Source organism: Acidovorax sp. Root267, from assembly GCF_001429215.1.
Taxonomy (GTDB): domain Bacteria; phylum Pseudomonadota; class Gammaproteobacteria; order Burkholderiales; family Burkholderiaceae_C; genus Acidovorax; species Acidovorax radicis.
Map to the genome: position 1 here is coordinate 56,379 of NZ_LMJC01000007.1, position 41,747 is coordinate 98,125.

At 66.1% G+C, this 41,747-nt stretch carries 44 protein-coding genes and 2 pseudogenes (1 of these 46 only partly in view); 13 read left to right on the forward strand and 33 right to left on the reverse strand.

The annotated features are described in order from the left end of the window. Positions 1 to 319: the end of an EAL domain-containing protein gene (locus ASE39_RS08310; RefSeq protein WP_057270822.1), read on the forward strand. The gene continues 3,332 nt to the left of window position 1, outside the view; 319 of the gene's 3,651 nt are visible here — the last part of the coding sequence; its start codon lies beyond the left edge, outside the window; its stop codon occupies positions 317 to 319. Between the two features lie 34 nt (positions 320 to 353). On the opposite strand, the gene ASE39_RS08315 is transcribed toward ASE39_RS08310, so the two are convergent. The 21 genes and pseudogenes from ASE39_RS08315 to ASE39_RS08410 all read right to left on the reverse strand — a co-directional run bounded on the left by ASE39_RS08315 (position 354) and on the right by ASE39_RS08410 (position 20,007). After that, a complete protein-coding gene (locus ASE39_RS08315; RefSeq protein WP_057270823.1) occupies positions 354 to 1,790 on the reverse strand; it encodes an ATP-binding cassette domain-containing protein in 1,437 nt (478 codons plus the stop codon). Next, on the reverse strand, positions 1,787 to 2,695 hold the full coding sequence (locus ASE39_RS08320; RefSeq protein WP_057270824.1) for an ABC transporter permease: 909 nt from the start codon (positions 2,693 to 2,695) through the stop codon (positions 1,787 to 1,789). The genes ASE39_RS08315 and ASE39_RS08320 overlap by 4 nt, the downstream gene beginning before the upstream one ends. Next, complete coding sequence (locus ASE39_RS08325) at positions 2,692 to 3,660, reverse strand: ABC transporter permease (protein ID WP_057270825.1); 969 nt, start codon at positions 3,658 to 3,660, stop codon at positions 2,692 to 2,694. The genes ASE39_RS08320 and ASE39_RS08325 overlap by 4 nt, the downstream gene beginning before the upstream one ends. Then, a complete protein-coding gene (locus ASE39_RS08330) occupies positions 3,657 to 5,270 on the reverse strand; it encodes an ABC transporter substrate-binding protein (RefSeq protein ID WP_057270856.1) in 1,614 nt (537 codons plus the stop codon). Before ASE39_RS08330 ends, ASE39_RS08325 begins: the two co-directional genes overlap by 4 nt. 18 nt (positions 5,271 to 5,288) lie before the next feature. Continuing rightward, complete coding sequence (locus tag ASE39_RS08335) at positions 5,289 to 7,469, reverse strand: TonB-dependent receptor (RefSeq protein WP_057270857.1); 2,181 nt, start codon at positions 7,467 to 7,469, stop codon at positions 5,289 to 5,291. A 179-nt stretch (positions 7,470 to 7,648) separates the two neighbouring features. Next, positions 7,649 to 8,038 carry a DUF2946 family protein gene (locus tag ASE39_RS08340; RefSeq protein WP_057270826.1) on the reverse strand — a complete coding sequence of 130 codons (390 nt, stop codon included), beginning with the start codon at positions 8,036 to 8,038 and terminating at the stop codon, positions 7,649 to 7,651. 108 nt (positions 8,039 to 8,146) lie between these two features. Beyond that, positions 8,147 to 8,320 carry a hypothetical protein gene (locus ASE39_RS26760; protein WP_158004245.1) on the reverse strand — a complete coding sequence of 58 codons (174 nt, stop codon included), beginning with the start codon at positions 8,318 to 8,320 and terminating at the stop codon, positions 8,147 to 8,149. 182 nt (positions 8,321 to 8,502) lie between these two features. Continuing rightward, complete coding sequence (locus tag ASE39_RS08345) at positions 8,503 to 9,351, reverse strand: hypothetical protein (RefSeq protein ID WP_140426720.1); 849 nt, start codon at positions 9,349 to 9,351, stop codon at positions 8,503 to 8,505. After that, a complete protein-coding gene (locus ASE39_RS08350) occupies positions 9,333 to 9,680 on the reverse strand; it encodes a hypothetical protein (RefSeq protein ID WP_057270828.1) in 348 nt (115 codons plus the stop codon). Before ASE39_RS08350 ends, ASE39_RS08345 begins: the two co-directional genes overlap by 19 nt. A gap of 111 nt (positions 9,681 to 9,791) precedes the next feature. Further along, the gene (mmsB, locus tag ASE39_RS08355) at positions 9,792 to 10,760 is read right to left on the reverse strand and encodes a 3-hydroxyisobutyrate dehydrogenase (RefSeq protein WP_348981574.1); all 969 of its coding nucleotides are present in this window, start codon (positions 10,758 to 10,760) and stop codon (positions 9,792 to 9,794) included. A gap of 34 nt (positions 10,761 to 10,794) precedes the next feature. Continuing rightward, positions 10,795 to 11,196, reverse strand: coding sequence for a DUF488 family protein (locus ASE39_RS08360; protein WP_057270830.1), 402 nt, complete (start codon positions 11,194 to 11,196; stop codon positions 10,795 to 10,797). A 63-nt stretch (positions 11,197 to 11,259) separates the two neighbouring features. Then, a complete protein-coding gene (locus ASE39_RS08365; protein WP_057270831.1) occupies positions 11,260 to 11,724 on the reverse strand; it encodes a TfoX/Sxy family protein in 465 nt (154 codons plus the stop codon). Positions 11,725 to 11,796: 72 nt separating this feature from the next. Next, positions 11,797 to 12,963: an acyl-CoA dehydrogenase family protein gene (locus tag ASE39_RS08370; RefSeq protein WP_057270832.1), complete on the reverse strand. Its 1,167-nt coding sequence runs from the start codon at positions 12,961 to 12,963 to the stop codon at positions 11,797 to 11,799. A gap of 45 nt (positions 12,964 to 13,008) precedes the next feature. Next, positions 13,009 to 13,389: a lysozyme inhibitor LprI family protein gene (locus tag ASE39_RS08375; protein ID WP_192422230.1), complete on the reverse strand. Its 381-nt coding sequence runs from the start codon at positions 13,387 to 13,389 to the stop codon at positions 13,009 to 13,011. Between the two features lie 196 nt (positions 13,390 to 13,585). Then, positions 13,586 to 15,109 (reverse strand): CoA-acylating methylmalonate-semialdehyde dehydrogenase, encoded by a 1,524-nt coding sequence (locus ASE39_RS08380; RefSeq protein ID WP_057270834.1) that lies wholly within the window; start codon positions 15,107 to 15,109, stop codon positions 13,586 to 13,588. A 632-nt stretch (positions 15,110 to 15,741) separates the two neighbouring features. Beyond that, a pseudogene (locus ASE39_RS27070) lies at positions 15,742 to 15,915 on the reverse strand (tail fiber protein); the annotation flags it as partial. Between the two features lie 12 nt (positions 15,916 to 15,927). Beyond that, entirely contained in the window at positions 15,928 to 17,118 is a 1,191-nt protein-coding gene (locus ASE39_RS08390; protein WP_057270835.1) for a hypothetical protein, read from the reverse strand. Beyond that, positions 17,115 to 18,143 carry a hypothetical protein gene (locus ASE39_RS08395; RefSeq protein WP_082615365.1) on the reverse strand — a complete coding sequence of 343 codons (1,029 nt, stop codon included), beginning with the start codon at positions 18,141 to 18,143 and terminating at the stop codon, positions 17,115 to 17,117. The genes ASE39_RS08390 and ASE39_RS08395 overlap by 4 nt, the downstream gene beginning before the upstream one ends. Beyond that, on the reverse strand, positions 18,131 to 18,982 hold the full coding sequence (locus ASE39_RS08400; RefSeq protein WP_057224594.1) for an aspartyl/asparaginyl beta-hydroxylase domain-containing protein: 852 nt from the start codon (positions 18,980 to 18,982) through the stop codon (positions 18,131 to 18,133). The genes ASE39_RS08395 and ASE39_RS08400 overlap by 13 nt, the downstream gene beginning before the upstream one ends. Continuing rightward, positions 18,979 to 19,815, reverse strand: a complete 837-nt coding sequence (locus tag ASE39_RS08405) for a collagen-like protein (protein WP_057270837.1) — start codon at positions 19,813 to 19,815, stop codon at positions 18,979 to 18,981. The genes ASE39_RS08400 and ASE39_RS08405 overlap by 4 nt, the downstream gene beginning before the upstream one ends. Positions 19,816 to 19,827: 12 nt before the next feature. Further along, a complete protein-coding gene (locus ASE39_RS08410) occupies positions 19,828 to 20,007 on the reverse strand; it encodes a hypothetical protein (RefSeq protein WP_057270838.1) in 180 nt (59 codons plus the stop codon). 275 nt (positions 20,008 to 20,282) lie between these two features. On the opposite strand from ASE39_RS08410, the gene ASE39_RS08415 reads away from it, so the two are divergent. From ASE39_RS08415 to ASE39_RS08450, 8 genes are all read left to right on the forward strand, one after another. Beyond that, the gene (locus ASE39_RS08415) at positions 20,283 to 21,188 is read left to right on the forward strand and encodes a LysR family transcriptional regulator (protein WP_057224591.1); all 906 of its coding nucleotides are present in this window, start codon (positions 20,283 to 20,285) and stop codon (positions 21,186 to 21,188) included. Positions 21,189 to 21,340: 152 nt separating this feature from the next. Then, positions 21,341 to 21,691 (forward strand): patatin-like phospholipase family protein, encoded by a 351-nt coding sequence (locus ASE39_RS08420; RefSeq protein WP_057270839.1) that lies wholly within the window; start codon positions 21,341 to 21,343, stop codon positions 21,689 to 21,691. 30 nt (positions 21,692 to 21,721) lie between these two features. Next, the gene (locus ASE39_RS08425; RefSeq protein ID WP_158004246.1) at positions 21,722 to 22,441 is read left to right on the forward strand and encodes a hypothetical protein; all 720 of its coding nucleotides are present in this window, start codon (positions 21,722 to 21,724) and stop codon (positions 22,439 to 22,441) included. Positions 22,442 to 22,602: 161 nt separating this feature from the next. Further along, positions 22,603 to 23,157 carry an NUDIX hydrolase gene (locus ASE39_RS08430; RefSeq protein ID WP_057270841.1) on the forward strand — a complete coding sequence of 185 codons (555 nt, stop codon included), beginning with the start codon at positions 22,603 to 22,605 and terminating at the stop codon, positions 23,155 to 23,157. Positions 23,158 to 23,172: 15 nt separating this feature from the next. Next, positions 23,173 to 23,958, forward strand: coding sequence for an expansin EXLX1 family cellulose-binding protein (locus ASE39_RS27270; protein WP_057270842.1), 786 nt, complete (start codon positions 23,173 to 23,175; stop codon positions 23,956 to 23,958). A gap of 51 nt (positions 23,959 to 24,009) precedes the next feature. After that, positions 24,010 to 24,462, forward strand: a complete 453-nt coding sequence (locus ASE39_RS08440) for a YiiD C-terminal domain-containing protein (protein ID WP_242421385.1) — start codon at positions 24,010 to 24,012, stop codon at positions 24,460 to 24,462. A gap of 57 nt (positions 24,463 to 24,519) precedes the next feature. Beyond that, positions 24,520 to 24,897, forward strand: coding sequence for a PH domain-containing protein (locus ASE39_RS08445; RefSeq protein ID WP_010459026.1), 378 nt, complete (start codon positions 24,520 to 24,522; stop codon positions 24,895 to 24,897). A gap of 129 nt (positions 24,898 to 25,026) precedes the next feature. Then, the gene (locus ASE39_RS08450; protein WP_057270858.1) at positions 25,027 to 25,605 is read left to right on the forward strand and encodes a hypothetical protein; all 579 of its coding nucleotides are present in this window, start codon (positions 25,027 to 25,029) and stop codon (positions 25,603 to 25,605) included. A 138-nt stretch (positions 25,606 to 25,743) separates the two neighbouring features. Here ASE39_RS08450 and ASE39_RS25735 read toward each other — a convergent pair whose 3' ends face one another. The 7 genes from ASE39_RS25735 to ASE39_RS08480 all read right to left on the reverse strand — a co-directional run bounded on the left by ASE39_RS25735 (position 25,744) and on the right by ASE39_RS08480 (position 32,541). Next, complete coding sequence (locus ASE39_RS25735) at positions 25,744 to 25,902, reverse strand: DUF3309 family protein (RefSeq protein ID WP_007856361.1); 159 nt, start codon at positions 25,900 to 25,902, stop codon at positions 25,744 to 25,746. A gap of 212 nt (positions 25,903 to 26,114) precedes the next feature. After that, on the reverse strand, positions 26,115 to 27,746 hold the full coding sequence (locus tag ASE39_RS08455; protein ID WP_057270844.1) for a DHA2 family efflux MFS transporter permease subunit: 1,632 nt from the start codon (positions 27,744 to 27,746) through the stop codon (positions 26,115 to 26,117). A 16-nt stretch (positions 27,747 to 27,762) separates the two neighbouring features. Next, complete coding sequence (locus ASE39_RS08460) at positions 27,763 to 29,085, reverse strand: HlyD family efflux transporter periplasmic adaptor subunit (protein ID WP_057270845.1); 1,323 nt, start codon at positions 29,083 to 29,085, stop codon at positions 27,763 to 27,765. Between the two features lie 185 nt (positions 29,086 to 29,270). Beyond that, positions 29,271 to 30,728 (reverse strand): efflux transporter outer membrane subunit, encoded by a 1,458-nt coding sequence (locus ASE39_RS08465; protein WP_082615366.1) that lies wholly within the window; start codon positions 30,726 to 30,728, stop codon positions 29,271 to 29,273. Between the two features lie 97 nt (positions 30,729 to 30,825). Continuing rightward, entirely contained in the window at positions 30,826 to 31,338 is a 513-nt protein-coding gene (locus tag ASE39_RS08470; RefSeq protein ID WP_010459009.1) for a MarR family winged helix-turn-helix transcriptional regulator, read from the reverse strand. 213 nt (positions 31,339 to 31,551) lie between these two features. Next, entirely contained in the window at positions 31,552 to 32,193 is a 642-nt protein-coding gene (locus tag ASE39_RS08475; RefSeq protein WP_057270846.1) for a zeta toxin family protein, read from the reverse strand. Positions 32,194 to 32,199: 6 nt separating this feature from the next. Further along, the gene (locus ASE39_RS08480) at positions 32,200 to 32,541 is read right to left on the reverse strand and encodes a hypothetical protein (RefSeq protein WP_010459005.1); all 342 of its coding nucleotides are present in this window, start codon (positions 32,539 to 32,541) and stop codon (positions 32,200 to 32,202) included. Positions 32,542 to 32,684: 143 nt separating this feature from the next. Here ASE39_RS08480 and ASE39_RS08485 point away from each other — a divergent pair, with 143 nt between their 5' ends. Next, a complete protein-coding gene (locus ASE39_RS08485; protein WP_057270847.1) occupies positions 32,685 to 33,638 on the forward strand; it encodes a ketopantoate reductase family protein in 954 nt (317 codons plus the stop codon). A 12-nt stretch (positions 33,639 to 33,650) separates the two neighbouring features. On the opposite strand, the gene metE is transcribed toward ASE39_RS08485, so the two are convergent. Next, a complete protein-coding gene (metE, locus tag ASE39_RS08490) occupies positions 33,651 to 36,032 on the reverse strand; it encodes a 5-methyltetrahydropteroyltriglutamate--homocysteine S-methyltransferase (protein WP_057270848.1) in 2,382 nt (793 codons plus the stop codon). A 108-nt stretch (positions 36,033 to 36,140) separates the two neighbouring features. Here metE and ASE39_RS08495 point away from each other — a divergent pair, with 108 nt between their 5' ends. After that, on the forward strand, positions 36,141 to 37,067 hold the full coding sequence (locus ASE39_RS08495; RefSeq protein WP_057270849.1) for a LysR family transcriptional regulator: 927 nt from the start codon (positions 36,141 to 36,143) through the stop codon (positions 37,065 to 37,067). Here the strand turns inward: ASE39_RS08495 and ASE39_RS08500 are convergent. Continuing rightward, a complete protein-coding gene (locus tag ASE39_RS08500) occupies positions 37,045 to 37,476 on the reverse strand; it encodes a nuclear transport factor 2 family protein (protein ID WP_057270850.1) in 432 nt (143 codons plus the stop codon). The two genes, ASE39_RS08495 and ASE39_RS08500, sit on opposite strands and share 23 nt — an antisense overlap. Before the next feature lie 97 nt (positions 37,477 to 37,573). Here ASE39_RS08500 and ASE39_RS08505 point away from each other — a divergent pair, with 97 nt between their 5' ends. Both ASE39_RS08505 and ASE39_RS08510 read left to right on the forward strand, forming a co-directional pair. Further along, complete coding sequence (locus tag ASE39_RS08505; protein WP_057270851.1) at positions 37,574 to 38,440, forward strand: LysR family transcriptional regulator; 867 nt, start codon at positions 37,574 to 37,576, stop codon at positions 38,438 to 38,440. Between the two features lie 111 nt (positions 38,441 to 38,551). Next, entirely contained in the window at positions 38,552 to 39,841 is a 1,290-nt protein-coding gene (locus ASE39_RS08510; protein WP_057270852.1) for a M20/M25/M40 family metallo-hydrolase, read from the forward strand. Positions 39,842 to 39,913: 72 nt separating this feature from the next. On the opposite strand, the gene ASE39_RS08515 is transcribed toward ASE39_RS08510, so the two are convergent. The 3 genes and pseudogenes from ASE39_RS08515 to ASE39_RS08525 form a co-directional block, all read right to left on the reverse strand. After that, a complete protein-coding gene (locus ASE39_RS08515; RefSeq protein WP_057270853.1) occupies positions 39,914 to 40,873 on the reverse strand; it encodes a 2-hydroxyacid dehydrogenase in 960 nt (319 codons plus the stop codon). Between the two features lie 61 nt (positions 40,874 to 40,934). After that, positions 40,935 to 41,396: a nuclear transport factor 2 family protein gene (locus tag ASE39_RS08520; protein WP_010458989.1), complete on the reverse strand. Its 462-nt coding sequence runs from the start codon at positions 41,394 to 41,396 to the stop codon at positions 40,935 to 40,937. Positions 41,397 to 41,542: 146 nt separating this feature from the next. Continuing rightward, positions 41,543 to 41,747, reverse strand: a pseudogene (locus ASE39_RS08525) (5-dehydro-4-deoxyglucarate dehydratase); the annotation flags it as partial.

Genomic DNA, 41,747 nt, shown 5'->3' on the forward strand with positions numbered 1-41,747 from the left:
CACCGGGTTCTCATCACTAAGCTACCTGGCCACGCTACCGGCTGACACCCTCAAGATCGACCGCTCTTTCATCCTGGGGATGGACACGGGCCAGCAGGGCCAGGCCTTGGTCTCGGCCATCATCAGCATGGGCCAGTCGCTGGGACTCAAGGTGGTTGCCGAAGGGGTCGAGACGGACGACCAGCGACGCCGGCTTGGACTGCTGGGTTGCGACGAGATCCAGGGCTACCTGCTCAGCAAGCCGGTAGCCGCAGAGGTGTTTGAGGCCCGTTTTCTTCTCCCTCTGGCGCAGGGCCGGGCGGCACATTCTGGGACGTGAACCTGGCCGGCGGCCCCACTGACTTTCCTTGCCGCTACGGCCCCAGCGGATGGGGGGCCGCCGCTGCGAAGTGGAGGGTTCGCGTCGAGATGGCCCCTGCGATATGTTCGTCATGGGTCACCAGCACCAAAGCGGCCCCGGTTTCCTGCACCGCATCGAGCAGCACTTTCAGCGACTCGTGTTGGGTGATCGGGTCCAGCCGTGACGTGGGCTCGTCGGCAAACAGCAAGGCCGGCTGGGCCACCAGCACCCGCGCCAGCGCAATGCGCTGCAACTCGCCGCCGGACACCTGCTCTGGCTTGCGTGCCAACAAATCCTCGGGCACACGCAGCTGCGCCAGGCGCTGCTGCACCGCCTTCCAGTCGCAGCGGTGCAGCCGGGCGGCATCGCGCAGCGACTGGGCCAGGCTGATGTGCGGCGCAAAGGAGCTGACAGGGTCCTGGTAGAGCTTTTGAAACGCGTGGGGGCGCAGCTGCGCGCTGCGCTCCACATGGCCGGTGTCGGGGGAGATCAGGCCCAGCAGCACATTGCCCAGCGTGCTTTTGCCTGTGCCGCTGGGGCCCTGCACGGCGATGCGTTCGCAGTTGCGGATACTCAGATCCATGGGCGCAAAAAGCTTCTGCGCGCCATAGGCCTTGGAGATGCCGCACGCCTTCACCACGGGCTCGCCGATCAGGGGCGGCGCGAACGGCAGCCAGCGGGCGGGGTCGGCATCCATCAGCTGGCGGGTAAAGGCGTGCTGCGGCGCTGCCGCCACGGTGTGGACATCGCCTTGCTCCACCGCTTGCCCGTGGCGCAGCACAATGACTTGGCCGCCCAGCGCCTGCGCCACCTGCATGTCGTGGGTGATGGTGAGCAGGCAGCCGCCCGCCTTCAGCACGCCCTGGAACAGCGCCACCATGCGGCCGCGCCAATGCGCGTCCAGCCCTTTGGTGGGCTCGTCCACCATCAGCACCGGCGCGCCCCCGGCCAGGGTGATGGCGGCCACGGCGCGCTGGGCCATGCCGCCCGACAGTTGCCAGGGATAGTGGCTGCCCGCGCCGCCCAGACCCGCAGCGCCAAGCACCTGTTCGGCCTTGGCGCTGGCGGCGCTGGGGGACTGCTGGTGCAGCAGGCGGTACACCTCGGCCAGCTGCGGTGCCACGCGGGCCAGCGGGTTGAGCGCCAGCGAGGGCTCCTGCGGCAGCAGCGCCAGCTTGCGGCCCCACAGGGCGCGGCGCGCGGCGGCGTCCTGGGCGCGGGTGGTGGTGCCATCCAGCGTGATCTGGCCCGTGGCCTGCAGCGCAGGCGGCAGGTTGCCCATGATGGCCTGGGCCAGCAACGACTTGCCCGCGCCGCTTTCACCCACCAGCGTGAGCGCCTCGCCCGGCCGCAGGCTGAAGCCGATGTCGCGCAGCAGCCGCTTGCCGCCGACCTGGATGCCCAGCCCCTCCACGACCAGCAGGGCGTCGGATTTCAAAGGCGTGGTCATGCGGTCTCCCGGTCGGGGTTGAGCAGCATCATCGCGGCCACCAACCACACCAGCAGGGCGGTGGGGGCGGCAATGAGCCACGGGGCTTCTTCGTAGTAGGGCATGGCCTCGGTCATCATCAGGCCCAGCTCGGGCGTGGGCGGCTGCATGCCCACACCCACAAAACCCAGCGCGGCCAGCGCCAGCACGGCTTGCGATGTGGTGAAGGCCAGCAGCGTGCCCAGCGTGGGTGCCAGCGCGGGCAGCAGGTGGCGGCGCAGCACATAGCCGCGCCCAAAACCCAGCAGGCGCGATGCCTGCACCGCGTCGCCCGCCAGCACGGGCCGGGCCACCGCGCGGCTCACGCGGAAGTATTCCACCCACAGCGCAGCCGACAGGCCCGCATACAGCGCCCACAGCGCTCCAGGCGCCAGGGCCGCGATCAGCAGCACCAGCAGCAGGCCGGGGATGGCGAGCACCGAGTCCGACAGCACGAGCAGCGCCCGCTCGGTGCGCCCACCGCGCCACGCGGCGGCAATGCCCAGCAGCGTGCCGGGCACTGCTGCGCTCACGGCCGCCAGCAGCGCCATGCCCAGCGACAGCTGCGCCGCATGCGCCAGCCGCGCCAGTGCCGAGCGGCCCAGCACATCGGTGCCCAGCCAGTGCTGGGTGCTGGGGGGCGCCAGGGTGTTGCGCAGGTCTTGCACCACCGGGCTGGCGCCCACCAGCCAGGGGCCGAGCAGGGCAAACAGCGCCAGCAGGCCGAGCAAGGTAATGCCCAGCACGGTGCGAACAGGCCAGCGGAAAGGACGCGGGGGGACAGAAGGCTCTGCCTCAGCGCCCCCGTGGAACTGGCTTTGCCAGGCCACCGGGGTGCGTCCCCCCTCTTGGGGGATGGCGCGCAGCGACTCAGGGGGGCTGCTCATTTCGCCACCTTCTGGGTATGCCGGGGGTCCAGCGCCAAACACGCTGTATCCACCAACAAGTTAAAGACTACAAACAGCACACCCATGCACAACGCCGTGCCCTGCACCACCGGGATGTCGCGCCCGAACACGGCGTGCACCAGCGCGTGGCCGATACCGGGCCAGGCAAACAGCGTCTCCACCACCAGCGCGCCTTCCACCAAGAACAGCGCCTGTACGCCCAGGTAGGCCGTCACCGGCACGGCGGCATTGCGCAGGCCGTGGCGCACCAGTGCCTGCCAGTCGCTCAGGCCCTTGGTGCGCGCAAACTCAAAAAAGGGCGACACCACCACCTCCAGCATCGCAGCGCGGGTCACGCGCGCCAGCCCGGCGGCCAGGCCCAGCCCCAGCGTGAGCGCGGGTAGCACCAGGCTGGCCTGGCTCTCGTCACCGCCCGCAGGCAAAAAGCCCCACTGCACCGCCACCAGCAGGATGAGCAGCACCGACAGCAAAAACGGCGGCAGCGCGCGCAGCACCACGGCCATCAGCCAGCTGGCCTTGTCCACCCAGCCCTGGGGCCGCAGCCCGGCCCACACGCCCAGCGGCACACCCACGGCAAAGGCAACGGCCAGCGCGGCGGCCGACAGGCGCAGCGTGGCGCCCAGGTGGTGCGCCACCTCGTGCCACACCGAGCGCTGCGACACCAGCGACTGCCCCAGGTTGAAGGTGGCCATGTCGCGCCACCAGTGCAGCAGCGCCAGCCAGCCGGGGCGGTCCAGCCCCAGCTCCGCACGCACCGCGTCGGCGGCGGCGTTGCTCACCAGGTCATAGCCATAGCGGCCCGCCGCCACGCGCATGGCCAGGTCGCCCGGCAGGGCACGCACCATCAAAAAGCACAGCGTGCCGATCAGCAGCGACACGGCCAGCACCTGCACCAGCCTGCGGCCGAGCAGGGCGGCCCAGGGTTTTGACATCAAGGGGTTCATGGGTTGTTCCACTCCATGCTGGTCAGGCGGTAAGAACGCTCCAGCGGGTCCAGCGTGACGCCCGCCAGCCGGGGGGCCACGGCCACATGCTGGCGGTACCACGCCACGGGGATCACGGGCAGCTCCGCTTGCAGGGTGTGCGTGATGGTTTGCCGCAGCGCGCGCGTGCGCTCGGGCGGCGTCTGGGTGCGCGTCAGCTCTTGCAGGGCCTGCACCACGGTGTCGCTGTGCCAGCCCATGGCGCCCCAGTCGCCGCCCTGGGCGGCAAAGTCGCCCGCCAGCGTGCCTGTGGGGTCGGGCACGTTGGCGTAGTTGCGTGCCGCCAGCGCCAGTTGCAGGCTGCCGTCGCGGTGGCCCCGGGGCACGTCGCCCGAGTTGCCGATGCTCACCTTCACCGCCATGCCCGCCAGCCGCCACTGCTCCTGCAAGGCGGTGGCAATCAGCGGCAGCTCGGGCCGGTCCACAAAGGTGCGGATCACCAGGTGCAGCGGCTGGCCCTGTGCATCGCGCAGGCCGTCGCTGTGGCGCTGCCAGCCAGCGGCCAGCAGCAGGCGCGCGGCGGCTTCGGGGTCATGCTGCAGCGGGGGCAGGTGCGGGTTGTGCCACGCGCCCAGCGTGGGCGGCAGCAGCTGCGTGGCGGCCAGCGCCTCGTCGCCCATCAGCGCCAGCGCAATGCCCGCGCGGTCGATGGCCAGGCTCAGCGCCTGGCGCACGCGCACATCGCGCAGCGCGGGCAGGCCCGCATTGAGCTTGACGATGACGGTGCGCGGCAACGTGACCGATGCAATGCGCACTGCGGTGCGGCGCGCCAGAGCAGGGTTTTGGGCATGGCGCTGCAGCCGCCGCAGGCTGGCCGGGTCCAGCCCATAGGCCAGGTCGGCCTGACCACTCTCCGCCATCAGCGCGCGGGTTTCGGCGCGGCTGGCAGCCAGGTAGCGCACGGCGGCAATCGCGGGGCGCGGGCCGTCGTAGGCATCAAACACCACCATCTCGACCTGCTGCGGCGGCACCAGCACCGCAATGCGGTAGGGGCCGCTGCCAATGACGCTGCGCACCTTGCCGTCAGCCCCATAGCTGGCCGGGGCCAGCACCATGGTGCTGGAATGCGCCAGCAGCGCGGGCAGGGCGGTGTGGGGGCGTTGCAGGCGGATGAGCACCGTGCCCTCGTCGGGCGCGGTGATGGACTCAACGGGCGCCTGGCTCAGCAGTGCGGGCGCCACCTGCGCGGCCTGCAGGCTGCGCACCACGGCGGCAGCCGTCACAGGTGTGCCGTCATGAAAACGTGCCCCGGCCCGCAGCTCAAACTGCCACACCAGCCCGTCCGCCGACCGGCGCCAGCGCTGCGCCAGCGCGGGCCGTGGCTGGCCGTCGTCTGCAGCATCCAGCAGGGTTTCGGTGACCTGCAGGCGCGTGAACACATAGCCACTGCTGGCGGGCGCCAGGCCGCTGATCTCCCACGGGCCGACGATTTGCAGCGGTGCGGGGGTGGAGGCGGGTGGCGTGCCCTGCGCCCAGGCCGCAGGCAGGGTGCCCGCCGCCAGCGCGGCCACGGGGGCCTGCAAGGCACGGCGGCGGGTCAGGGGTTTGGGGGCGGAGGAGTGTGTTGTCATGCAGGTCACCGACACCACTCAAAACTTGGCTTGCAGGCCCACCGTAACGGTGCGCGCGGCCCCCGGCGCCACCCACACGCGGCTGTACGAGCTGGTGTAGTGCACCTTGTCAAACACGTTGTCCACATCCAGCGACAGGTTCAGCGTGGGGCTCAGGCGCCAGTACGCCATCAGCTTGGCCGTGGTGTAGCTGGGCAGCTCAAACGCGGCGGCGCCTGCATTGGCCTCGGCTTGCGTTCGGGCCTGGCCCAGGCGTTTGCCCATGTGGGTCACGCCGCCGCCCACGCCGTAGCGCTGGCCGTTGGCCAACTGGTTTTCGTACACCGCCAGCACGCTGCCGTTGATGCGCGGCACGTTCAGCAGGCGGCCGCCCACCTCCAGCGTGTTGTCGCGGGTCACCTCCACGTCGTTGAAAACCAGGCTCGCATTCACGCGCCAGTGGGTGCTCAGGCGGCCCGCCAGGTCCAGCTCCAGGCCCCGGCTGCGCACTTCGCCCGCCGCGGCTGAAAAGCCTGCGTTCAGCGGGTCGCTGGTCAGCACATTGCGCTTGGTGATGTCGAACAGCGCGGCAGTGGCGCCCAGGCGCTGGTCGGCGCTCTCCCACTTGGCGCCCAGCTCCAGCGCACGGGATTTTTCGGGATCAAAGCCATTGCCCGCCACATTGCTGCCCGTGTTGGGGCGGAACGAACTGCCTGCGTTGGCATACACCGTCCACCCCGGCGTGGGCAGCCAGCTCACGCCCAGGCGCGGCGATACGGCCGAGGGGCTTTGTGCCGTGGTGCGGTTGGTGATGCGGTTTTGCAGGCTCTGGTCGTAGTTGTCGGCCCGCAGCCCGGCCATCACGCGCCACTGCTCACCCAGCTTCAGGGTGTCTTGCACATACAGCGCGGTGTTGCGCTGCTTCTCCAGCGTATCGGTGTTGCGCCCCGGTGTGGGCTGGGCCTGGCCGTAGACGGGATTGAAGATATCGATGGCATACGGCGCGGCGGCGCTGGGGTTCACCCGCAGCATCACCGAATCCATGCTGAAGCGGTAGCTCTCCACGCCCACCAGCAGCTCATGCTCCAGCCCGCCCGTGCGCAGGGTGCCCTGCAGCTCGGCCTGCACGGCCACGTCATCCGATTGGAAGTCGCGATGGCGGCGCTGGCGCGTCAGCGTGCGGCCATTGGCCTGCAGGGCGGTGGCCTCGGTCGAGAAACCCTCCATCCCCGTCTCGCGGTACGACAGCCCCACGCGGCTGCGCCAGTCGGGGTTCCACTCGTGCGACAGCACCAGCTGGTGCGTCTGGTTGGTCACCGTCACATCGCCATCGGCAGGCTCGCCCAAAAAGCGGCTGGCGGGCACCGCGCCCAGGCGGTTGTTGACAGCCACCACGCCCCGGTCCAGCGGCGTGGCGTGGCGCAAAAATTCAGCCGTGTACTCCAGCACCGTGTCGGGCGAGAGCTTCCAGGTCAACGCCGGTGCCACCACCTGCCGCTGCGCGCGCACATGGTCGCGAAAGCTGCCCTTGTCCTCCACCGCCACATTCAGGCGGTAGGCCAGCCGGTCGTTGATGGGGCCGGTGGTGTCCAGCGCCGCCCGGCCTAGGCCGTAGCTGCCCGCGTAGGCCTCCACCGAATGGGCGGCCTTCCACAGCGGCTTCTTGCTCACGATGTTGAGCGTGCCGCCGGGCTCGCTGCTGCCATACAGCGCGGCGGCGGGGCCCTTGAGGAACTCCACCCGCTCCACGCCCGCCAGATCGCGCGGCGCATTGAAACCCCGGTTGGACGAAAACCCGTTGAGCAGCGTCGCCATGCCCGTGTTCTCGTTGCCCGGCAGGCCCCGGATGGCGATGTTGTCCCACAGCCCGCCAAAGTTGTTCTGGCGCGAGACCCCGCCCACATAGTCCAGCACATCATCCAGCCGCGTAGCGCCCAGGTCGTCCAGCGTCTGGCGCGACATCACCCGCACGGATTGCGGCAGCTCGCGCAGCGGCAGGCTGGTCTTGGCGCCCTCCGCTTCGTCGGCGTAGTAGGTGCCAGAGGCACTGCGGCCCACCACGTCCACGGCAGACAGGGTGGGTGGGGTGACCACATCGCCGTCTGCGGCCCAGGCGGGGTGCAGGGATGCCAGAAACGCGGCAGCCGCCATGGCCGTCAAGGTGGGGCGTGGCAGGGCGGCAGGGCGTGAAGAAGAAACAGAAGCAGAGGAAGAACGCATGGCAAACCAGTCCAAAAGCGGTAAATGCAAAAGCCAGGAGCAACGCGGCTCACACCCGCCTGGGAGTTGGCAGGCGCACATGGCCGCGTGCCCGCACCCACCCAAAGGGGGTGAATGCAAGGGCAAAAACGAAAAGGGGATGCGCTATGGAGCGCAGGCTGGCTGGGGCCCGACGCGTGTCAGGCCCGCTGGGCTGGCGGAGGATCGCGTGCTGCAAACGGCCAGCGCACCTGCTGGGCCGTGAAGGGGTCTGCGCTGTGCGGCGCGATGGCGCCGGGTTCTGCGGGGACTTGCGGTGGGCGAGCCGGTGCATGCGCCAGCCCCGCCTCCAGCGCGTGGGTCAGGCACCAGGCGCAGGGGGTGTGTGTCTCTTCGCTGTGATCGTCGCTGGCTGTGGAGCTGGTTGCCAATGCATCCACATCGCCTGCGGTTGCCGAGGCTGTGGCGCTGCGCACCAGCTCCTGAATGTGCCGCGCCTCATGCAAGGGCGCACCCGCCAGCGCGTTGAACAACGCCACCAGCAGAAGCACGATGTGGAAAGGCAGGGCGGGGATGGTGCGGCGCAGCATGAGGGATGCGAATCATACTCAACTGCGGAGGTGAGGCAGGCGAGTCGGAAGTGAGTTGGAATAGCTGCCACTCGACAGTGCGCGAAAACTGCTTGTTTGTTTGCCTAGTCAGCGCTGTAGTCGTTGCTGCACGTCAAGTAGCGCCTCGCGAAACAGTGACGATGGCTGTTCGCCTTCTGTCTTTTTTATTAAATGTTCGATGATCGGTAGAGACATTGATTTGTACTCAGGAAATTCTGCTAATTGATAAGTGGCGATAGCTTGTTGAACTGCGGTAAGCACTTGGCCTCTTTCATCTCGCCCGGCGAACCAAATAAATATTTGCCGAAACTGCTCAAATCGTTTGTTTTTTGCTTCGAGCTTTCTCGCGTCTTAATATTTCCATGCACCAAAGAGGAAGGCGATAACGCTTCCGAGCGCAGTAAGGGGTGCAAGAAAATCTATGATGCTAATGTTCGACATATTTAATGCCTCTTCGCGTCATGCGTTATTTTCCAGAGAAAGTAGTGCTTGAATTCCTTCAGTTGGCTGTTTTCTTTTAGTTCATCTACTTTGTCTGAAACCATTTTTATGCCGCTCGCAGCGAGCCCGGACACTAGAGCAAGTTCAGGGGCGCCAAAGCAAGCTGCGGCGTTGAGTCCAACCAACCCAACCAACATTCCTTTTTTGCGCAACGACGAGAGAGCAGAAATCCTCTTGAAGGTCTTCTCTACATCACTTACGCCAGCATCGATGAGGTTGCGTTGAACATTTCTCACTTCGGCGGAAAATTGCTCTGTACCCACAGATGATTTAACGGTGTCAAGGGAGTTCAGCATAAGACGACTAAATGCCTCAAACTCATCGTGGTAGTCCTGTTTTACCTGTTGTAGAGTATTAATATCTAGTCCGTCCAGGTATGGAAATTTTAAAGAGAAGAGAACTTCAAGTTGTTGTCTATTTAGCCAGTCCGCGGAGTGATGGAAGCAGGGCGAGGTATTGAAGTACGCCGATAGGTCAACTTGCTGACGAATAAACTCCTGCTCCATTGCTAAAGAGGGGATGAATGGCGCGTACACGAGTTGGCCAGACTCCAGAAGTGATCGACCTGACCCGGATATCCATTGCACGATCTCTTTAGGAGTTCCTGTATGCATACTCATTGCATAGGCAGCATGTAGACCGCTCTTCAGGGTTTTGGAAGTCGAACTCCAGTACGGCGCAGGGCTCAACATGGTGAGGGGTGACGGGCGTAATTTCTCTAGTTGAGGAAGGACTTCATCGATGTAGCCTGGCTTGTAGTTCGAGGTCGGTGCTAAGTGCTCCGGTTCCATACGGGCAAGGTCGTGGGGGGCTCTGGTGACAGCCCACGCAAGACGATAGTGTCGGCAAGCAGAAACAGCTTTTGCGACATCTGTTCAAGCGCACGAGTGCTCGGGGCATCAACGATGAGCTTCAGCCCAGGCTGTGCAGTGAGAGCTGCTGAAAGCGCTGGGGTATTGGCGCGGTACCAGAAATTCAATAACGGGCCGAAATCCTCAGAGTCTTCTTGACTTGTGAAGTCAAACAAATCGCGCTGAATTCGAGACAAAAGCATTGCTTCCACCAAACTTTCGAACTTGTTACCCCGCGTAATGTAGTCCCGCGAGGTTGCGTAGCCCACTGGAAAGATTCCCTGTTTTCGAGCCGGTAGTGAACCGTTTTCTCAACTCAACATAGCCCAAGAAAAAACGCCAGCGTCAGCTGGCGTTTTTTGTAGTGAAGGAGTGCTTAGTCAGCTCTTTTGCACCATCTTAATGATGCTGGAAAAATCCAGCGCCCCATGCCCCGCCAAGCTATGCGCCGCATATAGATTCCGCGCCATGCCCCCCAGCGGCGTGGCCGCCTTCACCGCCATCGCGTTCTCTTGCGCCAGGCCCAGGTCCTTGAGCATCAGGTCGGTGCCAAAGCCCCCCGCGTAGCCCTTGCTGGCGGGTGCGGTTTCCATCACGCCGGGGAAGGGGTTGTACTTCTCCAGCGCCCAGTTGCCGCCCGAGCTGCGGCGCATGATTTCGCTGAGCACCTTGGGGTCCAGCCCGTTGGCCACGCCTAGGGCAATGGCTTCACTGGTGCCGGCCATCAAGATGCCCAGCAGCATGTTGTTGCAGATCTTGGCCGTCTGGCCTGCGCCCACGCTGCCCGCGTGGAAGATGTTGGCGCCCATTTTTTCGAGTACGGGGCGGGCGCGTTCCAGGTCGGCGGCGTCGCCGCCCACCATGAAGGTCAGCGTGCCAGCAATGGCGCCGCCGGTGCCGCCCGAGACGGGGGCGTCGATGAACGCAACGCCCTTGGCCTTGGCGGCGTCGGCCACCTTGCGGGAGGTGGCGGCTGCGATGGTTGAGCAGTCAATGATCAGTGTGCCCGCAGGCAGCTGGGCCAGCAGCTCGCCCGCGCCGAGGAACAGGCCTTCCACATGCTGGCTGGCGGGCAGCATGCTGATGACGACTTCGGCGCCTGCGACTGCTGTCTTGGCGTCGGCGGCGATGGGCACGCCGTCTGCGGCCAGCTTGTCGCGGGCGGGTTGCGAGAGGTCGAACGCGCGCACTTCGTGGCCTGCCTTGTGCAGGTTGTGTGCCATGGGGCCGCCCATGTTGCCGAGGCCGATGAATGCGATTTTCATGGTGTGTTGCTCCTGGATGTCGTTGTGATGTTGAAAGGGATTGGGTGCGGATTTGGTATGAATTTGATAGCTGGTAGCGCTTATCCATCAAGCGCTAGCAGCCAAAATGACTTGAAGTCTAGGGGCTGATGTCTGCCCCACGGCCGACCAGCTCGGCGCGCAGCACCGAGCGGTGGCAGCGGGCTTCATCCTCACAGTAGCAGCCCAGCGACATGGCGCTGTGGTGCGACAGCGCGGCCAGCAAATCGAGCGTGCGGCTGGCCTCGGGCTGGGCCAGTTCTTTGCGGAACTGTTTGGCGAAGACCTCCCACGCCTTGTCGCCTTCTTGGCCGCCGGGCACCTGCTGGCCCTGGGCCATGAGGTCGGCGCTGGGGGAGAGCAGGGGGTACCACACGTCGTAGTAGTCGCGGCTCGCAAACTCGGCCTTGGGCACGCCACGCGGCGGGCGGCGCACGGTGCCGATGCGGGTGCCTTCCCCGGCGGCGCGCGGGGTGCCAAGGCGGACGATGCGTAGGGGCATGGTGGTGGGCTCCGGGGTGTGGGTTGGGCGGGCGGTGGGTGGCGGTGGTTCGAGGCAGGCTGCTCAGTCGTCGGCTTCGAAGATGCTGTGCTTCTTGGCGGCGGCTTTTGTCTCCGGCTTGGTGCCGGTGCTGGCGGGTGCTTTCTTCGCTGCAGCCGGGGTGTTGGCTGTTTTCTTCTTGCGCGGAGAGGCCTTGGCCAGTGGGTTGTAAGCCAGGGCTTCTTCGACCCAGTAGTTCCACTGCGCGCGCGTGGCGTAGCCGTTGGACTCCACCCAGAAGTAGCCCTGCATGCCGCCGCCGGGCGATAGTTCGCGGGTGTTCTGCATCTCTTGCAGTTCGCCGTGGCGCTCGGGTGGCAGGCGCACCAGCAGCTCTTCACCTTTGACGCCAATGCACAACTTGCCGTCCACAAAGAAGCAGTAGCAGCCGAACATGGTCCGTTCTTCCACGTCGCTGCGGTGCGCGAGCGCCGTGCGCACAGCGTCGATCAGGTGCAGCGTTTCGTCGGAGAGGGGGCGGGCGGGCATGGGTTCTGATTCAAATGTGCTGCTACCGCCCGTTGGGTAAGCGCTAGCAGCTATGAAAACAGGAGTAAGCGCTCAGCGAATCACCTCCGTCGCATCCCCATCCAGCATGCGCCGCGCAATGATCACCCGCATGATTTCGTTGGTGCCTTCCAGGATCTGGTGCACGCGCGCGTCGCGCAGCAGGCGCTCCAGCGGGTATTCGCGGATGTAGCCGTAGCCGCCGTGCAACTGCAGGGCGTCGTTGATGACGGTGAAGCCTGCGTCGGTGGCAAAGCGCTTGGCCATGGCGCAGTAGGTGGATGCGTCACGCGCACCGGCGTCGAGCTTGCTGGCGGCCAGGCGCACCATCTGGCGGGCGGCGACCAGCTCGGTGGCCATGTCGGCCAGCTTGAACTGTAGGGCCTGGAAGCTGGCGATGGGTTTGCCGAACTGCTTGCGGTCTTGCATGTACTGCTGGGCAGCGTTGAGCGCGCCTTGCGCCGCACCCACGGAGCAGGTGGCGATGTTGATGCGGCCGCCGTCCAGGCCCTTCATCGCGATCTTGAAGCCTTCGCCCTCGCGGCCCAGCAGGTGGTCGGCGGGGATGCGCACGTTGTCGAAGCTGATGGTGCGCGTGGGCTGGCTGTTCCAGCCCATCTTCTGTTCCTTCTTGCCGTAGCTGATGCCGGGCGCATCGGCGGGCACGGCAAAGGCGCTGATGCCGCTGGCGCCGGATTGCGCATCGCCGGTGCGGGCCATGAGCACCAGCACGTCGGTGCTGCCTGCGCCGCTGATGAAGGCCTTGGCGCCGTTGATGACGTATTCGTTGCCGACCAGCTTGGCGCGGGTCTTGAGCGAGGCGGCGTCGGAGCCTGCGCCGGGCTCGGTGAGGCAGTAGGACGCGAGCTTTTCGCCCGTGGTCAGCAGCGGGCCCCAGTGGTCGCGCACGGCGGGCGTGGCCCAGGTGCCCAGCATCCAGGTGGCCATGTTGTGGATGGTGATGAAGGCGGTGGTGCTGGGGTCCACAGCCGCCATTTCTTCAAAGACCAGCGTGGCGTCCAGCCGGGGCAGGGCGAGGCCACCGGCGGCTTCGGGCGCGTACAGGCCACAAAAGCCCAGCTCGCCCGCCTTGGCGATGGCTTCCTTGGGGAAGATACCTTCAGCGTCCCACAACGCCGCGTGGGGCGCGAACTCGGCTTGCGCAAAGTCGCGGGCCGTCTGGGCAAAGGCGCGTTGTTCTTCGGTGAGTTCAAAGTCCATGGTGTTCTGTCTCGTCGTCGGTTCTTGTTGTTCTGGTGGCCTTGCTCAGGGCTTGGCGGACGGGTGGTCCAGCGTAAGCCAGCGCATCAGGCCCTTGCGGCGGGCCTCGGTCTCCGTCGTCAAACACGCGTGGTACAGGCGCGGCCACTGGGGCTGCGACTCGGCACTGCGCGTGGCCTGCTTGCAGCGCGTGGTGCGTTCGCGCTGCCAGGCGGTGTGCTCCTGGCGCAACTGGGGCCGCTCGTGGGCCGACAGGGCGCGCATCACGTCGCCGTAGAGGATAGCGATCTCGGTGTCTGCCGCCTGGAAGGCCTGCACCGCGCAGGCGTTGGTTTCTTCCACCGTGCCGCCGGGTTTGCAGGCAGCACCGGCCTGTGCGTGGGCATCGGCACCCATCAGCATCGCGCAAGCAGCACCGAAGACCATGGCCCATCCCCGCATCGTTGTCAGATCAATTTGCATGCCCCGCTTTTACCACCGCGCGCAGTCGTTGAAACCGGCGCGGCCCAGGCCAGTGCCACCGTGCAAGGGCCGCCATCTCACGGTTCAGGCACGGGTGGCGTCCCCCTTCCCGCGCAAAGCGCGAGAGAAGGGGGAAGGCGCGCAGCGCCTCAGGGGGATGTCACTTCAAGCTAATCGTTGTGTTCACACCATGCGACGTGGTGCTGTCATCAAACCAGCGGGCCGTCACCGTCTTGGTCTGCGTGTAGAACATGACGACCTGCTTGCCGTAAGGGCCCAGGTCGCCCAGTTTGGACGCGCGCGAACCCGTGAACGAGAACAACGGCACTGGCACGGGGATTGGCACGTTGATGCCGACCTGGCCCACATCGATCTCCTCCTGGAACTTGCGTGCAGCCGCACCCGACTGGGTGAAGATGGCGGTGCCGTTGCCATTCGGGTTGCTGTTGATGAACTCGATGGCTTCATCGATGTCGGCGGCGGGCACCAGGGCCAGCACGGGGCCAAAGATTTCCTGGTCGTAGATGGCCATGCCGGGCTTCACGTTCGAGAAAATCGTCGGGCCCACGAAGTTGCCCTTTTCATAGCCGGGCACCGTGGGCTTGCGGCCGTCCAGCTCCAGCGTGGCGCCGTCGGCAATGCCGCGTTCGATCAGGCTTTCCACACGCGAGAGCGCCGCACAGGAAACAAGCGGCCCCACGTCCGTGCCCTTTTCGGTACCACCGTTGACCTTGAGCGTCTTGGCCTTGGCCACCAGATCGGGAATCCACTTTTGCGCCTCGCCCACCAGCACCACTACGGGCAGGGCCATGCAGCGCTGGCCGGCCGCGCCAAATGCGGCACCGGCGATGGCGTTGAGCGACTGTTCCTTGTTCGCGTCGGGCAGGATGATGGCGTGGTTCTTGGCGCCCATCATGCATTGCGCACGCTTGCCGGCCAGGGTGGCGCGGTTGTACACATGGGTGCCCACCTTGGTGGAACCCACGAAGGAGACTGCCTTGATGTCCTTGTGGTCGCAGATCGCGTTGACGGCCATTTCGCCGCCGTGGATCACGTTGAGCACGCCGGGTGGAATGCCGGCTTCGAGCGCCAGTTCGACCAGGCGCATGGTCACCATGGGGTCCTGCTCGGAGGGCTTGAGCACGAAGGTATTGCCCGTTGCAATCGCCATGGGGAACATCCACAGCGGGATCATGGCCGGGAAGTTGAAAGGGGTGATGCCCGCGCACACGCCCAGCGGCTGCAGCAGGGTGTAGGTATCGACGCCACCGGCCACGTTGTTGGCCAGCTCGCCCAGCTGCAGGTTGCCGATGCTGGCAGCGTGTTCGACCACTTCGAGGCCACGGAACACATCACCTTCGGCGTCCGGCAGGGTCTTGCCTTGTTCTGCCGTGAGGATCGCGGCCAGCTCGGCCATGTTTTCGCGGATGAGCTGCTGGTACTTGAGGAAGATGCGGGCGCGGGTGCCGATGGGCGTCTTCTTCCAGGTCTTGAACGCTTCCTTGGCCGATGCCACGGCGGCATCGATTTCTTCGGCCGTGGCAAAGGGCACGCGGGCCAGCACCTGCTGTGTGGCGGGGTTGACCACGTCGCGCCATTCGGTGGTCTTGGACTCGACGAACTGGCCGCCGATCAGCAGCTTGACGGTGGGGGCCAGTGCGGCCACGTTGGTGGGTGCGTTCATGGGTTTGTCTCCAGGGGGTTGGAAAGGGCCCGCAATGCAGGCCAACCCGTGCATGTTATGCGTGCAAATATGTAATTACAATGCGGCAAAATGCAAGTTCAATGTGCTTTTATGCACATTCGAACGATGGTCGTCTTGACTGCGGCATACCCGGCGGGGCGCCATCGCATCCCTGCTGCGGGTAGTGGGGACGGGCACCGCAAAACAAAAAGGGCAAACGCAAGCGTTTGCCCTTTTTTGCACCCGTTCTCGCGGGGCGGTTTCGCTCAGTTTCTGGACGGAAATACGCCTTCCAGGGCAATGATGTAGTTCATGCCCAGATGGGGCTGCATGATGGAAAACGGCTGATTGCCCCCGGCACTGCCGGTCGTTGTGCTGCTCATGGGCAGTTGGGTATTGGCGGTACCGCTTGCCGCGTATTGCGCATTGCGCTGGTTGGACCCGGCTGGTATGGCCGTGGCGCCGGGTTCCTGCTGAGTGCCCAGGGTAGTAGATGCCAGCGGGGCAGGGGCTGTGTGCACATGGGCTGGCATTTGCGTGCTGTTGAGCGTCTGGGTGCGCTCGCCCCCAATCTCACCCACGAGCACTGGAGGAAACCCCGGCCCCTGTCCTGTGCCGACGGGAACCCGGCCGCGCAAGTCCGGCAGTGCAAAGGTGTTTACCCCGTCGCCGCCGTAGGTGGTACCGAGAATGGCAAACAGTGCGGAGTTTTGGGAGATGCTGAGAAGCTGGCCATTGCAGAATGCCCAATTCCTCGGGGCGAAAGTGCCCGAGAACATTCTGATTTCACCCATCATTGGATTCATAGGTATTCCTCGTCAAGTCAAAAAATAGCCGGTTGTCCAGCCGCCATGTGCGGCTGAGGACACGGAGAGGGCGGGATAGGCTTGGCGCTCACGCCAAGCCTGGGCATTGAGCACGGTGGAGCGCTCCCACAGCGGGCCGACGCTGTCACTGGCGGTATCGGCCCACCTGCGTACACCGCGAGGGCCACTTAGTGAGGCTGTGTGCAGCGTTGCCCAAAGGTCGTGTGCGCTGGTCCCCGGGGTGGCCGCCGCCAGGGCGGTGCCCAGGCTGAAGCCCGCCTCGGCACCCAGCAGTGCGCCAGCGGTCCACGCAAGGCCTGCCTGTGCGAAGCCGGCCTTCCAACCAGGCTCTGCGATGTTGGCGGTGGGCCAGCTTGCCACGGTCCATGCACGAACGCCCGAGGCGCCATCGGAAAGCCAGGGAAACCCCGCCAATTCGGCGCGCAGCGAGGCCGTCTGGGCTTGCCACCATTGGGTAAAACGGTTCGCCTGAGAGCCGGAGAACAACGCGATCACCACGTCGGGTTGCTGCGAAACAATCGCCTGTTTCAGGTCACCAAACTCTGGTGAGCGTCCTGGTGCGCCTGCAATGTGGCGGCCCACGATCTGCCCGCCCAATGAGCGCCAGCGGTGCTGGAAGGCCTGGATGAAGTCATACCCCGACTCGTGCCAGCCCATCGACAGGAAAGCGCGTGGGCCACATTGCGCATGCACCTTGTCGGCCAAGGCAGATGCCATGGCACACAGCTCAAGACTGTGGCGAACCTGCAGGGGGTGGTGCTCCGAAGGGGCTGCGATGTCGGCCCCGCTGTCGCTGATCCAGAGGGGCACACCGGCCTTTTCCGTCAGGGCCAATACCTTTTTTGCCAGCAAAGGGGGCATCCACCCCATCACGGCATCGATCTTGCCGTCCTGCAGTGCGGACCCGATGGCCTTGGCAGGAGCTCCAGGCAAGGGGCCTGCCGACAGCCAGGTCAGCCCGACCTGCGAGGCGCCAGCCTGCGCCAGGCCCAGCTCCACGCCTTGCCGGTAGTCGTGTGCAAGCTGCGGCAGCTTTTCTGATGCGGGCGCGATGCCCAGAATGCGCCATTGGGGGCGAGTCGGGCCGACGGAAGCGAGAACAGGTGCCGAGAGCTGGACGCCGGTGGCCGCCACCGCTCCGCCCGTGGCCAGGAAATGGCGCCGATGCAGGGGCGCGATCATGGCAGTGCCTCCTCAACCAGCGGATGGGAGGTCGCCGAACGGTGGGACTGGCGCAAGTCCTGAATCCTCTGGTAGTGAGGGGCGATCCATTGTGCAGTCAGGGATTGGAGATGGTCGCTTGCCATGCTGTGTTTGGTTTCCGTGTCTGGAACATAGGCTTGGTGGGGGTGCTTGCCGTGCCGTGTGATGCGTTCGCGCATCCGCACACGATCATCTGCGGACATTTGCCAGCGCATGTGCACAAGCACGTTGGTTTCGATGGTGCCGGGCAGCTCGGTATGGTCGAGCAGCAGCGTGCGTGCGGGGTCGAACTCCCGGGCCATGGCCGCATAGATGTCGCCCAGCACCCGTGCGCAGTAAAGCTCAGGGTGCATGGCGGCCAGCTCCTGCAGGCTGAGGCCATCCAGGCAGGCGCCCAGTGTGCCCGGCACCAAGAAAAATGCGCGCTCTCGCATTTGCGAAACCAGCACCGACAGCGGTTCCCGGGCGAGGAACACCCAGCGCGCTTCGGGCCAGGCCTCGGCCACCAGCGGGGCTTTGTCCGTGTTCCAGGCGTCGAGCTTGAGGCTCACGGATTCGAGCCGTGGGCTGGCGCTGTCGCAGCGCTGGGCCCAGGCGCTGACCCATGCGCGCAGTGCACGCACGACCTGCGCCTTGTCGATGAGCCCGCTGGGCAAGGCCTGGCGCAGCAGAAAGTCCACCGGAGCGGGCTCCGACAGCTGCAGATGGTGCGGACTTTCGGCCAGCGCCTGCGTGATGAGCGTGGAGCCACAGCGCGACACGTGGAAGATGACGAGTGATGGATCCAGGCCCGGCGACTGCTCATGCCAGGCCAGCAGGTCGTGAAGTGGCGTCTGGCGCCGGAACGCCAAATGGAAAGGGCGCTGCATCTGGCTCTGGATGCCGTGCTGGAAGAAGGGCTCGCGCAGCGGCTCGTCGAGCAGGCGGATCCAGTCCACCATCACCTGGCCCTTGGCGATGTAGAAGCGGATCGGGCGCCAGCCGCTGAAGTTCACAGAATCCATTGTTCCACCCATGCGCGGCGCCCGGCCTTCAGGGCCGACTCCACATCCGATGCATCAAATTGAAAGCCCGCGTCCTGCCCCATGCGCACCGATTCGTGCACGAACTCGGTGGTGTTGGTGATGGCGCTGAGCCTTGCGGAGTGCTCTGCATCTGCTCCCACAAAGTCACGAAACCGGATGAACTGGCTCCACGGGTCGCTGGGGTCGGGCAGGGGCTCGCCGCCATCGCTGGCGCGGAAGGCCTCGAACAGGCGCATGTCCACCGAAGTGTCCGCCACCAGGTGGACCCGGGGCTGGCTGCCCCGGTTGCGCACGCGGTGCGGGAGCGATACGTCCACGTACCAGCACTCGCCGGCCCGCAGCGGGATGCGCTCGCCATCAACATGGAAGAACACCTGCTCGCCCGTCTGCAGCGGCACATGCAGGCGGGCCTCGCCGCGCGCTGCGCACACACCGGCATCGGTGTGCTCCTTGATCTCGCAGCCCGGCAGCAACTGCATGAGCCGCACGGACTTCCATGGCAAAGCCATGGTGTCCAGCATGGCGCACAGCGTGGGGCATTGTTCCAGGGCGGGCGTGTTGGCATAGCCCGATGCCGCCACATCAATAGGGACGATGTCGATGGGGGCCTCAGGCGCAGAACGCAGCGCAAGCGCCTGCCACCCGCCGTCGTGGCGGCCTTCGTTGAAATGCGTGCGCCAAAGGGACGCAGGCAGTGCATTCACCTCGGCCAGGGCGGCTGCGGTGTCAAACCGCCAGGGCAGTCGGGCTGTCCGCATGCCCTGCACCATCAGGCCTTGCGGCTGCAGGTAAGAAAGCGAGGATTCCGGAGACGTCATTGCGCGCAGATGGCGTAAGCGCTGCAGGTGGTGGTCAAGGTGGGAACGCGGTAGGAATTCAGAAGTCGAATGCTCCAACTTTGCACCGAAGCGCCGCAGGTGCCGCCCACCGTGGGGTAGTTGGCGGCGATGAACACGCCGCCCGTGTCGATCCCGCCAGCCCCGCTGGCACCCTCGTACCCGCCCCCTACAACCTTCTCCCCGGGCAGGCAGCAAGCGGTCGCGTTGCAGCTGTCCGCCGTGCCCGTGCCGGATGCAGTCCGCACGTTGACATTGAGCGATCCCGCAGGGCCTGGGAGGCCAGTCGCACCCGTGGCGCCTGTGGCACCTGCCGGGCCCACCGTGCCCGTGGCTCCGGTGGCGCCCGTGAGACCTGCTGTTCCTTGCGCACCAGGGCTTCCTGCAGGGCCGGTAGCGCCGGTCGCGCCCGCAGAGCCCGTGGCCCCCGTCGGGCCTGCTGCACCTGTTGCGCCCGTCAGACCAGCCGGGCCTGTCGCACCGGTGGCGCCCGTAGCCCCTGTGAGGCCAGCCGGGCCCGTGGCGCCGGTGGCTCCCGCAGTCACGCCCGGTGCACACTGGCCGAGCCGCCCGGTCGGGCCGTCAAAACACAGCACATTGGCATTGGTATTGGCGGTTCCTGACAAGCTGGGAACCCGCACTTCGCCGGAGTCCTGCACGCGCAGGCGCTCGGTATTGGCGGGCCCCTTGATCACGAACCCTCCACCGGGCGGCGGGGTGATGCTCACATCCGCAGCATGGACAGTGAAAGTGGCCAGTACCAGGCAGGCCTGGCCAGCCCAAAGCGACTTATAGGGAAAGGTGGTGCGTTGCATAGAGGTCGGGGACTAAGGATGCGGGTGGGCAAAGGAGGGCAGGGTGTGGCCCACGGTGCGCAAAAAGAGGGGTGGCTGATGGCCAATGGCCACACAGGTGTGCGCCATGGCCAGGCGCTGCAGGCAGCGTGGCGCGTGGCTGGGCACAGGCGTGCCTGCGGGCAGCCCCGAAGGCTGCGCAAATGCGTTCATTTTTTCTCCCTTGCGCTGGACTGTTTCTGGCGGCCATCGCGGCCGCCATGGCTGTAAGGCTCTTGTGGTTGCGCTGCCCAGTTTCTGACTGGTGTCAGTGCGGGCGCAGTGTGCAATAAAAAGCATACTGTGTAAATTTCTAAATGACATGTATCACGCGATACATGTCCGACATAACGATCCAGGGGGCCTGGTCGGCCTGGAGCGGTCTGGTTTTGAGGGCGCTGAAGTGGGTGTTTTTCCGTCTTCACTGTGCGGGGCGCCACAATCGGGCCATGGATTGGGACCATTTCCGCTACTTTCTGGAGCTGGCGCGCGCCGGTACGCTGGTGGGTGCCGCACGCCGCCTGGGCGTGGAGCACACCACCGTGTCGCGCCGCCTGCAGGCGCTGGAAAAGCAAGTCGGCTCGGCCCTGTTTGCCCGTGCAGCCGGGGGCCACCGGCTGACCGAGGCCGGGCGGCAGCTGATGCCCAAGGTGGAGGCGATGGAGGCGGCCTTTCTTGCGGTCGAGAGTGCTGCACCGGGTGTGCGCCAGGGGCTGCACGGCCTGGTGCGCATTGGTACCACCGAAGGGTTTGGCAACCTGATCCTGGCGCCCCAGCTGGCCCGCTTTGCGCTGGGCCACCCGGGCCTGGTGGTGGACCTGCTGGCGCTGCCCCGGCTGGTGCACCTGTCGCGGCGCGAGGCAGACATTGTGATTTCGCTGGAACGCCCGGCGCGCGGCGCGGTGCTGGTGGTCAAGCTCACCGACTACGTGCTGCAGCTCTACGGCACGCGCGGCTACCTGGCGGGCCATGCGCCCATTCACACGGCCGAGGACCTGCGCGGCCACACCTTCATCAGCTATGTGGATGACCTGCTGTTCAGCAAGGAACTGCAGATCCTGGACGAGTTGCACCGCCCCGCGCATTTTGTGCTGCGCAGCACCAGCATCCTGGCGCAGTACGAGGCGGCGCGCGCTGGTGCCGGGCTGGCGGTACTGCCCGCCTTCGTGGCGGCGCAAGACCCGTCGCTGGTCCCGGTGTTGCCCGGGGTGGCGCGGTTTCAGCGCACGTTCTGGATGTCGATGCCTGCAGAGAACAAACACGTTGCGCGCATGCAGGCGACCTGGGCGTTCTTGCGCGAAACCGTGGCTGCGCAGCAAGGGCTGCTGCTGCCAGCGGTCAATGCTATTGAATGAGGAGCTAATAGCGCCTCATGGATAAGCGCCAGGGCCAGTTTTGACGGTTATCTTCGCCCAGCGCCGCCTTTCTCTGGTCTTTTCTTTCAGCTGCCGGGTCTCTAGCATGTGTGGCGGATGCAGGGTGGATTCGCCGAATAAGGAGGCTTGCGATGGCCAAGTACCGGATATTGAGCCTGGATGGTGGCGGGCTGCGGGGGCTGATCACGGGACGGTTGCTCGCGCGGCTCAATGTCCAGCCGCAGATTGCGGGCTGGCTGGATACGGTGGATCTGTTTGCGGGCACCTCCACGGGCGGCATCCTCGCGCTCGGCCTGGCCTGTGGCAAGACGCCTGAGGAAATCTGCACCCTCTACCAGCAGCGCGGTGGCGTCATCTTTGACGACAGCCTGTGGGACAACGTGCGCGATCTGGGCAAGACGGTGGGCGCCGATTACTCCAACAAAGGCCTGAGAACGTGTTTGCGATCTCGCAGGGGTCGCGTTGGAGCGCAATCGGGATGAGTGGATGCTCCGGATGCGCTGCATGGGCTCATGCCCATGCAAGCAGCCGGGGCTTCCAATCGCCCGATTTCGCTCCAACCCTTCGGGCAGCGGTCTTGGCGGGCGGTCTGCGGCGTTGTTCTTAAGACCGAACTCAAGGCTGTGTTTGGCGACCTGCAGCTCAAGGACATCCTGCGCAAGGTGGCCATTCCCACGTTCGATCTCGACAACGAGGAGGTGGCCGCCAAGCGCACCTGGAAGCCCAAGATCTTCCACAACTTCAAGGGGGCCGATTCCGACGGCGAGCAGCTGGTGGCCAGCATTGCGCTGTACACCAGTTTGGCGCCCACGTACTTTCTTTCCGCCGACGGGTACATTGATGGTGGCGTGTATGCCAACAACCCCAGCATCGTGGCGCTGGCCCAGGCCATCTCCCGCCGCAACCAGCCTGCGGAGCGGGCGGCGCTCGACGAGGTGGTGATGCTCTCGCTGGGCACGGGTGTGAGCCTGACCTACATCAAGGGCCAGGCGCTTGACTGGGGCTATGCCCAGTGGGCGCAGCCGTTGATCAATGTGCTGATGGACGGGATTGCCGGCATCTCGGACTACCAGGCGCAGCAGCTGCTGGACGACCGCTACCCCCGGCTGCAGATTGTGTTCAATCCGAACGAAACCATTGCGCTGGACGCGGTGGACAAGCTCGGCCGCATGGACGAGATCGCCTCCCACCACCCGCTGCAGAACACCGTGGACTGGATTCGCACTGCATGAATCTAGCAGGCGGTGTGACACAGGAGGCTGCCCAAAACCGCCAGCGCCCTCGTCGTGCCCTGTTGCGATTGCTTGCAACGTGGCCGGGGCAGGGGCGCGTCCATGCGGGCTGCAGTGGATAGGATCGTCTCGCCCTGTACCCCAACCCGACTGCCGCCTTCATGACCACGACGCCCGCCGCCCCGCCAGCCTCCCGCCCTGCGCCGCCCCCCATCCGCACCCGCCAGCGTGCAGCAGCCGTGGTGCGGCGCGCGGACGGCCAGGTGCTGCTGCACCGCCTGGAGCGAGACACATTCTGGGCGCTGCCGGGCGGCGCCATCGAGCCGGGGGAGAGCGCCTCGGAGGCCATTGCGCGCGAGCTGCACGAAGAGCTCGACACGGCCGTGGCCCTGGGAAACCTGGCCTTTGTGGTGGAAAACTTCTTCTGCCATGCCGGTGACTCGTACCACGAGATCGGGCTGTACCTGCATGCGACCCCGCTCCCCGGGTCGTTGCTGTCGGCCTCTGACGGGCCGTATGAGGGCGTGGAGGGCAACCAGACGCTCATCTTTGCGTGGTTCCCCCTGCATGAGCTGGCCGCGCTGGACCTGCGGCCCGCCTTTTTGCGCAGCGCGTTGGCCGAGCCTCCCAGCTCGGCCGGGGCGCTGCACATCGTGCACCGCGATGCACCCCAGCCAGCGTCCGCCATTGTGGATACTCCGCTGTCTTTTTCTTGAACCGAGGCCCTTGCGATGAAACTGCTCCAGGTTTGCCATGCCCGCAATGCCCGCCACGCGGCACTGATTTTTCTGGTGGCCCTGGCCGCCTGTGGTGGTGGGGGCTCGGCCGATGGGCCCACCGCAGGTGCCGATGCGCCATCTCCGGCCCCGGCCCCGGCGCCCGCACCGGGTGCATCCCCTGCGCCCTCTGTGCCCGGTGCGCTGTCGCCCACCTACACCGGCGAAGGCACGTTCTACGGCGCCACGGGCGAGGGCAACTGCACCTTCGACGCGAGCCCCGGCAACCTCATGGTGGCGGCGATGAACGGCCCTGACTACGCGGGCAGCGCCGTCTGCGGCCAGTTCGTGGCGGTGACCGGGCCCAAGGGGTCCATCACCGTGCGCATCACCGACCAGTGCCCCGAGTGCAAGACGGGCGACCTGGACCTGAGCGAGTCCGCATTCGCCCGCATTGCCGACCCCGTCGCGGGCCGCGTGCCCATCCGCTGGCACGTGGTGCCGGGTGATCTCACCGGCCCGGTGAGCTACCGCTACAAAGAGGGCAGCAGCCGCTGGTGGGTGGCCATCCAGGTGCGCAACCACCGACTGCCCATCACCGGCCTGGCGATCAAGCCCAGCGGCAGCGCGGACTGGATCGCCGTCGCGCGGACCGACTACAACTACTTTGTCCACCCCAGCGCAATCGCCACCGGCCCACTGCAGGTGCGCATCACCGCCCTGGGCGGGGCGACGCTGATCGACACCCTGCCAGAGCCCTCTGACGGGGTTGTCGTCGCGGGGGCGGGGCAGTTTCCATGATCCATGTGCCGGTTTCGCCCCTGCCATCCTCTGACCACCTGGCGCCGCACCGTGAACTCTCTTGAACTCCAGTCCTATCTGCACCAACACATTCCCTTGTCCCAGGCCATGGAGGTCACCGTGGTCGAGGCATCGCCGCACCAGGTGGTGCTGAGCGCGCCACTGGCCCCCAACATCAACCACCGCGAGACGGTGTTTGGCGGCAGCGCGTCGGCCGTGGCCATCCTGGCCGCCTGGTCGATGCTGCACCTGCGGCTGTCCGCTGAAGGGCTGGGCAGCCGCCTGGTGATCCAGCGCAACACCATGGACTACCTGGCGCCCATCGACGGCACCTTCACCGCCGTGGCCCAGGCTCCTGCGCCAGAGGTTTGGCAGCCGTTCACCCGCATGCTGCAGCGCAAGGGGCTGGGCCGAATCGCGCAGGCTTCCGCGCTGCACTACCAGGGACAGCCTGCGGGCCAGCTGGTGGGGGAGTTTGTGGCCTTTGGGCCGGGCTATCCATAGCCGTTGCAGCCGTTGCGGTACAACACGCGATCCAACGACTTCACCGGAGCACAGCACATGGGATTGTTTGACGGCGTGATGGGCAACGCATCCAAGATCGATGCCGCCAAGATCCAGGAGGAATTCAGCCGCATCCTGGCCCCGGGCGAGGTCGTGGAGCATGCCTACCAGCTGATCCGCGATTACTTCGTGTTCACCAACAAGCGGCTGGTGCTGGTGGACAAGCAGGGCATGACGGGCAGCAAGGTCGAGTACCACTCTCTTCCGTACAAGAGCATCACGCACTTCAGCATAGAGACCGGGGGTACGTTCGATCTGGATGCGGAGCTCAAGATCTGGATCTCTGGCTCAGCGGCGCCATTTCAAAAGCAGTTCAACAAGAAGCTCAGCATCTATGAGGTGCAGTCGGTGCTGGCTGGCTACGTGCTGAAGTAAGGCTCATTTCGCGGTTTCATCCGGGCATTGCGGCGGTGGGAGGCGCGTACCCTCGGCTCACTGGGCGAAGCGGTGGCCTGTCTTTTTGACACAGGCACCGAGGCTTTCGCCACACAGGAGTTCACAGCGATGTCCCCCCTTCTCTCTGGCCTTGCTTCGGTCGCGTCCTTGATTTTCAACGCCACCTCCGGCGGCCCCGGCAAGTCGGCCGCGTCGCGGCGCAGCGGGGCCGATGTGGAACCCGAGCCATCTGCCGTGCTTACCCTGAGCCCGCGGGCGGAGGCTCTGGCGGGCTTTGCAGGCAACGGCATCCTGGTGTCGCAGGGCAAGTTGGAGAACGCCCTGGGTGCGGTGGCACGTGGCAGCGCGGGTTCGGCCGCCAATGCAGCGTCGGCCGCATTGTCGGGCCGCCCGGTGTCCACACAGGATTTTCAGGAACTGCTGACCCGTTTTGGCGCCGACGATGCGCAAAAGGCGCAGCTGACGGCGGGGTTTGATGCGGACAAGGATGGCTCCATCACGCAGGATGAATTCTTGAAGGGCCTGGCCAAGACCAAGGGCGTCCAGGCGGGCAGCGATTTTTCGCAGGCCGTGATGCAACTGATGGACCGCAACGGCAATGCGGATGGCAGTGTGGCGGACAAGGAGTTTGCAGCGTTTTCGACCGCGTTTGCCGCGACGGGCGCCAAGCGGGCCGGCGTGGCGTAAGCGGCGGCTGTGTCTGGGCGCGATACGCGGTTCCACTCACAAAAAAGCACAACGGCCCACGAAGGGCCGTTGTGCTTTTTGCGGTGGCCGCGGCCTCTTTTCTGAGGCTGGCGGCATGTGCACGGTGCGGTCAGAGGTCTATATCCGACCCATCAGCAGCAAGATCACCAGAATCAGCACCACCAGGCCAATCCCGCCACTGGGTCCGTAGCCCCATGAGCGGCTGTGGCCCCAGGTGGGCAGTGCGCCGACCAGGATGAGGATCAGGACGATCAGGAGAATCAGCGAAAGTGACATGGCGGTTCCTTGTTGTGGGTTGCGGTGAATGCATTGTTGGGCGCATCCAGCGCGCTACCCGCAGGTGCCACGCCCGCACGGCGGTCAGGGTTTTCCGACACGCCGTGTGGGATGGAGGGCTGAGGTCGTGCTGATGGGAAAAGATGAAATGCTATCGAAAATATAGCTGCTAGCGCTTTATGGATAAGCGCTAGCGGCCAATTTTGCTCAAATTAGTGCGCCCCGGCTGCATCCGCAGCACCTGCGCCCCCCGTTCTGGCGGGGCGGCGGGTCAGCCAGATCAGCCCAATCAACAGCAGGAACAACCCGGCCGAGCCCAGAAAGATGTCGTTGGCCGCACGGGTGAACGCCTGCTGGTCGATCAACCGGTTGACCTGCGCCAGCGCCTGCAACTGGGTGAGCCCCGTGGCAGTCAGGCTGTCGAGCGTTTGCGCAAACACCCCCTGGCCTTGCACCAGCCCTTCGGTCAGGTGCGCGTGGTGCATGGCGGCGCGGCTCTCCCACAGCGTGGTGGCGATCGACGTGCCCATGGCCCCGGCGGTGATCCGCACAAAGTTGGACAGGCCCGCGGCGGCGGGGATGCGCTCTGGGGCAATGCCCGCCAGCGTCAGCGTGGTCAGCGGGATAAAGAAGAACGCCATGGCCGCGCCCTGCAGCAGGGTGGGGATCAGGATGTGGATGAAATCCGTCTGCACTGTGAACTGCGAACGCATCCACAGCACGATGCCGAACACGATGAACGCGCCCGTGGCCATGCGGCGCGGGTCCCACTGGCCCACCTTTTTGCCGACCAGCGGCGTGAGCAAAATGGCAAAGATGCCCACCGGCGCCAGCGCCATGCCGGCCGAAGTGGCGGTGTAGCCCATCCACTGCTGCAGCCACAGCGGCAGCAGCACCACGTTGCCAAAGAACAGCGCATAGGCCACCGACAGCGCCAGCGCACCAAAGGTGAAGTTGCGGCCCTTGAAGAGTCTCAGGTCCACCACCGGGTGCTTTTCGGTCAGCTCCCACACCAGGAACACCGCGAACGCCACCACGGCGACCACGGCCATGGTGATGATCTCGCCGGAGGCGAACCAGTCGAGCTCCTTGCCCTTGTCGAGCATGAGCTGCAACGCACCGACCCACAGCACCAGCAGGGAGAGGCCCACCGTGTCGATGGGCAGCTTGCGCATGGGCGTCTCGCGCTTGCGGTAGATGCCCCAGGTCAGCAGCCCGGCCAGCAGGCCCACGGGCACGTTGATGTAGAAGATCCACGGCCACGAGATGTTGTCCGTGATCCACCCGCCCAGCAGCGGCCCCACCACGGGCGCGACCAGCGTGGTCACCCCCCAGAGCGCCAGCGCCGTGCCTGCCAGGGCCCTGGGGTAGCTGGCGAGCAGCAGCGTCTGGCTGAGCGGGATCATCGGCCCGGCCACCAGACCCTGCAGCACGCGGAAGAACACCAGCATCTCGAGCGACGAGGCAAAGCCGCACAGCCAGGACGTGAGCACAAAAAGCAGCACGCTCATGGTGAACAGGCGCACCGCGCCAAAGCGCTGCGTGAGCCAGCCCGTGAGCGGCACCGAGATCGCATTGGCCACGCCAAAGCTGGTGATGACCCAGGTGCCCTGGCCGGGGCTCACGCCCAGGTCACCAGCAATGGCGGGGATGGAGACGTTGGCGATGGACGAATCCAGCACGTTCATGAACGTGGCCAGCGACAGGGACAACGTGCCCAGCAGCAAGGCCGTGCCTTGCAGCGGTGGGTAGGCGGCAGGTGGTCCGGGCGGGGCAGGGGGGGGTGTTGCAGCAGGCGCTGAATGGGCGGGTGCCTGGTCTGCAGTGGGGTTGGCGGCAGTCATGCTCTATTCACCCTGTTTATTGCACCACCGGGGACTGCATGGCGGAGGGCGCTGGGGCCGATGCATGCTTTCGGGCTTGCACAGGCGCCTGTCCGCTGACTTTGGGCGACGCCACGGCCACTGCAGCCTTGCTGCGGCCCAGGTTGGCCGCAATGATGTGCGCCACTTCGTCGTCGGCGGCCTTGAATTGCGCGTCGAACACGGCGGTGGCGGCCACGGGTGTGGTGCGCTGCGTGTCGGCCAGGGTCTTGCCACTCTGGTCGGCGGTGTCCACCTTCACTTCCATCGACAGGCCCACACGCAGCGGGTGCTCGGCCACTTCCTTGGGGTCGAGCGCAATGCGCACGGGCACCCGCTGCACCACCTTGATCCAGTTGCCCGTGGCGTTCTGTGCAGGCAGCAGCGCAAAGGCGGCGCCGGTGCCGGCGCCCAGGCCCGTCACCGTGCCGTGGTACGTGACCTTGGTGCCATACACGTCGGCTTCCAGCTCGGCGGCCTGGCCGATGCGCAGGGTCTTGAGCTGGCTTTCCTTGAAGTTCGCGTCCACCCACAGGTCGTTCAGCGCCACCAGCGTCATCAGCGGTGCGCCGGCTTGCACACGCTGGCCCACCTGCACGCCGCGCTTGGCGATGTGGCCGTCCAGCGGCGCCACCAGCTGGGCGCGCTGTACGGCCAGGTAGGCCTCGCGCACGCGGGCCGAGGCGCGCTGCACGTTGGGGTGCTGCTCGATGGAGGTGCCTTCGGTCTGCGTCTGGCTGGCGGCCAACTGCTCCTGGGCGGCCACCACGGCGGCCTGGGCTGCGGCCACCGTGCTCTTGGCGGCGGTGACCTGGGCGTTGGCGTGCTGGAACTCTTCCTTGCCCACGGCGCCGCTGGCCATCAGAGGGGCGCGGCGGTTCACGTCGTCCTGCAGGCGCGCGGCTTCTGCCTGGGCGCGGGCCAGGTCGGCGCTGCGCAGGCTGACCTGGGCCTTCAGGGTGGAGTTGTTGGCGAACAGGGTGCGCACTTCACGCACGGTCTGCGCCAGCTGGGCCTCGGCCTGCTCCAGCGCCACGCGGGCGTCGGCAGGGTCGAGCTTGACCAGCAATTGGCCGGCCTTCACGTAGTCGGTGTCGTCTGCACCGATGGAGACGACCGTGCCGCCGACCTGCGGCGTGATCTGCACCACGTTGCCCGCCACATAGGCGTTGTCGGTGGTCTCCACATGGCGGCCGTTGGCCCAGTGCCAGCCACCCCAGCCAATCGCCACCAGCGCAACGGCGGCGGCAATGATCGTGAGGCCGCGGCGGCGGGCGGTGTTGGCTTCGTTGGCGGTGAGGGGTTCGCTGTGGGCGGTCATGGCAGTGGTCTTTCAGGAATGTGTTGTTGTGTGGTTTTTAATCGGGTCGGGCCTTGCCAGCTACTCACGCAACTGGCGCGGCCGAGGCCAGTGCACCCGTGGAACTGGCTTTGCCAGGCCACTGGGTGCGTTCCCCTCCCGCGAAGCGAGAGAGGGGGAAGACGCGAAGCGGCTCAGGGGGTGTTTCATACCGCCGTGTCGTCCGTCCAGCCGCCGCCCAGGGCCTTCATCAGCACCAGGCGTGTGTCGAGCTGGCGGGCACGCAGGTCCACGGCCAGGCGGCGCTGGGCCAGCACCTGGCTTTCGGTGGAGAGCACCACCAGGTAGTTGCCCAGACCCGCGCGGTAGCGCTCCTGCGCAAAGAGGTAGGCTTTTTCGGCGCTGGCCACAGCGTCGTCCTGCAGCGTTTGCTGGCGGTTGAGCGACTGGATGGAAGCCATCGCGTCGCCAGCTTCCTTCACGGCATCGAGCACGGCGCCGTTGTATTGGGCAATGGCAACGTCCAGCTCGGCCTGGCGCCCTCCCAGCTGGGCGCGCAGGCGGCCACCATCAAAAATGGGCAGGCGCAGCGCGGGCGTCACGCCCATCTGGCGCGAGCTGCCGTTGAACAGCCGGTCCAGGCCCAGCGAGTTCAGGCCGATGAAGGCACCGATGTTGATGTTGGGATAGAACTCGCTGCGCGCGCTGTTCACGCCCTGGGTGGCTGCCTCCACGCGCCAGCGCGCGGCCACCACGTCGGGGCGGCGGCCCAGCAGGTCGGCACCCAGCACCTCGGGCACGGCGGTGGGTTGCAGTGCGGCGAGTTGCGGCGTGACCGTGGGCAGCGCGTCGGGCGCCTGGCCGGTCAGCACAGCCAGCTGGCGGCGGGCCAGGGTGATCTGTTCTTCGAGCGCTTCGATCTGCGTGCGTGCATCGGGCACGGCGCCCTGGGCCTGGGTCAGCTCGACCTGGCTATCGAGGCCTGCGGCGGTGCGCTCTTGCGTCAGGCGGCGTTGCTCCTCGCGCTGGGCCAGGGCCCGCACGGCAACATCGCGCTGCGCCACCAGCCGGGCCAGCGCCACGTAGCTGCGGCCCACCTGCGCGGCCAGGGTATTGGCGGCGGCTGCTGCATCAGCCTGGGCGGCGCGGGCCTGGCCGAGGGCGGCCTGCAGCTCGGCGGCATGCTGGCCAAAGAAGTCGGGCGACCAGCTCAGCGAGGCCTGCACGGTGCCGCTGTTGTACGTGTTGCCTGCCACCGGCGCGGGCACCAGTCCGTTGGCGGTGTAGCGCTGGCGGGTGGCGTCCACGCCCAGCGTGGCCTGCGGGCCGTTGGCGGCCTCGCGCACCTGGCTCAGTGCCACGGCCTGTTCCAGCCGGGCGCGGCTCACGGCCAGGCTGGGGTTGCCTTGCAGGGCCTGGTCGATCAGGGTGTTGAGCTGTTCATCGCCCAGCGCCTTCCACCATTGGGAGGGGGCGGCAGTTTCGGTGGCTGCAGCGTTCAGGCCGGCGGCCGACGGGGTGGTCTGCGCCAATGGTGTGTGGCTGGGGCCAGGGTTGGCGCAGCCGACCAGGAAGAGGGCGGCGGCCAGGGCAATGGCCGATACCGCCAGGTGGGCGACAAGGGCAGAGCGGGTGGACAGCGGAGCAGGGGCGGTGGGGGTCACGGAAATCTCCAGAATGGTTTTTGGGTGTTGTGTGGAGGAAAACGAGGGCGTTGGAAACGGGCATGGCCTGGGCCAGGGCCATCGGTGGCGCCCCCCTTCAGGGGGAAGGAGGCGCCGAAGGCGGCACAGGGGGTTTTCCGTTCACGAGCATGCGGCGCAGCATGGACAACAGCAGTTGCCATTCGTCATGGCTGAAGTCGCTGAGGTGGCCGTTGAGCACGTCGGCCAGCACCGGGGGCACCAAGGCGGCGATGCGTTGGCCTTCGGCGGTGAGCTTGAGCTGCACCACGCGCCGATCGACCGTGGAGCGCTCGCGCACGACCAAGCCTTTGGCTTCCATGCGGTCCAGCGAGCGGGTCATGGAGGCGGGGTCAGTCTCCAGGTCGCGCGCCAGACTGGCCACGGTGGCGGTCTCGTTCAGCGAGAGCTTGAACAGCGGCAACCATTGCGCATAGGTCAGTTCGTGGGATGACAGCTGCGCATCGGCCTGGGTGCGGATGGAAGACATCACCTTGCGCATCAGGTAGCCCACGCTGTTCTCAGGCTGCAACTGACCCGCGTTGTAGAACCCCGCGTGGGGCAAAGAAGGCTTGGAGGTGTCGGAAGTCATGGCGGTGAATTTAATTGACTAGACAATGATTGTCTTTGCAATTAAATAAATACCGCGACAATAAAATGGTTATAAGAAGCGATAATTTGCTATATAAAGCATAGCTTGTAACGCTTTTGGAATAAGCGCTGGAGGCCGATTTGGCACTAATTTCCATCGCTGGGCGGGGCGCGCGCTATTTTCCAGTGCCCAAGCGGGCTGACCGCGGCCGTTCTACCGCTCGGTCAGATGCTGAGCCCAAGCTGGTAGCGGCTGGGCCAGTGCCTTGACCTCGACGGGCGAGCACACCGCCACCAGTTGCGGTCCGGTGCCGTCGGCCTCTGCCGCGTCATACAGGTAGGCCACGTCGGCTCGCCTTACGGCCTGGGCCAGGTTGTCCATGGTGCGGGGGTAGCGGGCCAGGATGCGTTCGGGCGGCACCGCGTGCCCGCCTTCGCGCACGCGCTGCGCCACGCGGGCCAGCAGCCGGGCCGGGTCGTTCAGCGCCACGATGTACAGGGCCACGGTGTAGCCGCAGCGCTGAGCTTCTTCGATCAGCGCCAGTTTGGAGGGGTGCGAAAACACGGTTTCGCTGGCGAAGTCTGCGCCTTTGCTCATCAAGGCAGCGCGGCGTGCATCGGCCCAGTGGCGCGCCGCTTCGGACCGGGCTTCGGGGTCAGCAATGTGCTGCAGGTGCGCCTGTTCGTACAGATCGGCGTTCACAAACTCCAGCGGCGGGCCCAGGATGCCTTCGCGCACCAGGGCGCGGTACAGCGTGGATTTGCCCGCGCCGTTCGGGCCTGCCAGCAGGTGGAACCAGCGGGGTGGCGTGTTGTGGCGGGGCGGCGGGGAGGGCTGCAGGGCGGGGGCCACCATGCAAGGTCAGACGACAGGGGCGGCGGCTTTGGCCTGGTTCTCCAGCACCACTTCACGCACCCGCTGCGCCAGCGTGCCGCGCGTTTGGGCTGCCAGCAGGCGGGCAGTGAGTGCGTCCACCGACGCGGGGGCTGCCAGGGTGGCGGGGCGCGCGGCAGCGGCTTCATACTGCTCGATGGCGCTGCGGGCCTCTTGCACGCTCAGGCCCGTGTGTTCCACGATCTGGCCCAGCGTGGCCCAGTATTCGATCTGGCTGGCCACCGAGCGGCGCATGGGCTGCGCGGCCTGGCGGGCCTGCTCCACCAGGTGGGCGGGGAGCTTGACGGAAGAAAAGGCGGTGGCGGACATGGTGATCTCCTGATTGGCGCATTTTGCGCCAATCAGGGTGAACTGGCAATGCGCGTGGGGGCGACCTGGGCTTCGGGCGGTACCATGCCTTGCCTTCCGCCCCCTTCCTTCCTGCTCATCCCCGAATAGCCGCCAGCCGCCCCATGACTGCCACCACCACACCCGCTTCCGCCCCTGCTGCCACCGCACCCTTGCGTTTTGCTGTGATGGGCGCTGGCGCCGTGGGCTGCTACTTCGGTGCCTTGCTCGCCCGGGCGGGCCATGCCGTCACGCTCATCGGGCGGCCCGCCCATGTGCTGGCCGTGCGCGACCACGGGCTGCGGCTGCAGACGGCGGCGATGGATGTGCAGGTGCCCCTGGCGGCCAGCACCGAGGCCAGCGCCGTGCAGGGGGCGGACGTGGTGCTGTTCTGCGTGAAGTCGTCCGACTCGGAAGACGCCGCGCAGCAGATCCGTCCCCATCTGGCGCCTGGCGCGCTGGTGCTGACCTTGCAGAATGGTGTGGACAACGACGAACGCGTGCGCGCCGTGCTGAACGCCAGCACCCCCGTGGCAGCCGCTGTGGTCTATGTCGCCACTGCCATGGGCGGCCCGGGGCATGTGGTGCACCATGGCCGGGGCGAGCTGGTGATTGCACCTTCGCCACGCAGCGACGAGGTGGCCCGCCAGCTCACGGCGGCGGGCATTCCCACCCAGGTGTCAGACAACGTGCGCGGGGCGCTCTGGGCCAAGCTGGTGCTCAACAGCGCCTACAACGCGCTGTCGGCCCTGTCGCAGCAGCCCTACGGCCCGCTGGTGCAGGTGCCCGGCGTGACGCAGGTGATTGCCGACATCGTGGCCGAGTGCCTGGCGGTGGCTGCTGCTGACGGAGTGACGATTCCGGGCGATGTGCAGGCGGCGGTGCGCGGCATCGCCAGCACCATGCCCGGGCAGTATTCGTCCACCGCGCAGGATCTGGCGCGTGGTAAACCCACCGAGATCGACCATCTGAATGGCTATGTGGTCAAGCGCGGCGCCGCCTTGGGCGTGCCGACGCCGCTGAACCACGCGCTGCAGGTGCTGGTCAAGTTGGCCGAGATGAAGCGCGCTGCTGGCTGAACCGTGGGGCCGTCAGGCCAAGGCCGCCTCTTCCAGCAACCGCTCGCGCACTTCCTGCGCGGCCTGCACCATGTGGCGCAGGGCGGCTTCGGTCTCGGGCCAGCCCCGGGTTTTGAGGCCGCAGTCGGGGTTCACCCACAGGTGCTCCACGGGCACGACCTCGGCGGCTTTTTCGAGTAACGCGGCCATCTCCTGCACGCTGGGCACTCGGGGCGAGTGGATGTCGTACACGCCGGGGCCGATCTCGTTGGGGTAGCGGAAATCACCGAACCCCTGCAGCAACTCCATGTCCGACCGGCTCGTCTCAATCGTGATCACATCGGCATCCATGGCCGCGATGGCGGGCAGGATGTCGTTGAACTCGCTGTAGCACATGTGGGTGTGGATCTGCGTGTCGTTGCGCACGCCGCTGGCGCTGATGCGGAAAGCGCGCGTGGCGCGCTCCAGATAGCTCTTCCACCCCGCGCGGCGCAGCGGCAGCCCTTCGCGGATGGCGGGCTCGTCGATCTGGATGATGGCGATGCCGGCGGCTTCGAGATCACACACCTCGTCGCGGATGGCCCAGGCGATCTGGTCGGCCGTGGTGGCGCGCGGCTGGTCGTCGCGCACAAAGCTCCATTGCAGGATGGTGATGGGGCCGGTGAGCATGCCTTTCATGGGTTTGGCGGTGAGGCTCTGCGCGTACTGTGTCCAGCCCACCGTCATGGGCGCGGGGCGGGCCACATCGCCGTAGATGATGGGCGGCTTCACGCAGCGCGAGCCATAGCTTTGCACCCAGCCGTTGGCGGTGAAGGCAAAGCCGTCGAGCTGCTCGCCAAAGTATTCGACCATGTCGTTGCGCTCGGCCTCGCCATGCACCAGCACGTCAATGCCCAGGGCTTCCTGCTTGCGCACGGCCAGGGCAATTTCAGCTTCCATATTTTGCTGGTAATGGGCTGCGTCGAGTGCCCCGCGCTTGAAGGCGGCGCGTGCGGCGCGGATCTCTGCCGTCTGCGGGAACGAGCCAATTGTGGTGGTGGGCAACAGCGGCAGCTTCAGCCGTGCGCGCTGGGCCTTTTGCCGGGCAGGGAAGGCGCTGGCGCGCTGGTCGGCCCCTGGCGCGGCCGCAGCAATGCGGGCCGCCACGGTGGCGCGGTGCACACGCGGGCTGGCGCGGCGGGCGGCCAGGGCGGTGCGGGCGGCGTGCAGTTCGTCGTCCACCGCTGCTTCGTCTTGTGACAAGGCGGTGGCAAGCACGCGCAGCTCATCGAGTTTTTCCACCGCAAACGCCAGCCAGGATTTCACTTCGGCGTCCAGCTGCGTTTCGGCCTCTAAGCTGAACGGCACATGCAGCAGCGAGCACGACGGCGCCAGCCACAGCTCGCCCTGGTGCTTGTCGGCTACGGGCGGCAGCTTTTGCAGCGCCGCATCCAGGTCGGTGCGCCAGATGTTGCGGCCATCCACAATGCCCACCGACAGCACCTTGTGCGAAGGCAACCAGTCCGCCACGCCCACCAGTTCGTCGGGCGCGCGCACGGCATCCACATGCAAGCCAGCCACGGGCAGCTGGCAGGCCAGGCGCAGGTTCTCGGCCAGGGGGGAGAAGTAGGTGGCCAGCAGCAGCTTGGGCGCTGTGCGGGCGAGTTGCCAGTAGCTGGGCTCAAAGGCATGGCGCCACACATCGGGCAGGTCCAGGCCCAGGATGGGCTCGTCGATCTGCACCCATTCCACGCCCTGGGCCTTCAGGCGTGCCAGCACGGCCTCGTACACGGGCAGCAGTTGGGCCAGCAGGCTGAAGCGGTCAAAGCCCGCCGCCTTGGATTTGCCCAGCCACAAAAAGCTCAGCGGCCCCAGCAGCACGGCCTTGACGCGGTGGCCCAGTGCCTGGGCCTCGGCCACCTCGGCAAACAGGCGCTCGCTGGCCAGGTGGAACTGGGTGTGGGCGCTGAACTCGGGCACGAGGTAGTGGTAGTTGGTGTCGAACCACTTGGTCATCTCCAGTGCGGGCTGGCCTGCGGTGTGGTGCGTAGCCTGGCAACCGGCGCTGCAACCCTGGTGGTCGTCGGCGGCCTTGGCCGATACGCCCCGCGCCATTGCAAAGTAGCGGGCCAGCTCCGGCGTGTGGGCATCAAAGCCAAAGCGCGCAGGCTCGCAGCCCAGCAGTTGGATGTGGTTGGCCACATGGTCGTATAGCGCAAAGTCGCCCACGGTCACAAAGCCCAGGCCTGCATCGGCCTGCGCCTGCCAGTGTTGCTGGCGCAGCTGGGCGGCGGTGGCTTGCAGCTCTGGCTCGGTGCTGTCGCCCCGCCAGAAGGATTCGAGCGCGAATTTCAGCGCACGCTGCGCCCCCATGCGCGGAAAGCCCAGGGTGTGCGTGCGCACAGGGCGGCGGGTGGTTGGAGCGGCGAGCGACATGGTGATTTCCTTCTTCTGAATGGAGCAATGCAATGAAGGCACCGATGGTCGCGCGAGCTCGTTTATTATTCAAACGAAAGTTTTAGTCGATTAACTTGAAAATTAATAATGAACCAGTCGATTCTGGAAGTGCGCCACCTGCGCACGCTGGTGGCCTTGCGCGACAGCGGCAGCCTAGTGCGGGCTGCGCAGCTGCTCAACCTCACGCAGTCGGCGCTGTCGCACCAGATCAAGCTGCTGGAAGACCGCTACGGCCAGCCGCTGTTTGAGCGCAAATCGGTGCCGCCGCAGTTCACCGCCGTGGGTGAACGCCTGTTGGCCCTGGCCGATGCCATGCTGCCCCAGGTGGAAGGCGCCGAGCGCGACATCGCCCGCCTGGTGCTGGGGCAGGGTGGGCAGATGCGCATTGCGGTGGAATGCCACACCTGCTTTGACTGGCTGATGCCCGCGATGGACGCCTTTCGCACCCGCTGGCCCGAGGTGGAGCTGGACATCGTGAGCGGCTTTCACGCCGACCCGGTGGGCCTGCTGCACCAGGGCCGGGCCGATGTGGCCATCGTGTCCGAGGTGGATGCCGACGAGGCGGGCGTGGACTACCACGCGCTGTTTGGCTTCGAGATCCGCGCGCTGCTGGCCAACACGCACCCGCTGGTGGCCAAGCCGCACCTGGTGGCGCAGGACTTTGCCGACCAGACCATCATCACCTACCCCGTGCCCGACGAAATGCTGGACCTGATCCGCCAGGTGCTGGAGCCCGCCGGTGTGCGCCCCCCGCGCCGTACCACCGAGCTGACGGTGGCCATGCTGCAGCTGGTGGCCAGCGGGCGCGGCGTGGCGGCGCTGCCGCTGTGGGCGGTGCAGAGCTACCTGGACCGGGGGTATGTGACGGCGCGGCCCATCGGAAGCAACGGCCTGCGCGGCGAGCTGCACGCCGCCTGCCTGCCCAGTCTGTCGGCCAAGCCGTATCTGCAGGACTTTGTGCAGGTGACGCGCGAGACCAGTTTTGTCACGCTCAAGGGCGTGGAGTTGTTGTGATTGGCTCAGGCGCGTACTTGTCGCCCACTTCTTCGCGCAGCGGGTGGGTGTCGTAGACGATGTTCATGTCGCGGATGCGGGTGCTGCCCGCATCGAACGTGAACACATCCACGCAGGTGAACGTCACCTCGCGCCCATCGTTCAAGGTCCAGTCGTAGCGGAAATAGGCGGCCACCCGCACGGCGCCGCCGTTGTCTGGTTGCGCGGAGACGAACAGATCCAGCACGGTGATCACGCTGCCGTTGGAAGCCTGGGCGAGCTTTTGGAAAAAGTCCTTCGCGCGCATGGTGCCCAGAAAGGGCGAATGCACCACGCCATCGTCTTCAAAGCAGGCAATCAGCCCGTCGGTATGGCTGGCATGCAGGTGGGCGAGGTAGGTGCGGACGGTATCGATGGGGGTATGGCTCATACGTGGCGATGCAAAGGGCGCGGAGTGGAGTGCGTAGCTTCGCCAACTCCGCGCCGCACGACAAGAGACAATGGTGGCTTATACATAAAAGGTGTTTATGTATCTGCGCTACCTGCAATACCTCCACGCGGTCATCGAACAGGGCTCGTTCGCCTTGGGGGCCAAGGCCTGCGGCGTGTCGCAGCCTGCGATCAGCCATGGCATGAAGGTGCTGCAAGCCCACTTCGCGCAGCCCTTGCTGGTGCGCGAGGGGCGCCGCCATGTGCCCACCGACCTGGCCCGGGCCGTGGCTGCGCAGGCCCTGCCCCTGGCACGAGGGGTGGAGGCGCTGCCCCGCGCGTCAGCGGTTGCGGCAGACCGCCATCTGCTGCGGGTGGGGCTCACGTATTCAGCGGCGCTGGTCTGTGGACCGCTGCTGTATGCCAGCTGGTGTCTGCCCAACGCCCGGCGCTCGCTGGAGATGGCGACGGCCGATGAAGGCAGTCTGCTGGAAGGCCTGCTGCAGCAGCGATTTGATGCGGTCATTGCCCCCAAGCCGCGCAAGTTTGCGCATCCTGACGTGGTGGAGCGGCGCCTGTACGAGTTGCATCCCCAGGTCTATGCGCGCAAAGGCCACCCTATGGCCCAGGCCCGGTCACTGGCGCAACTGCAGGGCGCCGCGTGGGCGTGTGTGGGGCCCAGTGTCAGCGGGCCGGTGGATGTCTTGACGGAAGCGCACCGCGTGCGGCGAATGCCGGCCCCAAGGATGGCGGCGCGCTGCCCCGACTTTGCCAGCATGCTGCATCTGATGGCGCAGTCCGACCTGCTTGCCGTCGTGCCACATCCTGCTTTGCTGGGCGGGGCGGCCGCGCTGGTGGCGCCTCTGCGGCTCGCGGAATCCTTGCCGCTGTACGGCATGTGGCTGTTCGAACTGGGTGCCCGAAAGTCCCGGCTCGGCCCGGAGGTGTTTGCGCCCATCGGTTGAACATCGCTCACCGAGGTTGATGGAAAAATTGCAAGATTGCGAAGTGTTTGAAATTGGCATTGCAAGACTCCATAATCGCCTTTCTTCATCTCACCGCAGAGCCGTCGCACCATGCACCACCCGCACTCAGCCCCTTCACTTGTCCGCCCCTTGATGGCCTCTCTCGCGCTGGCGTTTGCCGCCACCCTGGCCCACGCTGCACCTGTGGCTGAGGTCCATGCGCTGGCCCAGAAGGAGCAGCAGCCGCTGCTTGACACCCTGCGTGACCTGGTGCACATCGAGTCGGGCAGCAAGGACATCGAGGGCCTGAACCAGATCGCCGAACGCATTGCCAGCCAGCTCAAGCAATTGGGCGGCGCGGTGGATGTTCTGCAGACCAACGACATCTACCGCCTGGACGATACGCCCGAGAAGGTCGGCCCCGCCGTGCAGGCCGTGTTCAAGGGTTCGGGCAGCAAGAAGATCATGCTGATCGCGCACATGGACACGGTGTACTTGAAGGGCATGCTCAAAGCCCAGCCGTTTCGCATCGACGGCGACAAGGCCTACGGCCTGGGCATCTCGGACGACAAGCAGGGCATTGCGCTCATCATCCACACCGTGGCCCTGCTGCAAAAGCTCAACTTCAAGGACTATGGCACGCTCACCGTGCTGATCAACGGCGACGAGGAAATCAGCTCGCCCGGCTGGCGCAGCACCATTACCCGCGTGGCAGCCGAGCAGGATGTGGTGTTGTCGTTCGAAGGCGGCGGTACCGATGGCACGCTGCGCCTGGCCACCAGCGGCATTGGGGCTGCCTACCTCACGGTGCAGGGCAAGGCATCGCATGCGGGCGCCAAGCCCGAAGACGGAGTGAACGCGCTGTACGAGTTGTCGCACCAGCTGCTGCAGATGAAGGACCTGTCGAAAAACGACGAAGGCCTCAAGCTCAACTGGACGGTGTCCAAGTCCGGCACCAACCGCAATGTGATTCCCGCCGAGGCCACAGCCCAGGCCGATGCGCGTGCCCTGAAGGTGGCGGACTTTGACGGGCTGGAGAAGTCGCTGCAAGAGAAGATCAAGACCCGGCTGCTGCCCGCATCCAAGGTGGACGTGAAGTTCGAGGTGCGCCGCCCGCCACTGGAAGCCAGCGAAGCATCGCGCCGCGTGGCGGGTTACGGCAAGGTGATCTACCAGGAGCTGGGCCTGCCGCTCAACGTGGTCGAAAAGGCGACGGGCGGTGGTACCGATGCAGCATTTGCGGCGCTCAAGACCAAGGGTGCCGTGGTGGAGGGCATGGGCCTGTCGGGCTACGGCGCGCACTCCAACGACGCCGAGTACGTGCAGATCAACACCATCGTGCCGCGCCTGTACCTGGCCACGCGCATGGTGATGGACATCTCCAAGGGTGTGTTGAAGTAACCGGGACGGCGCGCCCCTGGCGCGCGCGTTTCTAGGCCCTCGCCGACGCATGCCGGCGAGGGCTTTTTTACATCAGGCGGCCGGTACGGGCACGCGCACGGAACCCCTGGCGTAGAAGGATTCCAGGTTCTCCAGCACCAGGTCTGCCATGGCACGGCGGGTTTCGTGGGTGGCGCTGGCGGTGTGCGGGGTCAGCACCACGTTGTCCAGCGCCATCAGCGCGGCGGGCACGCTGGGTTCGTTCTCAAACACGTCCAGCCCGGCACCGGCGATGCGGCGTTCGGTCAGCGCTTCGATCAACGCGGCCTCATCCACCACACTGCCGCGCGCCACATTGATGAGGTAGCCGTGCGGGCCCAGGGCGTTGAGCACATCGCGGTTGACGAGGTGGCGCGTGCCAGTGCCACCGGCGACGGTCAGCACGAGGTAGTCGGCCCACTGCGCAAGCGCAGTCAACGACTCGAAATAGGACAGTGAGCAACCTTCGGCCGGGCGTCGGTTGTGGTAGCCCACCTCCATGCGGAAACCGCTGGCGCGCTCAGCCATCGCCTGGCCGATGCGGCCCATGCCCACAATGCCCAGGCGCTTGCCCGACACCCGGGTTCCCAGTGCGAAGCGGGCCTGGGGCCATTCGCCGCGGCGCACAAAACGGTCACTGGCTGCAATGCCGCGCGACACATCCAGCATCAGCGCAAACGCCATGTCGGCCACGCAGTCGTTGAGCACGCCGGGTGTGTAGCCCACCTGTACGCCACGCGCCTTGGCAGCACCGATGTCCAACGCGTCAAAACCCACGCCGAAACTGCTGATGACCTGCAAACGGGGCAGGGCGGCAATGACCTCGGCCTTGAGGCCGATGGATGCCGTCGTCACCACCCCGGTGAATTCCGCGCCCTGTGCGGCCAGAAAGGATGCCGGATCGGGCTGGTCGGCCAGACAGGCGACGTGGTACCGGGTTGCCAGTTCGGCCTCCAGCGCGGGAAGGGGCAGGCGGCCGATTTGCAGAATGCGGGGCTGGGAATTTTCTGTCATGGGCTTCGTTGAGCTGAAGTGCAAAAACAAAGGGCCGCACGCGGCGGCCCTGCGGGTTACATCATGCCGCCGTGCGCACGGCCTGGCGGGCCAGGAGCTTCCACTGCCCGCTTTGTTGCTGCCACACGCCCAAGATCTTGATCTGCACCTTGCCGGGCTTGCCCGAGTCGTTGGTGTCAGCCGTGAGGGTGTGGCGCACGATGGCGGTGTGGCCCACGACCTTGATGGTCTGGTCGGAGATGGCGATGGTCACGAAGTCGGACTTGCCTGCGACCAGGTCGCCGATGAAGCTGTCCTTGGTGTCCACACGGCCGCCGGAGTGCCCGTAGCTCAGGTCGTCTGCCACCAGGGGGGCCAGCGCGGCGGGTGTGGGGTCGATCATGGCCAGGCGCAGGCGTTCGGCAGCAGCGGCCACGGCCTGCTCGGACCCGGCAGATGCGGTGGTCGTCGCGTGGGTGGCGCAGCCGCTCAGCGTGACAAGGGCCAGGGCGCCGGCTGCGGCGAGGATGAGAGTCTTGAGCATGTGGTGTGTCTCCGTAATGGTGTTGTATTGGCGTGCCGTGCGGGCACCACGCGCCCGTGCACGGCCAGGCGCGTGGTGTGAGGTGTATGGAAATCGCTGGAAAAAAGGGCCTGGAAAACCAGGCCCTTGACTCACTTTCGAGGTGCTTACTGCGGGCCGAGCTTGTCGATGAGCGCCTTGAGCTCTTCCATCTCGCCGGGCTTCAAGTCCGTGAGCGGAGCCCGCACCGGGCCACCGTCGTGGCCCACAATCTTGGCGCCCGCCTTGATGATGCTCACGCCGTAGCCTTCCACCCGGTTGCGAATCGCCAGGTAAGGCATGAAGAACTCCTTGAGCAACTTGTGCTGCGTG

Excerpts from the sequence above, each read along its gene's own strand:
- ASE39_RS08365 (WP_057270831.1), bottom strand. The coding sequence starts at position 11,724 with ATGCCCGCCCGCCCCCTCTCCGACGAAACGCTGCACCTGATCGACGCT.
- ASE39_RS08455 (WP_057270844.1), bottom strand. The coding sequence starts at position 27,746 with ATGACTGCCGCCAACCCCACTGCAGACCAGGCACCCGCCCATTCAGCG.
- ASE39_RS08425 (WP_158004246.1), top strand. The coding sequence starts at position 21,722 with ATGCCCATGCAAGCAGCCGGGGCTTCCAATCGCCCGATTTCGCTCCAA.
- ASE39_RS08325 (WP_057270825.1), bottom strand. The coding sequence starts at position 3,660 with ATGAACCCCTTGATGTCAAAACCCTGGGCCGCCCTGCTCGGCCGCAGG.
- ASE39_RS08485 (WP_057270847.1), top strand. The coding sequence starts at position 32,685 with ATGACTGCCACCACCACACCCGCTTCCGCCCCTGCTGCCACCGCACCC.
- ASE39_RS08450 (WP_057270858.1), top strand. The coding sequence starts at position 25,027 with ATGTCCCCCCTTCTCTCTGGCCTTGCTTCGGTCGCGTCCTTGATTTTC.
- ASE39_RS08390 (WP_057270835.1), bottom strand. The coding sequence starts at position 17,118 with ATGATCGCGCCCCTGCATCGGCGCCATTTCCTGGCCACGGGCGGAGCG.
- ASE39_RS08410 (WP_057270838.1), bottom strand. The coding sequence starts at position 20,007 with ATGAACGCATTTGCGCAGCCTTCGGGGCTGCCCGCAGGCACGCCTGTG.
- ASE39_RS08470 (WP_010459009.1), bottom strand. The coding sequence starts at position 31,338 with ATGACTTCCGACACCTCCAAGCCTTCTTTGCCCCACGCGGGGTTCTAC.
- ASE39_RS08460 (WP_057270845.1), bottom strand. The coding sequence starts at position 29,085 with ATGACCGCCCACAGCGAACCCCTCACCGCCAACGAAGCCAACACCGCC.
- ASE39_RS08510 (WP_057270852.1), top strand. The coding sequence starts at position 38,552 with ATGCACCACCCGCACTCAGCCCCTTCACTTGTCCGCCCCTTGATGGCC.
- ASE39_RS08445 (WP_010459026.1), top strand. The coding sequence starts at position 24,520 with ATGGGATTGTTTGACGGCGTGATGGGCAACGCATCCAAGATCGATGCC.
- ASE39_RS08515 (WP_057270853.1), bottom strand. The coding sequence starts at position 40,873 with ATGACAGAAAATTCCCAGCCCCGCATTCTGCAAATCGGCCGCCTGCCC.
- metE (WP_057270848.1), bottom strand. The coding sequence starts at position 36,032 with ATGTCGCTCGCCGCTCCAACCACCCGCCGCCCTGTGCGCACGCACACC.
- ASE39_RS08380 (WP_057270834.1), bottom strand. The coding sequence starts at position 15,109 with ATGAACGCACCCACCAACGTGGCCGCACTGGCCCCCACCGTCAAGCTG.
- ASE39_RS25735 (WP_007856361.1), bottom strand. The coding sequence starts at position 25,902 with ATGTCACTTTCGCTGATTCTCCTGATCGTCCTGATCCTCATCCTGGTC.
- ASE39_RS08415 (WP_057224591.1), top strand. The coding sequence starts at position 20,283 with ATGGATTGGGACCATTTCCGCTACTTTCTGGAGCTGGCGCGCGCCGGT.
- ASE39_RS08520 (WP_010458989.1), bottom strand. The coding sequence starts at position 41,396 with ATGCTCAAGACTCTCATCCTCGCCGCAGCCGGCGCCCTGGCCCTTGTC.
- ASE39_RS08475 (WP_057270846.1), bottom strand. The coding sequence starts at position 32,193 with ATGGTGGCCCCCGCCCTGCAGCCCTCCCCGCCGCCCCGCCACAACACG.
- ASE39_RS08335 (WP_057270857.1), bottom strand. The coding sequence starts at position 7,469 with ATGCGTTCTTCCTCTGCTTCTGTTTCTTCTTCACGCCCTGCCGCCCTG.
- ASE39_RS08500 (WP_057270850.1), bottom strand. The coding sequence starts at position 37,476 with ATGAGCCATACCCCCATCGATACCGTCCGCACCTACCTCGCCCACCTG.
- ASE39_RS08400 (WP_057224594.1), bottom strand. The coding sequence starts at position 18,982 with ATGACGTCTCCGGAATCCTCGCTTTCTTACCTGCAGCCGCAAGGCCTG.
- ASE39_RS08315 (WP_057270823.1), bottom strand. The coding sequence starts at position 1,790 with ATGACCACGCCTTTGAAATCCGACGCCCTGCTGGTCGTGGAGGGGCTG.
- ASE39_RS08405 (WP_057270837.1), bottom strand. The coding sequence starts at position 19,815 with ATGCAACGCACCACCTTTCCCTATAAGTCGCTTTGGGCTGGCCAGGCC.
- ASE39_RS08375 (WP_192422230.1), bottom strand. The coding sequence starts at position 13,389 with ATGGTCTTCGGTGCTGCTTGCGCGATGCTGATGGGTGCCGATGCCCAC.
- ASE39_RS08430 (WP_057270841.1), top strand. The coding sequence starts at position 22,603 with ATGACCACGACGCCCGCCGCCCCGCCAGCCTCCCGCCCTGCGCCGCCC.
- ASE39_RS08495 (WP_057270849.1), top strand. The coding sequence starts at position 36,141 with ATGAACCAGTCGATTCTGGAAGTGCGCCACCTGCGCACGCTGGTGGCC.
- ASE39_RS08480 (WP_010459005.1), bottom strand. The coding sequence starts at position 32,541 with ATGTCCGCCACCGCCTTTTCTTCCGTCAAGCTCCCCGCCCACCTGGTG.
- ASE39_RS08420 (WP_057270839.1), top strand. The coding sequence starts at position 21,341 with ATGGCCAAGTACCGGATATTGAGCCTGGATGGTGGCGGGCTGCGGGGG.
- ASE39_RS08360 (WP_057270830.1), bottom strand. The coding sequence starts at position 11,196 with ATGCCCCTACGCATCGTCCGCCTTGGCACCCCGCGCGCCGCCGGGGAA.
- ASE39_RS27270 (WP_057270842.1), top strand. The coding sequence starts at position 23,173 with ATGAAACTGCTCCAGGTTTGCCATGCCCGCAATGCCCGCCACGCGGCA.
- ASE39_RS08330 (WP_057270856.1), bottom strand. The coding sequence starts at position 5,270 with ATGACAACACACTCCTCCGCCCCCAAACCCCTGACCCGCCGCCGTGCC.
- ASE39_RS08395 (WP_082615365.1), bottom strand. The coding sequence starts at position 18,143 with ATGGATTCTGTGAACTTCAGCGGCTGGCGCCCGATCCGCTTCTACATC.
- ASE39_RS08345 (WP_140426720.1), bottom strand. The coding sequence starts at position 9,351 with ATGGAACCGGAGCACTTAGCACCGACCTCGAACTACAAGCCAGGCTAC.
- ASE39_RS08505 (WP_057270851.1), top strand. The coding sequence starts at position 37,574 with ATGTATCTGCGCTACCTGCAATACCTCCACGCGGTCATCGAACAGGGC.
- ASE39_RS08370 (WP_057270832.1), bottom strand. The coding sequence starts at position 12,963 with ATGGACTTTGAACTCACCGAAGAACAACGCGCCTTTGCCCAGACGGCC.
- ASE39_RS08320 (WP_057270824.1), bottom strand. The coding sequence starts at position 2,695 with ATGAGCAGCCCCCCTGAGTCGCTGCGCGCCATCCCCCAAGAGGGGGGA.
- ASE39_RS08340 (WP_057270826.1), bottom strand. The coding sequence starts at position 8,038 with ATGCTGCGCCGCACCATCCCCGCCCTGCCTTTCCACATCGTGCTTCTG.